Origin of the sequence: Collinsella aerofaciens (assembly GCF_018785265.1) — a bacterium.
GTDB lineage: Bacteria > Actinomycetota > Coriobacteriia > Coriobacteriales > Coriobacteriaceae > Collinsella > Collinsella aerofaciens_AI.
Window position 1 is genome coordinate 114,407 of record NZ_WQPK01000036.1, and the last position, 47,547, is coordinate 161,953.

Annotated in this window: 38 protein-coding genes; 11 read left to right on the top strand and 27 right to left on the bottom strand. The window is 58.4% G+C overall.

The window, feature by feature from the left end:
* The 3 genes from GPK42_RS06390 to GPK42_RS06400 all read right to left on the bottom strand — a co-directional run.
* On the bottom strand, positions 1–1,280 hold a 1,280-nt coding region (locus GPK42_RS06390), incomplete at its 3' end, for a chloride channel protein (RefSeq protein WP_215694367.1).
* 125 nt (positions 1,281–1,405) lie between these two features.
* The gene (locus GPK42_RS06395; RefSeq protein ID WP_215694300.1) at positions 1,406–1,939 is read right to left on the bottom strand and encodes an LOG family protein; all 534 of its coding nucleotides are present in this window, start codon (positions 1,937–1,939) and stop codon (positions 1,406–1,408) included.
* Between the two features lie 11 nt (positions 1,940–1,950).
* A complete protein-coding gene (locus GPK42_RS06400) occupies positions 1,951–2,376 on the bottom strand; it encodes a potassium channel family protein (protein ID WP_215694302.1) in 426 nt (141 codons plus the stop codon).
* A 236-nt stretch (positions 2,377–2,612) separates the two neighbouring features.
* Between GPK42_RS06400 and GPK42_RS06405 the strand changes: the two genes are divergently transcribed.
* Positions 2,613–5,417: an ATP-binding protein gene (locus tag GPK42_RS06405; protein WP_215694304.1), complete on the top strand. Its 2,805-nt coding sequence runs from the start codon at positions 2,613–2,615 to the stop codon at positions 5,415–5,417.
* Between the two features lie 42 nt (positions 5,418–5,459).
* Complete coding sequence (locus GPK42_RS06410) at positions 5,460–5,939, top strand: pyridoxamine 5'-phosphate oxidase family protein (RefSeq protein ID WP_215694306.1); 480 nt, start codon at positions 5,460–5,462, stop codon at positions 5,937–5,939.
* Positions 5,940–6,008: 69 nt separating this feature from the next.
* Here GPK42_RS06410 and GPK42_RS06415 read toward each other — a convergent pair whose 3' ends face one another.
* From GPK42_RS06415 to GPK42_RS06430, 4 genes are all read right to left on the bottom strand, one after another.
* Positions 6,009–8,201: a hybrid sensor histidine kinase/response regulator gene (locus GPK42_RS06415; protein WP_215694308.1), complete on the bottom strand. Its 2,193-nt coding sequence runs from the start codon at positions 8,199–8,201 to the stop codon at positions 6,009–6,011.
* Entirely contained in the window at positions 8,198–9,067 is an 870-nt protein-coding gene (locus tag GPK42_RS06420) for a substrate-binding periplasmic protein (protein ID WP_215694310.1), read from the bottom strand. Before GPK42_RS06420 ends, GPK42_RS06415 begins: the two co-directional genes overlap by 4 nt.
* 144 nt (positions 9,068–9,211) lie before the next feature.
* Complete coding sequence (locus GPK42_RS06425; RefSeq protein ID WP_215694312.1) at positions 9,212–10,426, bottom strand: MalY/PatB family protein; 1,215 nt, start codon at positions 10,424–10,426, stop codon at positions 9,212–9,214.
* Between the two features lie 112 nt (positions 10,427–10,538).
* Positions 10,539–11,276 (bottom strand): tRNA (N6-threonylcarbamoyladenosine(37)-N6)-methyltransferase TrmO, encoded by a 738-nt coding sequence (locus GPK42_RS06430; RefSeq protein WP_229028242.1) that lies wholly within the window; start codon positions 11,274–11,276, stop codon positions 10,539–10,541.
* Between the two features lie 141 nt (positions 11,277–11,417).
* Here GPK42_RS06430 and GPK42_RS06435 point away from each other — a divergent pair, with 141 nt between their 5' ends.
* Both GPK42_RS06435 and GPK42_RS06440 read left to right on the top strand, forming a co-directional pair.
* Positions 11,418–12,245 (top strand): TipAS antibiotic-recognition domain-containing protein, encoded by an 828-nt coding sequence (locus GPK42_RS06435; protein WP_195363812.1) that lies wholly within the window; start codon positions 11,418–11,420, stop codon positions 12,243–12,245.
* A gap of 51 nt (positions 12,246–12,296) precedes the next feature.
* Positions 12,297–12,542 (top strand): glutaredoxin family protein, encoded by a 246-nt coding sequence (locus GPK42_RS06440; RefSeq protein WP_215694314.1) that lies wholly within the window; start codon positions 12,297–12,299, stop codon positions 12,540–12,542.
* Between the two features lie 65 nt (positions 12,543–12,607).
* Here GPK42_RS06440 and GPK42_RS06445 read toward each other — a convergent pair whose 3' ends face one another.
* From GPK42_RS06445 to GPK42_RS10245, 9 genes are all read right to left on the bottom strand, one after another.
* Positions 12,608–13,561 carry a tRNA dihydrouridine synthase gene (locus tag GPK42_RS06445; RefSeq protein WP_215694316.1) on the bottom strand — a complete coding sequence of 318 codons (954 nt, stop codon included), beginning with the start codon at positions 13,559–13,561 and terminating at the stop codon, positions 12,608–12,610.
* A gap of 375 nt (positions 13,562–13,936) precedes the next feature.
* Entirely contained in the window at positions 13,937–14,092 is a 156-nt protein-coding gene (locus tag GPK42_RS06450) for a hypothetical protein (protein ID WP_117746131.1), read from the bottom strand.
* 30 nt (positions 14,093–14,122) lie between these two features.
* The gene (mgtA, locus tag GPK42_RS06455; protein ID WP_195503701.1) at positions 14,123–16,882 is read right to left on the bottom strand and encodes a magnesium-translocating P-type ATPase; all 2,760 of its coding nucleotides are present in this window, start codon (positions 16,880–16,882) and stop codon (positions 14,123–14,125) included.
* Positions 16,883–17,157: 275 nt separating this feature from the next.
* Positions 17,158–17,640, bottom strand: a complete 483-nt coding sequence (locus tag GPK42_RS06460; protein ID WP_117746130.1) for a winged helix-turn-helix domain-containing protein — start codon at positions 17,638–17,640, stop codon at positions 17,158–17,160.
* Positions 17,641–17,649: 9 nt separating this feature from the next.
* A complete protein-coding gene (locus GPK42_RS06465) occupies positions 17,650–20,094 on the bottom strand; it encodes an HAD-IC family P-type ATPase (RefSeq protein ID WP_215694318.1) in 2,445 nt (814 codons plus the stop codon).
* 118 nt (positions 20,095–20,212) lie between these two features.
* Positions 20,213–23,467 (bottom strand): ABC transporter ATP-binding protein/permease, encoded by a 3,255-nt coding sequence (locus GPK42_RS06470; RefSeq protein WP_215694320.1) that lies wholly within the window; start codon positions 23,465–23,467, stop codon positions 20,213–20,215.
* 253 nt (positions 23,468–23,720) lie between these two features.
* Positions 23,721–24,692, bottom strand: a complete 972-nt coding sequence (locus tag GPK42_RS06475) for a TlpA family protein disulfide reductase (protein WP_252200154.1) — start codon at positions 24,690–24,692, stop codon at positions 23,721–23,723.
* A gap of 29 nt (positions 24,693–24,721) precedes the next feature.
* Positions 24,722–25,624, bottom strand: coding sequence for a 4Fe-4S binding protein (locus GPK42_RS06480; protein ID WP_252200156.1), 903 nt, complete (start codon positions 25,622–25,624; stop codon positions 24,722–24,724).
* Entirely contained in the window at positions 25,617–25,706 is a 90-nt protein-coding gene (locus tag GPK42_RS10245) for a CD1871A family CXXC motif-containing protein (protein ID WP_022094046.1), read from the bottom strand. The genes GPK42_RS06480 and GPK42_RS10245 overlap by 8 nt, the downstream gene beginning before the upstream one ends.
* Positions 25,707–25,835: 129 nt before the next feature.
* Here GPK42_RS10245 and GPK42_RS06485 point away from each other — a divergent pair, with 129 nt between their 5' ends.
* Positions 25,836–26,528 carry a response regulator transcription factor gene (locus tag GPK42_RS06485; protein ID WP_215694324.1) on the top strand — a complete coding sequence of 231 codons (693 nt, stop codon included), beginning with the start codon at positions 25,836–25,838 and terminating at the stop codon, positions 26,526–26,528.
* Positions 26,525–27,676: a HAMP domain-containing sensor histidine kinase gene (locus GPK42_RS06490; RefSeq protein ID WP_215694326.1), complete on the top strand. Its 1,152-nt coding sequence runs from the start codon at positions 26,525–26,527 to the stop codon at positions 27,674–27,676. Before GPK42_RS06485 ends, GPK42_RS06490 begins: the two co-directional genes overlap by 4 nt.
* Positions 27,677–27,844: 168 nt before the next feature.
* Here the strand turns inward: GPK42_RS06490 and GPK42_RS06495 are convergent, their stop codons facing one another.
* Positions 27,845–28,609 carry a trypsin-like peptidase domain-containing protein gene (locus GPK42_RS06495; RefSeq protein WP_215694328.1) on the bottom strand — a complete coding sequence of 255 codons (765 nt, stop codon included), beginning with the start codon at positions 28,607–28,609 and terminating at the stop codon, positions 27,845–27,847.
* Entirely contained in the window at positions 28,599–29,141 is a 543-nt protein-coding gene (locus GPK42_RS06500) for a hypothetical protein (protein ID WP_215694330.1), read from the bottom strand. The genes GPK42_RS06495 and GPK42_RS06500 overlap by 11 nt, the downstream gene beginning before the upstream one ends.
* 375 nt (positions 29,142–29,516) lie before the next feature.
* On the opposite strand from GPK42_RS06500, the gene GPK42_RS06505 reads away from it, so the two are divergent.
* Entirely contained in the window at positions 29,517–29,648 is a 132-nt protein-coding gene (locus GPK42_RS06505) for a leucine zipper domain-containing protein (protein ID WP_215694332.1), read from the top strand.
* 156 nt (positions 29,649–29,804) lie between these two features.
* On the opposite strand, the gene GPK42_RS06510 is transcribed toward GPK42_RS06505, so the two are convergent.
* The 3 genes from GPK42_RS06510 to GPK42_RS06520 are packed head-to-tail and all read right to left on the bottom strand — an operon-like array spanning position 29,805 to position 31,032.
* The gene (locus tag GPK42_RS06510; RefSeq protein WP_215694371.1) at positions 29,805–30,086 is read right to left on the bottom strand and encodes a hypothetical protein; all 282 of its coding nucleotides are present in this window, start codon (positions 30,084–30,086) and stop codon (positions 29,805–29,807) included.
* Between the two features lie 15 nt (positions 30,087–30,101).
* Positions 30,102–30,725: a DUF1700 domain-containing protein gene (locus GPK42_RS06515; RefSeq protein WP_215694334.1), complete on the bottom strand. Its 624-nt coding sequence runs from the start codon at positions 30,723–30,725 to the stop codon at positions 30,102–30,104.
* Positions 30,712–31,032, bottom strand: coding sequence for a PadR family transcriptional regulator (locus GPK42_RS06520; RefSeq protein ID WP_215694336.1), 321 nt, complete (start codon positions 31,030–31,032; stop codon positions 30,712–30,714). The genes GPK42_RS06515 and GPK42_RS06520 overlap by 14 nt, the downstream gene beginning before the upstream one ends.
* 655 nt (positions 31,033–31,687) lie before the next feature.
* Here GPK42_RS06520 and GPK42_RS06525 point away from each other — a divergent pair.
* The gene (locus GPK42_RS06525; RefSeq protein WP_215694338.1) at positions 31,688–32,692 is read left to right on the top strand and encodes a helix-turn-helix domain-containing protein; all 1,005 of its coding nucleotides are present in this window, start codon (positions 31,688–31,690) and stop codon (positions 32,690–32,692) included.
* A 157-nt stretch (positions 32,693–32,849) separates the two neighbouring features.
* Complete coding sequence (locus GPK42_RS06530) at positions 32,850–37,217, top strand: hypothetical protein (protein ID WP_215694340.1); 4,368 nt, start codon at positions 32,850–32,852, stop codon at positions 37,215–37,217.
* Positions 37,218–37,306: 89 nt separating this feature from the next.
* Here GPK42_RS06530 and GPK42_RS06535 read toward each other — a convergent pair whose 3' ends face one another.
* From GPK42_RS06535 to GPK42_RS06550, 4 genes are all read right to left on the bottom strand, one after another.
* Entirely contained in the window at positions 37,307–37,891 is a 585-nt protein-coding gene (locus GPK42_RS06535; protein ID WP_215694342.1) for a hypothetical protein, read from the bottom strand.
* Positions 37,892–37,900: 9 nt separating this feature from the next.
* Positions 37,901–38,131: a helix-turn-helix transcriptional regulator gene (locus GPK42_RS06540; protein WP_215694344.1), complete on the bottom strand. Its 231-nt coding sequence runs from the start codon at positions 38,129–38,131 to the stop codon at positions 37,901–37,903.
* Between the two features lie 238 nt (positions 38,132–38,369).
* Positions 38,370–39,398: a hypothetical protein gene (locus GPK42_RS06545; protein WP_215694346.1), complete on the bottom strand. Its 1,029-nt coding sequence runs from the start codon at positions 39,396–39,398 to the stop codon at positions 38,370–38,372.
* Between the two features lie 414 nt (positions 39,399–39,812).
* Entirely contained in the window at positions 39,813–41,021 is a 1,209-nt protein-coding gene (locus GPK42_RS06550) for an ATP-binding protein (protein WP_215694348.1), read from the bottom strand.
* Positions 41,022–41,273: 252 nt separating this feature from the next.
* Between GPK42_RS06550 and GPK42_RS06555 the strand changes: the two genes are divergently transcribed.
* Positions 41,274–43,271: a DNA gyrase/topoisomerase IV subunit B gene (locus tag GPK42_RS06555; protein ID WP_215694350.1), complete on the top strand. Its 1,998-nt coding sequence runs from the start codon at positions 41,274–41,276 to the stop codon at positions 43,269–43,271.
* 45 nt (positions 43,272–43,316) lie between these two features.
* Positions 43,317–45,557 carry a DNA gyrase subunit A gene (locus tag GPK42_RS06560; RefSeq protein ID WP_215694352.1) on the top strand — a complete coding sequence of 747 codons (2,241 nt, stop codon included), beginning with the start codon at positions 43,317–43,319 and terminating at the stop codon, positions 45,555–45,557.
* A gap of 797 nt (positions 45,558–46,354) precedes the next feature.
* Here GPK42_RS06560 and GPK42_RS06565 read toward each other — a convergent pair.
* Both GPK42_RS06565 and GPK42_RS06570 read right to left on the bottom strand, forming a co-directional pair.
* Entirely contained in the window at positions 46,355–46,885 is a 531-nt protein-coding gene (locus GPK42_RS06565; protein ID WP_215694354.1) for a flavodoxin family protein, read from the bottom strand.
* A 98-nt stretch (positions 46,886–46,983) separates the two neighbouring features.
* Positions 46,984–47,307 (bottom strand): winged helix-turn-helix transcriptional regulator, encoded by a 324-nt coding sequence (locus GPK42_RS06570; RefSeq protein WP_252200169.1) that lies wholly within the window; start codon positions 47,305–47,307, stop codon positions 46,984–46,986.
* Between the last annotated feature and the right edge of the window lie 240 nt (positions 47,308–47,547).

The following is a 47,547-nucleotide window of genomic DNA, read 5'->3' on the forward strand; positions in this document are numbered from 1 at the left end:
GGAATGCCGGCGGCGATAACGGCGGCGATGATCATGCAGACGATACCCTTGAGTGGGAAGCACATGAGCAGCAGGCCCACGACCATGACCGGCTGACGCATGACCGCACCCATCGTCGATGCCGTGCAGACGGCGACGCAAAAGACCGGATCGGCGCCGGTGAGGATGGCCAGTCCGTAGCCCAGGCTTACGCCCGAGAAGATAACCGGGAAGAAGTGACCGCCGCGCCAACCAAGGTTGATGAGGGCGGGGGTCAGCATGGCCTTGACCAGACCGGTCGCGATAAGCACGCCGGCGGGAATGGTCAAGTAGGTTTCCATGAGCACGTCGGCCTGGGTCTCGCCGGCAAACATGGTGTAGGGCAGGACCGTGCCGCAGATGGCGAGCGCCAGACCGGCTAGCATGGCCTTGACGACAGGACGCTCCCCTATTGCATGGGCAAGCGCTTCGCTCGCGTGCTCGGAGACAAAGTACAGCCAGCCGCAAGCGGTGCCAACCAACGCCAGCGGAATGAGCCAGGTAAGTTCCAGGTTGCCCACCTCGGCGGACTCGAACCTGGGCATGCCCATGCCGCCGCCCATGAGCTGGCCGAGCAGCAGATAGGTGCCCAGGCCGCCGGCAATCGCAATGCCGTAGACCACCGTCTTTTGCGCCTTGGGCAGCTTGATGGTGATCTCGCCGGACGTGGACTCATCGTCGGCGTCTTCGCCCTGGCCGTCGGCGCTACCGGCAAGCGGCGCCACAAAGCCAAACACGGGCGCGGTAAAGAGCGCCGTCAGGGCAGCCTGGGTGCCTAGCAGTGTAAGCTCCCTAAACTCGGCGCCAAAGCGACGCATGCGGTCGCCGACCCAGCTGCACAGACCAGCGATAACGCCGGTCAGGCCGGCCTCCGGTCCAATGCTTCCGCCAAACAGCAGCGGCAGCAATGCCGCGAGCGAAAGCTTGCCCAGGTTGTCGTACGGGTAGCGCCCGTCTTGCTTAACCTTAGCCATCACCTGGTTGAGGTCATCGGTCTTGGTGCCTGTCATCTTTTCGTACAGACCGATTAACAGGCCGCCCAGCAGGCAGACAAAAAACGGGTACGGCAAAAAGCCAAACGGGCCGCTGGCAAGCTCGGGCGAAGAGACGCCCAGCGCGTGCGGAATCTCGGTCCATAGATAGTCGATACCGTGCTCCATCGCAAAGAAGAACAGCCAGACCGCGGCACCTGCAAACGCACCGGTCACGGAAACGCTACCTAAAAACAGCGCGCGGTTTGTGGGTTTGGCAAGGTTATCCATCGGGTCCTCCCGCGGTCAAAGTCGACATAGATGCGTTTTATTGTAGAGCGAGCGTTGCCCGGACGAGCCAACCATCTGCGCCGCAAACGGCACCATTGGGAGTCGTAGTGGGGCAGGCTCAAGACTTATCTGTTGATAATCGAGGCAATCTCGCGCAAATCGTCGGCAAAGTAGATGCCGTGCTGGCGCTGCGGGCTCGATAAGCCCTTATCGATCATGTGCCCGAGTAGCGCCTTGAGGTCGTTGTAGTAACCGCCCAGGTTATACAGGATGCACGGAGCACTCAGGTGCCCCAACGACACCGCGGACATCACCTCGGCAATCTCCTCGAGCGTGCCCGTCCCACCGGGAAAGGCAATGAATGCATCGCCGAGCTCGATCATCTTGGCCTTGCGCTCGGCCATGTCGCTCGTCACGATAAGATCGTCGATACCGTCGTGTTGAAACTCGGCCTCGATAAAAAAGCTCGGCTCCACACCCGTCACGTGTCCGCCTGCCTCGAGCACGCTATCGGCGAGCGCGCCCATCAGTCCCGACTTGGACCCGCCGTATACCAGCGCGTGGCCGTTGGCGCCAATCCAGTCGCCCAGCTCCTGCACTGCGGGCAGAAACGCCGGGTCGTTGCCGACGTTCGCGCCCAGGTATACCGTGATATTCATTTAGCCCCCCTCTAGCGCTGGCGTCGGCGATATTCGCGCACGCGGCGTGACAGATCGGCGAGTTCACCGCGATCGAGATCTTCCAAATGTTCAAGATCGTCCATAAAGCGCGCCATGGTGTCCTTTTGACGCATCTTGATAAGCGTATTGCAGTAGTTCACCGCCACGCCCGTGAGCATGGCGATGTAGAAGATGCTGATGACGCTCAGAATGACGGTAATAGCGCGGGCAACCGGTGTCTCGGCCGGAATGTCGCCAAAGCCGATGGTCGAGACCGTCTCAAAGCTAAACCAGAGACCATCGCCAAACGTGAGGGTCGTAGGCTCGGACAGCCAGACGGCCGTCGAGCACAGCAGATAGAAAATAAGAAACAGGCCCGTGATGCGTGCAAAGCCAGCCTGTCGCAGCACATCGGCAAGCGTCCTGAGCTTTTTCATCGCGACCCCTTCCACGGACAACCAATCACATTCGCTCGGTATTGTCCCACGCCTCCCCCGCAAACGAAACTAGTCATTGGGGACGCTCTTAAATAACTAGTCAAACAAGAACGTCCCCAATGACTAGTCGTTAAGTCCCCAACTGCCGGGCGGGACCGTTTAGCGGTGCAGCTGCCGACTGGGCAGGCTGAGCTGGTATCCTTATGCGGTAATGTCTCGATTCGTTAGGATTGCATGTGAGAGCTGCCGCTGTCCTTCGTTCAGTTATATATCGCACCCTGGCCGTCGCGCTTGCCGCGCTTGCCGTACTGAGCACCATCATGCCCGCCCCCGCCTTTGCCGCCGACTCCGATCAGTCAGTCAAGACGGTCCGCGTTGGTTGGCTCGTCAACAACGAGGGCTTCCAGGACGGCACCCCCGGCGAGCGTCTCTCGGGATGGGGTTACGAGTACCTCCAGACCCTGTCGTACTACACGCCCGGCTGGCGGTACGAATACGTCTCCGGCACCTTCACCGAGCTTATGGACATGCTCGAGGCAGGTGAGATCGACCTCATGCCCAACATCTCCTACTCCGAGAAACGCGCCCAAAAGCTGCTCTTTTCCTCGAACCCTGAGGGCACCGAGCGCTACTACATCTACGCCAAGCCCGATCGCGACGATCTGGCCAAGGGTGACCCCCAAGCGCTCCAAGGCCTCACCATCGGCTACAACCCCGACGTTATGCAAACCTTCGTTGGCCAGCAGTGGCTCACCAACGAAGGAATCACCTGCACATACAGGGAGTATGACGGAGGCTCCGTTCTCTTTGGCGCGCTCACAAACGGCGAGGTCGACGCCATCATCATGAACGACACGCTCTCGTCGCCCGATGCGTCACCCATGTTCTACGTTGGTTCGAGCGACTACTACCTTGCCGTCCCCAAAAGCCGCCCCGACCTAAGGGACGACATCAATGCCGCCATGTCGGCAATCGCCCGCGTCAACCCACGCTATATCGACGAAGTCAAATCTAACTACTCGGCCCAAAACAGCGGTTCATCATCGCTCAACGGCCCCGAACGTTCCTGGCTCGAAGCAAATGACAACACCATCACGCTCGGCTACATTACGGGCAAACTCCCCTACTGCAACGAAGACGAAGACGGCAAAATGGAAGGTTCGCTCGCATCGCTTGCGACGACGTTGCACGATAAATTTGGCATTACGGTCAAAACCGTCGCCTTTGATAACTACAAGATGATGTCAAAGGCCCTGTCAAAGGGAAGCATCGACGTTGCGCTGCCGGTATACCGAGATTACTGGGTTGCCGAGCAATCAGGCGTTGTGCAGTCGGCATCGTTGGGGACCGTGTCCCTCACCGCCATCCACACCGGCAGCGACCTGAACAAAGACCTTCAGAACATCGCCTGTACCAAATCATCGTTTGTCAACAAAAATGCACTTGAAAGCCTGTTTCCCACAGCGACCGTGACCGAATACCAATCCGACGATGAAGCGTTCGACGCCCTCAGGAAGGGAACGGCGCACTGCATCGTCGCTCCCAGCTCACGCATAAAAACCATCGGCGACCGTTATGATCTCGAAGGTTACGAGACGGCCGAGCTCCCTGACACCTGTGACCTCGCGTGCTGGATTTCGCGCGGCAAGCCCGAACTGCTGGGAATCATTAACAAGGGCATCATCAATGCCGGAGAATCGCTCTCCGCAAGTAATTACTCCTCCACGTCGTACACGGCCCAGGAATCCAACACGCTTCAATTCCTTTATCGCAACCGTGCCGCCGTTGCAGCTGCCCTCATCGGTATGTTGTCGGTCGGTATCGTCCTGCTCATCTGGGCGCTCGTGCGCGCTCGAACCGAGCGCAAAAAAGCCGACGCTGCCAACGCCGCTAAGACGGCATTCCTCACGCGCATGAGCCACGACATCCGAACGCCGCTCAACGGTATCCTGGGCCTTATCGAGATCGAGGAATTGAAGGAAGGCGATATCCAGGTCGCCCGCGAGAGCCGTGCCAAGGCGCGCGTTGCCGCCAATCACCTGCTCTCGCTGATCAACGACATCCTCGAGATGGGCAAAATCGAAGACCGCAAGCTAACACTGGAGCATGCGCCTTTTAACCTCAAAGAGCTCTGTGACGATACACTGGTGCTGTGCAAGCTCCGCGCGTCCAGTAACGCCATCACAATGCAGGACAATAGTCTGCCGTACGCCACGGGGCCATACATGATCGGCAGTCCCACCCATATCCGACAGATCATGATCAACCTGTTAGACAACAGCATTAAGTACAACAAGCACGGCGGCTCCGTCACCTTTAGCTCAAATACCAAGCCACTCGATAACGGGCGCGCGCTCTTTTGCTTTAGCGTTTCGGATACCGGCATTGGTATGACTCCCAAGTTTTTAAAGCATATCTATGAGCCGTTTGCCCAAGAAGGTGACGATGCGCGCAGCAAGTTCCAAGGAACCGGCATGGGCATGCCAATCGTCAAGTCGCTTATTGAACTGATGGGCGGCACCATCGAAGTCACCAGTGAGCTCCATGTGGGCACCTCGTTCTACGTGGAGATTCCGCTCGATATCGACGAGAATCCCCAGGCGCGGGCGAATACGGTTGAGAGTGCGCCCGACTGCTCGCTCGCCGACATGAACGTGCTGCTCGTCGAAGACAACGAATTGAATGCCGAGATTGCCCAGGCGCTGCTAGAATCCGAGGGCATCGTGGTCACCCGCGCCGCCAACGGCAACGAAGTCGTCGATCTGTACCTGTCGCATCCCGCCGGCAGCTTCGATGCCATTTTGATGGACATCATGATGCCGGACATGGACGGCTACGAGGCAACCCGCGTGATTCGTCTGAGCGAGAAGGTCGATGCAGCCGATATCCCCATCATCGCGCTCACCGCCAACGCCTTTGCCGAAGACGCCAAGGCGGCACACGACGCCGGCATGAACGCCCATCTGTCCAAACCGCTCGACTTTAACAAGCTCAAAAACATACTCGCCCGCATCAAGAAAAACGGATCCGTTTCGCTATAGTTTGTGCTCAACTACCACGCACGACCAGAAAGGAAGCCAACGATGTTTAGGCCCTTACGTCGAAAGAAACGCGCCATCACCGACGAGGAAGCGCGCGAGCTGCTCGCTACCTGCAAGCGCGGCGTCTTTGCCGTCAACGGCGACGATGGCTACCCGTACGCCATTCCCGTCAACTACTTCTTTGACACCGAGCACGACAAGATTTATTTCCATGGCGCCAAGGCCGGCCACAAGGTCGATTCACTCAAGCGCGATGACAAGGTCTGCTTTACCGTTTACGGCAACGAGTGGTACAAGGACGGTGACTGGGCTCCCTACGTTATGAGTACCGTGGTTTTTGGCCGCTGTCGCCTGGCGAATGACACCCCCGCGTTTATCGAGGACAAAGTCCGCCAGCTCGCCCTTAAGTACTACCCTTCTGCCGAAGAAGTCGAAGAGGAAATCGCCAAGGACATCAAGGGCGTCCAGCTCTACGAGATTTCGATTGAGCATCTCTGCGGCAAGCAGATTCAGGAAAAGTAAGCCCCTCAGCAGGCCTCATCAATAACAATATGGCCTGGTTCCAACCCACCTTGGAACCAGGCCATATGCTTATAGAGCGTCGGCGGCTATGTGCGCAAGCGCCTCAATGAGCTCCTGCGAGCTCACGGGTTTACTCAGGTGCGCGTTCATGCCCGCCTCACGCGAAAGCCTGCGGTCGTCGGCAAAGGCGTTGGCGCTCACGGCGATAATCGGCGTGGTCGCGGCATCCTCGCGATCGAGTGCTCGAATCTGACGTGTGGCCTCAAGGCCATCGATGCCCGGCATCATGATGTCCATCAACACCACGTCGTACTCGTGCGGTGCGCTCGCGGCAAACGCCTCGACGGCAGACTCGCCATCCTTAGCATGCGTCACGACGGCACCGGCACGGCTGAGCGTAAACTGCGCGATCTCGGCATTCAGATCGTTATCCTCTACGAGCAAAACGCGCAAGCCCTGGAGCGCATCGCCATCGCCCGCCTCCACGCGCACTGCCTGAGGAATCTCGGAGCGGTCGCACTTCTCGAACGGCAGGCGGATGGTAAACGTCGTCCCCTGCCCCAAGACGCTCGTAAAGCTCATGGTTCCACCCATAAGCTCAACCAACTGTTTTGCGATAGGCGCGCCCAGTCCAGTTCCCGACGAAGCGCCTTCCACCTGCTGTTCCTCGCGGCAAAACGGCTCGTAGAGGCGCTGTTGGAACTCCTCGCTCATGCCAATACCGTTGTCGGCGATCGTGTATTCATAGACGGGGACGCCATCCGCTGGCTCCACCTCGCGGCACACCAGGCGGACATAGCCGCCCTGGCGGTTGTACTTGACGGCATTGCCGGCAATATTGAGCAACAAACGCTTGAGGTGCGTCACGCTCACCCGCGCATAGGGATGATTAAGCGTCTGCTGGTCGGAGATAATTGTCACCAGACGCTCCTCGGCCTGGCGCTCCAGAATATCGCGCACTTCACAGTTGAGGGCCACCAAATTTATGGGCACGAGGTTCAGGTCGACCTGCCCGCTCTCCAGGCGACTCATATCGAGCGCCTCGTTGGCAAGGTCGAGCAGCAGTCCCGATGCCGTCCAGATTTTTGAGCGGCACTCAGCCTGCTTTTGCAGATCGTCCGCATTGGCATCGCCAACCTCGACCATGCCGCGAATGCCGTTGATGGGCGTGCGCAGATCGTGGCTCATGCGACGCAGAAACTCCGTCTTTGCCGAGTTGGCAGACGAGGCCTCACGCGCCGCCTTTGCCAGCTTGTCGCCATAGTCGCGCTCCTGCTGCAGCAAGTCCGTCAAACGTCGACGATCAGCGCGGCGACGCACCGTCACAACAACGGCTATAACACCGCTGTAGAGCACCAGCACGCCGGCAGCAACAGCCGCGACGACCTCAAAGTAGCGCTGCGCCGAGGCATAGGTGTACACATAGAATTTGTGCGCTTTTCCAAATGTGCCCAAATACCACTCGCCGTCGGCGTTAACCAATCTGACCTTACCAGCCAGGCATCGATCCTTAATACCGTCGACAATGAAGGCATCCGTCACAGGCAGATCGAACACGCCCAATACGGTGGGTTCAACGGCATTGGTCGCAACGACCTTGCCGTCGCTTTCGATCACGATATTGCCGCTATCGATGGTTTCATAGCCATCAAGCAAGCTCTGCAGTTTGAGTGTATTGCTTACAACCGCCTTCGCGCTCTGATGCCTTACCGCGATAACGATGCCCTCGCCATCCTGCCGAGTCACGCAGCCAATGTCTGCGACCGAATCATCCGCAAGCGTGATGCGGGCGGTATAGGACTTAAGCGGATGAGTTGCCACCTCAAGCACGGGTGATTCTTTGAGATACGTAGCGAGCGACCCGTAGTCCACATCGCCCGTCGAGGACTCGGACACCAAATTGCCCGATGCGTCCGTCACGATCAGCGCGCTCACGTTGAACTGATCGGCATATTGCTCCAGCATGGCGTTATCCACCGAACCGTCGCGCTCCATATCGCGAGCCGCCTCTCCGGCAATCTCCATAACGCGAATCAGGTTTTTGGTCGTATAGGCGCTGTTAAATGCATCGTAGGAAAGGCTCTGCGTCGCCACGTAATCGACAACGTCGGCAAAGCGCTGCTCGGCTTGGGCCGTCGTGTAACCGTAGCTCATCATGCCGGCAACAACCGAGAGCGCTATCCCCAGCAGAGCGACAAGGAGCCATGCCCCTGCCGAACGATTGCCCCGCTCCTGAGCAGCGTGGTCGGGCGCATCGATCATGACAGGCCCTCCATATTCAAAAATGGCGAAGGATCATCGAAGTACTTTGACACCAGGCGTTCCATGGTGCCATCGGCAAGCATTTCTTGGTAGGCATGAGTGAGCTTGACGTCGATGCCACGCGTATCGTTGATATCGAAAGCGGTGCCCAAACCGACCTCTAGCAGCGGCTCATCCAAAATGCGATATGTCACACCATAGTCTTTTTCGTAGGTGAGGAACGAGGACTCATGCGCGGCGATAGCGTCGACCAGGCCCTCGACGAGCGCCGGGTTCAGGTATGAACCGTCCGAAAAGCTGTAGAGTTCCTTGATCTGCGGAACGTTTTCATTTGTGCGATTGAGCAAAATGTCCTCGGGCTTGGTGGTGGACTGAACCGCCACGATCTTATCCTCAAGATCGGCAAGCGTGTAGATATCGCTCTGGAGATCGACCGCGACCATCTGGCGGCTCGCAAGGTACGGGCCGGCCCAACGATACTCGTTTTCGCGACCCGTCATGCTAAAGCTGCCCATGACGCAATCGAGCTCGCCGCTCGCCAGCAGCTCTTTCTTCTTTTCCCAATCGATCAGCTGGTACTTTGGCTTGTAACCAATGCGGGCCAAAGCCTCGGTTAGCATCTCGACATCCAGGCCAACGATATCGCCGTACTCATCGGTATACACAAACGGTGGATAGAGGTCGCTGCCAACGTTGAGCGTCTTAAGATTGTCGTCCTGGACCTGCGAGGCCTCCAGGCCTTTTGATGCAGACGTCGATGCCTCGTCATTCGACCCGGAGCAGCCAGCTATCGCTACGACAAAAGCGCTCGCCACTGCAAGCGCAACAAACAACGAAATGGCAACCGAGCGACGGGATCTTTTCATCGAGCTCCATACGATCCTGTTTACAGACTGAAATGGATAAAGATAATAGCAAACAAAACCACACGAGCACCCAATTGTTACAGACGCTTTACCGTGTGGGGCCTTCCAGCCGACTTGGCAGAAGACCCCGCATGCAGTGCTCACTTACCGTGCATTAAAAACGTAGCGGTCCAGGCGGTCGCACGCTTCCTTTACGCGCGAAAGCGGCAGCGCCAGATTCACGCGAATGTGGCAGGGCCCGTGGAACGGACGACCGTCCTGATACCCCACGCCCACGCGCGCCCCCTCGTCGAGCAGCCACTGAATATCGCGGCCATGTTCGCGGCACCACTCGGTGCAGTCCAGAAACACCATGTACGTGCCCTGCGGACGCGAATAAGACACGCCCTCAAAATGCTCGTCCACGTAATCGCAGAAGTACTCGATATTGCCGGCAAGCACCTGGTTGAGTTCGTCCACCCACTCGTAGCCTTGCGGCTGGTAGGCACCGATAAGCGCATGCATGGAGAGGACATTCATCTCGTTGTAGTGGGTCTTGTTGGACACGGCGCAGATGCGGTCACGCAGCGTCTCGTTGTAGACAATGTGGTAGCTGCCGACAAGGCCCGCCAGGTTAAACGTCTTGCTCGGCGCATAGAGGGCAACCGTGCGCATGCGGGCATCCTCGCTCACCGACTGCGTCGGGATGTGCTTGTGCCCCGGCAGGATGATATCGGACCAAATCTCGTCCGAAATCACCACGCAATCGTGCTGGCGATAGATGTCCATGGCGCGCTCGATTTCGTCGCGCTCCCATACGCGGCCGCAGGGATTGTGCGGCGAGCAGAACACCGCGGCATGGATGTGGTTTTGGGCGAGTTTGCACTCCATGTCCTCAAAGTCCATGCGCCACACGCCCTGATCGTCGAGCTTAAGCGGGCTATGGACAATACGATAGCCCGCGGCCTCAATGGACTTGGTAAAGCCGATGTAGGTGGGGCTGTGGACCAGCACCGCATCGCCCGGCTGGACATACGCGCGCAGCGTCGACACGACACCGCCCAGCACGCCGTTTTCGTAACCGATATGTTCAGGGCGCAGGCCCTCGACGCCATTGCGGCGGCTCTGCCATTCGATGATGCGGTCGAAATACTCGGAGCGCGGATTGAAATAGCCAAACATGGGGTGCTGGGCGCGCTGAATGATGTGTTCCTGGACCGTGGGCACCGTGGCAAAGTTCATGTCGGCCACCCACATGGGAATGCGGTCGAAGCCCTCGTCGGGTGCGTTCGGGGCCATACCGGGGATCTCACCCCAAGAGTCAACGGCGATGGCGTCCATGCCGTGGCGGTCGATGATTGAAGTGAAGTCGTATTTCATGCTGGACTCCCGTGCAAAGTTGATTGTTTTGGTAGGCGTTATTGTCCACCAGCGTGGGCGGTTTTGGCGCGGGGTTTGGCGCTTAATTTGACGGGTGCGGACGAATGGCTGGTTAGTCTTGCGCGTCGTTGACGGCAACTACGGTTAGCTGGGTTTCATCGACCGTAAACGATATGTCGAGCCCGGCGTAAGCCAGATGATAGACGCGGTGTGGCTCGTGCTTGCTGCCCGCGCGGCGCGGGTCTTGGCGAAGGACCTCGACCAAGCCGAGGAGCTTTGCGGGCGGGACCATATCCTGCAGTGCTTGCGGAAACTCAACATCGAGCTCTTGCCACGGAGCATCCTCGATCCAGCCTCCGGTCGCATCCGGGTGGCAGTCCGCAAACGGAATGTAGGGCTTGATGTCGTAGATGGGCGTACCGTCGCGCAGGTCGGCCCCCAACACATGGATGATGGGGCCATCGTCGGTGAGCTCGACACGATCAAGCTTGACGCAGGTGAGCCCGATGGGATTAGGGCGAAACGGACTGCGCGTGGCAAACACTCCCACACGTTCGGCTCCGCCCAGACGCGGCGGGCGCACGGTTTTCGACCATTTTGCGTTGGTGCCGGACCTGTCCTGCGTTTTAGCGTCGACGGCAATATCCTTAGCCGTGCCGCCGGGCGTTCCGTTTTCGAAGCGCCACAGCAGCCACAGGTGAGAGAAGGAGTCCAGGCCCTCAACCGCTGCATTGGAGGCAAATTCCGGCTCAAAAAAGATTCGTCCCTGCAGATGGGGCGCCAAAAAGCTGTTGCGCGGAATGCCGAACTTCTGCGGCAGGTCGGTATGTATGCGTGCGATAGGTTCCATGCCGGTCATTGTACGGCATGGAGGCGTGGGGCGTTGCGCGCAATTCTTCGCCGCGGTCCCCCGTCGTGCAACCAACGGTTGCTTGGAAGGGCGCCTGCCGCCGCGTATGCTTAAGCCATCAACCAGCAGAAAGGAGCCGCTATGGCCTTTGCAGAAAAGCTCATTGCTGTCCGTCGCGCCCATCACCTTACCCAAGAGCAGCTTGCCGCTAAGCTCTTCGTCACACGCCAGGCCATCAGCCGGTGGGAGCGCGGCGAGGTCACACCGGGCATCGACATGATGAAGCTCATCGCCGCCGTAACCGGAGAACCGCTGTCCCACCTGCTCGAAATGCCTGAGCACTATTGCCAGAGCTGCGGCATGATACTCACGCCCGACGACTGCGGCACCGATGCCACGGGCACCGCGACCGATCATTACTGCAAGTGGTGCTACGACCACGGCAAGTACACCTATGACACCACCATGGAGGCAATGATTGAGGATTGTGCCCCGCGCCTGGCACAAAACACCGGCATGTCGCTCGACGAAGCCGTCTCGCTCATGGGCGCCGTCCTGCCGCAACTGGAGCGCTGGCGCACCGTGCAGGAAAACGAGGCGCGCTACGGTGCCGAGGCGCGGGCGCGCTACGGCGATGAGGCTATCGATGCAGCAAACGAAGCGTTGCTGGACATGGACCCCGAGACATGGAACGACATGAAGGAACTTGAACGCGCTATTCTGGGCCAGCTCTCAATTGCCATGGGCATTGGCGACCCAGAGAGCAACGAGGCTCGTAAGCTTGTCGCGATGCATCGTCGCTGGATTGCTCTCAACTGGGGATGCGAGCCCCAAGACGAGGCGTACCTGGGCCTCGCCCACGGTTATCTTGCCGACCAGCGCTTTGTTGACTACTACGACAAGCCCTGCGCCACCGGAGCCACGGCGTTTCTGGTCCAGGCCATCGAGTCTTCGTTGACGCGCGCATAGACCGCGGCGGCTTTGGGTATTTCAATCAAAACCTCAACCGATTGGAGACCTATGGCTACTAATCACGAGCTCGCGCTGTACGTTATGACCGGCTGCCCGTATTGCATGAAGGTCAAGCGATTCCTGGCCGATAACGGTGTGACCATCCCCGAGCGCAATATCTCGACCGATACCGAAGCCGAGCAGACACTCATCGCCGTCGGCGGAAAGCGCCAGGTTCCCTGCTTGTTCATCGACGGCAAGCCGCTCTACGAGTCGAGCGACATCATCGCATGGGTACAGAAGAACCTGCTCTAGCGTGAGAGTACTCATCGGGGACGTTCTTAAATGACTAGTCGTTAAAAAACGTCCCCAACGACTAACTAGCCGTGGAAGCGGGCTATGGGTGCAAGTGGCTGCTCGCGAAAGACGCGCTCGACGGCGGCTCGGTATTCGTCGACCTTTTTGGTCTTACGCACGAGTTTGTGAACGGTAGTGGGGTCGGCGAAGGCGCATTTGACGTAGAACCACCACTCCTTCATGCGAAAGACCGCGTTACCGCCAATCTCTTCTGCATATGCCGCAAACAGCGTGTCGTGGAAGCGCTGCAGCTCAGCAGCCGTTGCAGCAGGGCCGCCCTTGACCATGCGAGCCAGAGCGGGGTTCGCGAGCAGGCCACGCCCCAACATCACATGGCGCGTGCCGGGATAGGCCTCCACCAGCGCGTCCATATCCTCAAGATCAAAAATGTCACCGTTATAGGCCACGGGGAACGGCGCACGCTCCAGCGTCTCGCCATAAAACTCTTTGCGCGGCAAGCCCGTATAGCGGTCCTTCTGTACGCGCGGATGCACGATCAGCTCTGCCAACGGCATGCGGCAATACAGATCGAGCACGCGCTCGTATTCGTCGTCATTCTCCAGCCCCAGCCTGGTCTTTACCGACACCGGCAACGGCGACCGCTCGCACACATCGCTTAAGAACGCCTCGAGCTCGTCGAGATTGCGCAAGAAACCCGAGCCCTTGCCCTTGGCGACAACCGTTCCCGAAGGGCAACCCAGGTTGAGATTGACCTCGCGGTAGCCCATGTCGGCGAGCACCTGTGCCGCCCACACAAACTCGTCTGCGTTCTTGGACATCAGCTGAGGCACCACGTTGAGCCCCTGGTTATTGGCAGGATCGATCTCCTTAAACGCCTTGCCGCCAAAGCGGTTTCCCACCCGCGGCGGCGGCAAAAACGGCGTGTAATAGCAATCGAGCGCACCGAAGCACTCCGCATGCACGCGACGGAACACATGCCCGGTAATCCCCTCCATAGGGGCCAGCGATAGAATCATCAACATCTACTCTCAGATCAATGCGGCAAAGGGACTGCCCCTTTGTCACATGCATTATGCCTTGTGCTTCAGATGATTCACAAGGCAGAGGTAGCTGCTTGACGATAATCACCCTTCCATCCGTCGCCTTACGCAACGAAGGTGAATGCTTTTCCGCGAAGTGAACGGGTGAAATCGGACCCTCGATGCATCGACACTTTGGGAAGGCCAATTCCTGCGGTTTTATCACTCAAATCCTGCGGTTTTAGCGTCGAAAAACGTGGGTGCTTCAGGGGTCCAAATTAGGTCGTTCACTTCTCGGGAAACCATTCACCTTCGATTTACTGGTGCTTATAAACAGCGAGGGGGTCGCCCGGCAGGCGGCCCCCTCGCTTGTTATTCATCCCTCGGCAGCGGTTTCATGCTCCAAAAGACAACGTTCATAATCACGACAACCACCAACACCACGCCGTTGGCCACCCAAAAGCCCATGTTAAGGCCGAGCCACTCCGTGGTGCCAAACAAGTCCATCCAAATCTGCGTCCAGTTCATGCAAACGCTCCTTTCTGCATCAATCCCCCACTACAGCAGCTCGCCGTAGCGCTTGACGTAGGCCTTCTTAAGGCTTGTCGCCAGCGCCATGTACAGCAAGATGCACGGAATCAGGAACAAGAAGTACTCGACAGGCAGGGCGCCCAGACCCAGCGTGGGGCCAAGCGGGCTAAACGGGATCAGCGTGAGCAGCGCGATGCCCGTCATCGTGAGCAGCATCACCGGAGCCGAGGCACGGCTCTGGATAAACGGCAACTTAGGCGTACGGATCATGTGGATGACCAGCGTCTGGCTCCACATAGACTCGACGAACCATCCAGCCTGGAACAGCGCGATGTAGGCCAGCTGCATCTGCTCCAGCGCGGCGCCCGAGTAGACGCTCGCCAGGTCGTTGAACAGCACGCCATGGCTCACGAACAGGGGGCAGAAAACGAAGTACATAAAGATATAGGTCATAAAGTCGAAGATGGAGCTGGTGGGCCCGATCCAGATCATGAACCTGCCAACACTCGAAGCGTCCCAGGTACGCGGCACGCGCAGGAACTCCTCGTCCACGTTGTCCCAGGGAATCGCCAGGCAGCTGCAGTCATAGATCAGGTTGAGCAGGATCAGCTGGATGCTCATCATCGGCAAAAACGGCAGCAGGGCGGATGCGGCAAGCACGCTGAACATATTGCCGAAGTTGGAGCTTGCGGTCATCTTGATGTACTTGATCATGTTGGCGTAGGTCTTGCGCCCCTCGATGATGCCCTCCTCGAGCACCATCAAATCCTTCTCGAGCAAGATGATATCGGCCGACTCCTTGGCCACGTCGACCGCAGTATCGACCGAGATGCCGATGTCGGACGACTTCATGGCCGAGGCGTCGTTGATGCCGTCGCCCATGTAGCCCACCACATGACCGTTTGCACGCAGCACGGACACGACGCGCGCTTTTTGATCGGGCGTAAGCTTGGCAAAGACCTGCACGTCCTCGGCGCGACGAGCGAGCTCGGCGTCGTCCATTGCGGCGATATCGCTGCCGAGCAGCATGTTGTTGACCTCGAGTCCCACCTGCTTGCAGATGGTGCGCGTGACCTTCTCATTGTCGCCGGTCAAGATCTTGGTGGCTACACCGTGGTTGCGCAGCGCCTCGATAGCATCGGCCGTGGACTCTTTGGGCGGATCCAAAAACGCCAGGTAGCCGATCAGCACCATGTCGCGCTCATCATCGGCGCTAAAGGCACCGACAGGCGACGGGTTGGACTTTTGAGCGATTGCCAACACGCGGAAGCCGTCGTCGTTAAGGTCGGCGACCGTTGCCAAAATGCGCTCGCGCACCTCGTCGTCCAGCACGTGAACGCCGCCGTCAATCTCGGCATGCGAGCACACCGACAGCATCTCCTCGACTGCACCCTTGGTGACCATCTGGGTTTTGCCGCTTCGATCGCGCACCACGGTGGTAAGGCGACGGCGCGTAAAGTCAAACGGCACCTCGTCGACCTTCACATAGGCCTCGGAAAGGTCGGTGAGACTCGGGTCGTTTTGCTCCTCTTCCTCGGTGCATTTGATGATCGCCAGATCCATCAGATTCTTGTAGCCCGTCTGGAAATAGCTGTTGAGGTAGGCATGGCGCAGAACGCGCGAATCCTCCTGGCCATCGATGTTCCAGTGATACTCCAGCACCACCTGGTCCTGCGTCAGCGTGCCAGTCTTGTCCGTGCACAGCACGTCCATCGCGCCAAAGTTTTGAATCGAGTTGAGGTTCTTAACGATGGTCTGCTTTTTGCTCATAGCCACGGCGCCCTTGGCAAGGCACGTGGTAACGATCATGGGCAGCATCTCGGGTGTCAGGCCCACGGCGATGCTGATGGCAAACAGGCCAGCATTAAGCCAATCGCCCTTGGTGACGCCGTTAATCATAAAGACAAACGGAACCATCACCATCATAAAGCGGATGAGCACCCACGAGACGCTATTGACGCCTTTGGAAAAGCTCGTCTCTACGGCATCCTCGGACAGGCTCGATGCCATAGAGCCAAACAAGGTCTGCTCGCCCACGCTAAAGGCGAGCGCCGTCGCGCTGCCCGAGATCACACTGCTGCCCATGAGGGCGATGTTCTCGAACGACGTTGCCGAATCGGACTCGGTGCACGTCGCGGGAACCTTCTCGACCGGCTCGCTCTCGCCCGTCAGGCTTGCCTGGCTCACAAAGAGGTCCTTAGCCTCAATGATTCTCACATCGGCGGGAATCATGTCACCGGCGGACAGGTGCACGATGTCACCAACCACCACGTCGTCGATGGGAATCTCGGTCCTAGGGGCATCCTCGCGGGTGACTGTCACGGTGGTCGTAATCATATCGAGCAGCTTTTCGGCCGCGTTGCCGCTGCGCGCTTCCTGGATATAGCGCAGCGTGCCCGAGAGCACGACCATCGTGGTGATGATGATCACCGTCAGCGGGTCAAAGTCTTCGGGCGTGCTGCCCATCATCGACAACGCTGGAAACACCATGTCGGTCGCTGCCGAAATGATGGCCAGGAAAAACAGAATCGCCGTGAAGGGATTGACGAACGCGTCCGCAAGCTTGCGGGCAATCGACTTCTTCTTGCCACGCGTGACCACGTTACGCCCGTTGTCGGCTTCGCTGTGCGCGACCTCGTCGCGATTAAGGCCGCCGAGATTCGAGCCGACCCAGGATAGGGCCTCCGTCAGCGGAATGGTCGCCGCATACTGGATGCGACCCTCCGCGCGATGCCTCATCAGTTCGTTTTGCGCCTGAACCGCAGACGGCGTATGGCGCATAGTCATCTTCTTCAATTGCCTCGCTCCGTTCTATCGATCGGACGCAGGGCGAATCAGCCGCGCGCCCCCATCAAAGTGGACCCGCGCCGGCAACTTCGTCCTGCGTTACTGGTACTGTCACTGCCGCTCACGGTCCTCACCTCTCTTTCGCGTCCGCGACTGTCTACAGAATAGAAAAGCCGCAAGACCGAGCACATGGCTGGTTTCTTGCGGCTTTCTTGCGATTTGGCAAGGATTGTCAAAGTGATTATTTGGATCGATGGGAGCGAATACCCGAAGCGTTACTCGGCCATTTTGTAGCCCACGCCCCATACAGTCAGCAGGTAGTGGGGGTTGTCTGGTTCGGGCTCAATCTTCTTTCGAATTTTGCGGACGAAGGCCATGATGTTGCTGTCATCGAGCAGATACTCGTTTTGCCACACCGCCCGGTAGATTTCCTCTTTGCTAAAGACCGTACCCCGGTTGCTCGCCAAAAAGGCAAGGATGTCGAACTCCTTGGGCGTGAGCGAGACCGGCGCGTCCGACACCTTGACGGTGCGCGAGGCCAGGTCGATCGAAAGCTCGCCGATAACGATGGGTCCAGTGGCGGCACTTGCCTGCGAGCCGGCAACCGCCAGCTCGATAGCAGTCAGCTTGCCCGATGCGATATCGGCAAACACGGGCGCGAGCTCCAGGGCGGCAGCGCTGCCAGACGAGAACAGCGCGCTGCTGAGCTCGGCGGCCTCGGCCGGCGTAATCGCGATGTTGGTTCTGTTGGTACGCATAGAACCGCCCTAGAACAAGCTGCTCGAGCGGGCCAGATAGACCCGCTTGATCGTCGAAGCAACAACAAGATACAACACGCTCAGCAGCGCAACGATGCCCAGATACCATACAGGCAGCGTGGCGAGCCCAAACAGCTGCGCCACCGGACTGAGCGCAAGGAGCGCCGTGACAACGAGCATGACGGCAACCATCACCACGAGCGGTGTGCAAGGACGATCCCCGTCGCGGACACTGCGCGTTCGCAACACCAGGAGCACGAGCGATTCGGTCCATGCGCATTCCAGCAGCCAGCCGGCTTGGAAGGTCGCGATAAAGGCCGCTCGACCCGCCGCGTCGAGCGCGGCAAAGGGCGCGCCGCAGACGGCGGGGCATACGCCCAAGAACAGAATGGCAAACGTAATGATGTCGAAGGCCGAGCTCGCAAAGCCAAAATGAAGCATAAAGCTGCCGAGCCCCTTACCCGACCAGGCCCTGGGGCGGGCAATCTCTGCATCGTCAACGTTATCCCACGAAAGCGCCAGGCAGGTGGCGTCGTAGCACAGATTGAGCAAGAGCAGCTGGGTAGCGGTTGCCGGCACAAAGGGCAGGAAAATGCTCGAGGCGGCAACCGAACAGATATTGCCAAAGTTGGAGCTCGATGCGATACGGATGTACTTGGAGGCATTGGCGAACGAAGTCCTGCCCTCGCTGACGCCCTCGGCGACAACACCCAAGTCGCGCTCGAGCAGCACCAGGTCGGCCACCTTTTTGGATTCGGCCGCAGCCGAGTCCACGACAATGCCGACGTCTGCCGATGTGAGCGCCGGCACGTCGTTCACGCCGTCTCCGATATAGCCGACGATGTGGCCGGAGAGGCGAATCAGGCTAACGATCTGCGCCTTCTGTGCGGGCGTAAGCTCGGCAAACACGCGAGCCTTCCCCACCCGGATCAGCGCTTCGGATTCCTCCATGGCCTGAAGCATGCTGCCGGTGATAACGCTATCGGCGGGAATGCCCAGGCGCGAGCATGTTGAGCGAGCGACCGAAGCCGAATCACCCGTGAGCACGCGCACCTCGACGGAAAGGTTAGACAGCGCCTGCACGGCGGCACGAGCGCTCGCCTTGGGCCGATCGAAAAAGCCCAAAAAGCCGCACAGCACCAGGTCATCCCAGTCCGCCGACGTCGTGCTATAGGCGACGGCGAGCACTTTGATGCCATCGGCGCGCATGTCCTCGGCAACCTCGTAGGCGCTCTGACGGCCATCGGCATCCATGGGCACCAGCTCGCCCTTAAAGTTTGCCCAGGCGCAGCGTGTGCACACGCTTTCAACCTCGCCCTTTACGATGGTCAGATGATTGCCGGGGCGAACCTGTAGCCCCAAACAACCAAGCGCCCCGGGCGTGGCGTCGAGCTTGACACCCGAAGCCTTGGTGACGTGGTCGAAGGGGTCAGAGGCATGCAGTGCAAAGGCGTGGCCAAGGTCTTTCGCGGCAAGGTGCAGCTCGGGTGCCGCGCACGCATCGGCAATGGCCCGATTGAGCTGATTGGCAGCGGCCCCCTGGCTCGTGCTCTCCAGATACGCCAGGTTGAGCGTCTGCTCGCTTTCGTTGCCCAGGATATCGGTGTAGTACTCGAGCGCCGCGGCATCTTCGGTGAGCGTGCCTGTCTTGTCAACGCACACCACGTCCATGGAGCCCAGTGACTCCATGGCGTCAACGTTCTTAACGATGACCTGCTTGTTTTTTAGTCGATGGGCACTGCCCGAAAGGCAAACGCTCGTGACAACCGGCAGCATTTCGGGAACCAGGCCCACGGCCGTGCCCAGGGCAAACAGCAGTGCCTGCGCCCAGTCGCCCAGCACAAAGCCTCGAATCATAATGACAAACGGCAGTACGATGAGCATGCATCTTACCAGGGCGGCGCAGATGCTCTTGGCGCCGGCACCAAACTGTGTGCCCATTCGAGCGCGACGGCGCAAAACGGGCTGCTCATCGGCAATGCGGGCGAGGACGGTTGCCGACGCCTTGCCGTCGACAATGGTCGTTCCCGCGCGAACGGTCTCCCCTTCCCGCTTGGCGGTCTGACCGCTCTCGCCTGTAAGCGACGATTCCGAGACAAGGACCTGGTCGCCCTTGGCAAGGGTCACGTCGACCGGGCAGAGCATGCCGGCATATAGGCGGACGACGTCGCCGGGCACAAGCCGGTCGGCATCAACTTGAATCCAACACGCATCGACGCGTTTCCAAACGGCCGCGTGGTTCGCTTTAAACATATGGCGATCAAAGCTGCGCTTGGCCTCATTTTCGTAAAACAGGCGCACCAGGCCGCCCACCAGCCACATCAAAAAGAGCACAGCTGGCGCGAACACGCCCGTCTGGCCTTCCACCTGCGGCAGGACATCGACCAAAAAAGCCAGCCCGGCAAGCGCAAGCAGCAGCGACGAGAACGGATTAAAGAACGATTTTCTAATCATCGAAGCCTCTTTCTAGCACGGCTTCGATTGTATCCGAGGGCACTCGCCGACAACCCCGCCCCAACCCTTGCGACTTCCTTGCTTTTAGCCGTGACAAAAGGGTTGTCCCTTTGTCACATTATTCGGAACGAAGGGCCTCCACGGGGTCCTTTTTGGATGCGCTACGGGCCGGCAGCAGACCGGCAACGACCGTCAGCAACACCGAAATTGCAATGAGCACCAGCGCATCCTGCACGGGCAGGCTCATCAGATTGGGTACCTGTTTGGCAGTAAGCGCCCAGGCATTAACCGGAAAGCTCACGGCCACCACGACGACAATGGCAAAGACGCCGGCAATGAGGCCCTCGATAAAGGTCTCGGCGTTAAACACGTTGGCCACGTTGCGCTTTGACGCGCCGATCGCACGTAGGATGCCGATCTCCTTCTTGCGCTCCAGTACGCTGATGTAGGTGATGATGCCGATCATGATGGAGCTCACCACCAGGCTGATGCTCACAAATGCGATGAGCACCAAGCTGATGGTGTTCACAATATCGGTCACCGAGCCCATGATGATGCCCATGTAGTCGGTGTACGAGATGGCTTGTTCGTCGTGGCCGGCGGCTTTGACCTGCTTGTTGTACGCATCGATATGATCAAGCACGCGCTCCTTGGCCTCAAAGTCGCGCGGGAAAATCTTGACCGAGATGGGGTCTGCCTCGTCCGCATAGCCCAACGTGGTCAGATTGTTGTCGTAGGTGAGCTTCGACGCCTTGGCGTAACTCATCATGAGCGAACTCAGATCCTCGGCGTCCATGTTGAAGTGAATGGCATTGGCAAAGGCGCTCGCATCCATGTGCATGGCGCTCGCCAGGTTGGCAAAACCCGAAGACATCTGCGTCGCCATCTGTCCCATGAGCCCTGCCGCGCCCGCCTTGAGCTGGGACGATACCGTCGTCGCAATCTGATCGCTGATTGTCTTCATCACCTGATCCATAGCCTGCTGCAGATACGGAGCCAGCTGCTTTTGCACATAGTCGGTCATCGCCTGCTGGAGACGCTCTGCCAGGGCATCGCCGCTGAGCGCCCTGAGCTGGGCCAGGATTTGCTGGGCTGCCGTATCACTCTCAAGATACGTCGAGAATGCGGCAGCGAGCTTTGACGCGTCCTTAAGATCATCGGGTGTCAGCGCCTTAAACTGATCAGACTGCAAAAAGCCCTCAAACAATTGGTTGGCAAGCGTTCCCACCTGCTGCATTTGCTCGGGCGTAAGTTCCAGGCCGTCAAAGATGCCCGAGAAATCTGGGGTTGGCGCTTTGGCCATGATGTCGCCAAAGTCGATGTCCTTCCCAACACCCGAAAGGTCAATGTCCAGCCCGGACAAGTCAAGACCCGACAGGTCCATACCGCCGGCCGCACCCGAAAGCGCAGACGCATCAAACGAGAACGCGCTCTTAAGTGCCGCCTCGTCCACACTGAACATGCTGCCCAGATCCACGCCTTGCTTGGCCTCGCCTTGCAGCTCATCGAAAGACTTGCCCGTAAAGACATCCGTCTCGGGGTGGGCGAGTTGATCCTGCACAATCTGCGAATCGGCGGCACGCTCCATAAGCTGGCGAGTCAGCGCATGCGTATAGGCAATGCCCGGAGACAACGCGCTCGCATTGGCTGTCTCGTTAGGTCGCACCACGCCAACGATGCGTACGTCGATGCCATCGGCAACCTTGGCGGCCATAAAGTCGGTGTCGCCAGACATATCGGTCCACATGCCGGTCTCTTCGTTTTTGCGATACGCATCGGCCGGCGACAGCACCTTAAACGTCGTGGACAGCGCATCGTCGTAGGTAAAGTCGGTGCCGGTCTCGGGCGTTTCGACCCCACCGTCAGCCGTCATAGCGCTGTTTACCAGATCGTTGAGCTCATCGATATCCAGCGCGCCGATGCTGTAGAGCGTATAGTCGCCCACCGTGCCGCGGCTCGAAAGCACCATTACGGCTTCGTTAGCAGACGTGGGCCAATGACCGGCGACGACATCGTACTGGCTGTCGAGCAGGCTCTGGTCGTCGATCATCTCGTTAAAGACCGAGGTTCCCATGGATTCCATGCTCACCGTTGCCGCCGAGCTCGCGCCTCCGCTCATGACCTCGGTCATGGCGTTGGGCACCAGCCGGACAGGCTTCTCATCGCCCTTACCGGCACGATAGACAACCGGCGATACACCGTAGCCGTACTGAATGGCGTTGACCTCTTTATCGATGCCGTCGCCACCGGCATCGAGCCATGCCTTAAAGCTCGTCATGTCGTTGGACTTAACGCTCGCAAACATATCCTTTACGGCCGTGACCACGGGAATCTTATCGGTTCCCTGGGCCTTGCCGCCGGCACTGTCGTCGGACGAATCCGCGTTTTCAGGCGAGTCATCATCCGTGGCCCCCTGCCCGCCCATCATGGACGACAGATCGTAGTCCTGCTTGGAAATGGTGAGCGGGTAGCTCGAGAGCGTATCCTCCTCGACCTTTTTGATGTAGCCGTTTACACCGTTGGACAGCGCCAGAATCGCCGCGATACCGATAATGCCAATCGAGCCCGCAAAGGCAGTCATGGCCGTGCGGCCCTTCTTGGTCATGAGATTTCGGGCAGAAAGCCCCAGCGCCGTCACAAAGCTCATCGAGGTTTTGCGCGTAGGCTTGGCCTCGCGGCGCGTGGCGTCAGCGACATCGAAAGGATCGGAATCGTCGGTGATCTTGCCGTCCGCCAGGTTGACGATGCGCGTGGCGTATTGGTACGCCAGCTCGGGATTGTGCGTGACCATAATAACCAGACGGTCGCGCGCCACGTCCTTGAGCAAGTCCATGACCTGCACGGACGTTGTAGAATCCAAGGCGCCGGTCGGCTCGTCTGCCAGCACAATCTCGGGATCATTAATCAGGGCGCGGGCGATGGCCACGCGCTGCATCTGCCCACCCGAAAGCTGGCTCGGGCGCTTGTTCACGTGCTCGCCCAGACCAACTTTCTCCAACGCCTCGCGCGCACGCTGGCGGCGCTCGGCATGCCCCACACCCGTGAGCGTGAGCGCCAGCTCCACGTTTTCCAAAATGGTCTGATGCGGAATGAGGTTATAGCTTTGGAACACAAAGCCGATGCGGTTGTTGCGGTAGGCATCCCAATCGCGATCGTGAAAGTCCTTGGTCGAGATGCCGTCGATCAGCAGGTCGCCGGAATCAAAGTGATCGAGTCCGCCAATAACGTTGAGCATCGTAGTTTTACCCGAACCCGAGGGACCCAGAATGGCCACGAACTCGTTATCGCGAAAAGACAGGCTCACGCTGTCGAGCGCCACCTGCGTAAACAACTGCGTGACGTACCTTTTGCAAATTCCTTTGAGCTCCAGCATGGACGGCAACCTCTCCTGCGCAGGCACCCTGCCCGCTCTCCCCCGCCGTTCGTATTCGACGCGTTTGTCCTACTCTATCCCCATTTTTTGCCGGAACCAGTGAGGAATGTAACGAACCGCGCCAAAAAACGAACGGGACGGCACCCAAAAGAAGAGGCCCCAAGTGGGGCCTCTATATGGTGGAGCTTATCTTGAAAAGCAGCGGACTACTTCGCACAGCGGCGCACGATCCTCGCTACGCTTTACGCGTTTTTTACTGCTCGCTATTCGCAATCGCCTGGTCAATAAGCTTGTCGAGTGCTGCGCGCTGCTCAGCGGAGCTGATGGCTCCCACGATTGGATCCCCTACGATGTTGCCATTCTGATCGATGACATACGTTGTCGGGAACGAGAACAAATTTGACGTAAACTTACCGGCCTCGCTGTCCGACTTGAACCAGACGTTCTTATATGTCACGCCCTTCTTGCTCAGCACGTCCTTGGCATCTGCAATCTCGCCCTTGTTGCCATCGAGCGTAAAGGAATTGACGCCCACGACCTGGCCGCCCTTCTCGGCAAGCTCCTGATTCAGCTTCTCAAGATCGCCCACCTCGCCCACGCACGGCTTGCAAGTAGTGAACCAGAAGTTCATGACGGTGACCTTGTTCTTAGAGAACAGCTCGTCGCTGTTCACGTCGTTGCCATCCAGGTCCTTGCCCGTAAAGCTGGGGAACTTCGTCGTCTCGCTCGAAGCATTGGCACCGGCCGTCATGCCAGCGGTCGAAGCGTCGACGCTCTCGCCTGCGCTCGGCGTGCTTCCACAGCCGGGGAACTCCTTCTCCAAGCTCTCGAGCTTGTCCTCGATCTCCTTGATCTGCTGTGCACCGGTCTTGAGCGTCTTAAGCTCATCCGCCGTGAACTCATCCTTGGCGCCGTCGATGGTCTTGAGCAGAAAATCGCCGTAATTGCTGCCGTCCTCAATCATTGCCGAGTCTTTATTTGCCGCATTGAATACCTTTTCCCACAGCGCGTTATCACTCGAAAAAATCTCGTTCTCCTTCTGCATGAGCTTCGCATACAGCTCGGCGGCCTCGTCGGCATTGGCCGGCTTCTGCGCAGTGAGTTCTGCGATCTTAGGATCGGAGCTCGCAGATTCGCTCGCATTGCCGCCGGGCGCCGAACATGCCACAAGGCACAAGGCCAGCACCGGCACCATAAACAGGGCCGCAATCTTAGAAAGCTTCATAGTCATTCCTCCGTTTTGTCGAAGCTTGTTTACTTTTTATCGGCAGTCAAGGGAAGCTTTTCCGCCGACACATCCAGGCCATAGCGATAGCTGATGGCATCGACGGGGCAGGCCCCGATGCACTTTCCGCACCGGATACATTCGGCATGATTGGGCGCGCGGACCACATCAACGTCCATCTGACAAACCCTTGAACACTTGCCGCACGAGACGCATTTGCACGCGTCGACCTGAATCCCCAACAAGGACACCTTATTCATGAGCGCATAGAATGCGCCGAGCGGGCAAATCCATTTGCAGAAGGGGCGATAGAACAAAACGCTCAGCACTACCACGGCAATGAGAACGACAAGTTTCCAAGTAAAGAGCTGCCCCAGCGCAGATCGAATGCCGGCGTTGGCGATGGCCAGCGGAATGGCACCCTCGAGCACGCCCTGGGGACAGATGTATTTGCAAAAGAACGGATCTCCCATCCCCAGATCGTTGACCACCAGCACAGGCAGCGCTACCACAGCAAACAGCAGCACGACGTACTTGATGTACGTGAGCGGCTTGAGCTTTTTCGTGGAGAACTTTTTGCCGGGAATCTTGTGAAGCAGCTCCTGCAGCCAGCCAAACGGGCACAGAAAGCCGCATACAAAGCGTCCCAGCAGCACGCCGAGCAAAATGAGCGTACCGGTGACGTAGTAAGAAAAGTTGAACTTGGATGAACCTACCACCGACTGGAACGACCCGATGGGACACGCACCCGATGCCGCGGGGCACGAATAGCAATTAAGTCCAGGTACGCAGACTGTTTTTCCCGCGCCCTGATAGATACCGCCTTTGGCAAAGTTCGGCAGGTGAATGTTGGTGACGAGCGTCGCCGCCGCCTGAATGAATCCGCGAAATCGAGCCAAAACATGCGACGCAGTGTTTTCTCTTTTATCCAATTCCGATACACTCCAAGCACAGCCTAATCGCTTTGGCCAGCACGGCATCCGCCTCGCCACGCATAACGCCAAAGCACACCATGGCAATTCCGACGATCAACAAAGCGACCTGTACCACGGGTTTTACCGCTTTGAACAACCTGACCACTCCTTTCGTTACGCGACCATTGGACCATATCGGCTATAAAATCCGTGTTAAGCGCGATTTGAAATGTGCAAGGAGACTGTTATGCGTATTTTGATCGTCGAGGATGAGCGGGCGCTGTGTGACGCAATCGCGCGCAGCTTGCGAAACTTGGCGTACAGCGTCGACTGCTGTCACGACGGACAGGAGGCGCTCGACCTACTGAATGTTGAGGCCTTCGACCTCGTGGTACTCGACCTCAACCTTCCCCGCATCGACGGCATGACCGTACTCAGGGAACTTAGGAAAACTGACTGCGAGACTAAGGTACTGATTCTGTCCGCACGTGGCGAAGTATCCGACAAAGTCGCCGGACTCGATGCCGGCGCCAACGATTACCTCACCAAGCCGTTTCATCTGGACGAGCTTGCGGCAAGGATTCGCAGCCTTACCCTCAGACGCTTTACACAAAGCGACATAGTCTTAACCTGCGGAAAGCTCCGCTTTGACACCAAGGCGCGCATCGCTTCCGTGGACAGCGAGGCTTTATCTCTTACGCGCAAGGAAACGGGAATCTTGGAATACCTGATGCTTAATCAGGGGCGTCCGGTAAGTCAAGAGGAGCTTATCGAGCACGTTTGGGATAGCACCGTGAACTGTTTTAGCAACGCAGCCCGCGTTCACATGTCGTCGCTCCGAAAAAAGTTGCGCAGCGCTTTGGGATACGACCCGATTCGCAATCGGATTGGAGAGGGCTACGTTATGGAGGATAGCGAATGAAAAGGCTTTCGCTGCAATGGCGCATAACGATTATGACGGCACTGCTCACGTGTGCGGCGTGCGTGCTAACAAACTGCCTGGTCGGCTATACGGGCATGCGCTACATGGATGCCATCGGCAGTAACATCTCGGCCTTTAACGCTGCCGGCGCGGATTCGCCCCGGGTGTTCGACCCAACGAAAACGACCCCCGATGACAAGGTCATGATCGTCGTAAACGACGCACAAGAGTCTTTTGGCACGACAACCTGGTGCATCACGGCCGGAGTCACACTCCTTGGCGGCGTGCTGGCATACTTTGTGAGCGGCCACGCGCTCAAGCCGCTACGGGATTTTGCCGCCCAGGTGGAGCGCGTGCAGCCTGACAACCTAAGCGAAATCAGACTCAGTGAAGATGTGCCCACCGAGCTACAACGATGCAGCGCCTCTTTCAACGACATGATCGCCCGTCTTGGCGAAGGGTTCTCTGCACAGCGTCAGTTTACCGGCAACGCCGCACACGAGCTGCGCACCCCGCTCGCCCTTATGCAAGCACAGATTGAACTATTCATCTCCGAGCACCCCGGTTTGCAACCCGAAACGGCCGAGCTGCTCGGCCTGCTACAAGAACAAACCGAGCGCATGTCTCGAATGGCCAAGGTATTGCTCGAGATGAGTGAGCTCCGCAGCGTTCCTTGCGAGGACGATGTTGAACTTGGTCCCTTGTCCGAAGAGGTCCTCACCGACCTTGCGCCACTTGCCGAAAATAAGGGCATAGCCCTCAATTGTGCTGGAGACGCTTTAGTAATCGGGAGCGACACGCTCCTCTATCGGCTGGTGTTTAACCTGGTCGAAAATGCCATCCGTTACAGCCGCCCCGGCTCGAATGTCAACGTCTCCATCTGCGACAACGACAGCCACGTGTTCCTGCGAGTCGAGGACCAGGGCCCGGGAATACCCAAGCAGTACCGTGAGAGCATCTTCCAACCGTTCTTTCGCCTGGATAAATCCCGCAGCAGGGCATACGGCGGCGCAGGACTCGGACTAGCGCTCGTTTGGGAGATTGCAGCGCTTCACGGTGGCGCTGTAGAGGTCGAAACAAGTTCCGAGAACGGGGCCACCATGCTCGTAAGCCTTCCAAAACGATCCGAAGCGTTAACCGAACAGTAAAACTAGAGCGAGGCCCAGTGGGTCCCGCCCTTACAAAACCCGAAGGCTTTCCATGTGTCTGTACTATGAGCCGTTGGGGAACCAGATGTCAACCAGCATGCCGAGCTCAGTCACCTCATCCTAGGGAAAGGAGCAAAGGGGCGTCACTGCTTTTGACGGTGCTCTTAGCTACAGTAGACCTTCCACGAAAGGTTTGAGCTTGTCGAGCATCGCGTCGCTTCTGATGACTGTACCTAAATCGAGGTGCTCACTCTTCTCCTTCGTAATCGTCTGAGTGATTACGCCCATGAACAGCAGCCTGGAGCCGATGGCAATTCCGTCGGTCGTGGGATAGCTGCCCTGGTTGAGGATGAAGGCGGGACTGCCGCTGGAGCCCTCGAATACAGATGCGTCAACGAGGAACTCGCGCTTACCCTTGTAGTCGTTCCAAGCGGGCGTGGAAGTCCAGCCTTGCCTGATGAGGGGGGTCTTGTTGTAGTCGTCATAGAGCCCGCTGGGGTATCCGATAAAGGTGATTTGCTCGAGCGCCGCCAAATTGTCCAGCACACTCTTCTTCGGGATGAGTCCAGAGTCGATGGATCGGTAGAAGGGCCTCTTCCCGTTTTCTTCAAGCATGCTGAGAACAGGGGCCACCGGCATCGCAACCAAGTCGAGCTCTCCGAGCTTCTTCCCCTCGATGAATGACTTGTCGAAGTTCACGCTGATGGTCTCGCGTGACGGGGCGTCACCTTCGGCTAGATTGATGACGAAGCGACCCTGAATCACATCCTTGAGGACATGGTGATTGGTAATGAGCAGGGGCACGTTTCGCCCGTCTTCAAGGTCATAGGAAAAGAAGAATCCTGTACCCGAGACGCCCGTGCCTTCGGTAGTAATGCCCACGATGGGGACCGTGGTAAAGAGCAGCTGTGTGCTCGTATCATTAATGTTCATCGGTCTTGGTCTCCTTGTCATCGGGATCCGCCAGGTGTTCTAGGACGCGCTCGGCCAGATCAGATTTGCCCTGCTTCTCTTCTTTTCGGATAAAGATAAAAGCGACAAAGAGTCCTACTGCGCCACACGGTGCTACGCAGAGCATCAAGATACCGGGCAAAGATGCGAGAGTGACAGATGACGACAAACCCCCGAGAAACCAGCCCAGGAACGTTGTCGCAAGACCTAAAAGGATGTCAGGTTTGTAGGAAGGGCGCTCCTGCTTGGCCTGAAGAAGCATCTCCCTTGCTTTTCTCAGGTCGCTGTCGCGCTGTCCGACGTATGATTCCTGCAGGTATTCATTGGGAATGCGAACCTCGTGGTCCTGGCGCACGGCGACGTGCTCCCGGTCATTTATGAGGTGGATGCCGTTACTTGCCTCTCCAACGCTAGTATTGTCGCCCATGTGCTCGAATACGCTGTCGAGGTCAGCCCACCTGACTCTATGGGCAAGCGCCTGGTCTTGTGGTGGGTTCTCTTGACCTTTCTCCACCAGATCTCCTTAGAACAAGGTCCTAGCGTCTTGCGGAGGTTTATGGTCACAGCAAAGACACCATGGTTCAACCAATATATCGATGGATAGATTATACCGTGCGGCTGATATGGCGGCCAAGGGATGCTGCCGGCACGGCTGTGGGGTGCTAGTGACTTGCAGATTGCTGGTGACAGGCTACTACTAGCGGCGTGGCTTTGCTGTTGGCTCACTCCGCCGCCCGCCTCACGGCGCCGGGGTTTCTCGGCGCAGTGAGGCGGCATCGGTTGTTCTAGCTGTTCTGTGCCAATAGGTTGTTTACACCCGGGTAGTGACAAATAGGGAGGGCTCCCACATGCTGTGAGTTGTCTAGACGAACAGCAGAGGAGTCCTCCCATGGAGCAACATCCTAACGCAAGGCTCACCCCGAGAGGGCGCGAGACGCTCGTCTCGCGCATAGAGTCCGGCCTCGGCGTCGCCGAGGCCGCGCGTCAGATGGGCGTCAGCCGCCAGACGGCGAGCAAGTGACTGCGCCGCAGCAGGTCCGGAAAGCCCATGTCCGACCGCAGTAGCCGCCCGCGCAGGCTCGCGAGGTCCACGCCACGCGAGATCGAGGACCGGGTCCGCGAGGCGCGCTCGTCACTGCCGCTCGCCCCGCCCGGGCTGGCGCCGGGCGCGCTATGCTTAGGGAGCGGTGGGCGCCTCCGGGGCAGCAGGGGACTCGGACGCGGTGATGCCGGAGGTGTCGACCTCGCCGATTCCGGCGAGCAGCTCGATGAGGGGGAGGCCCGTCGGGTCGTCCACCTCGACGCCGCCGAGCACGATGGTGCTGTCGCGCGTGTCGATTTGGGTTGTGAACACGGCCGGGTCGAAACCCGAAGCGATAAAGCCAATGCCCGCGAGGACAACGCCCGCGGCAACGAGCCCGCCCGCCACGGCGAGGTAGATCTTCTTCGCGCTGGTCATGGTACTCACTCCTTTCTACGCCGCAAGATGCGCGGCAGCGCCGCCCTTCTCGCCCTTACCCTTCCAGAAGGGCGAGGCGGCCTTCCTCGCCCAGAGCGCCGAGAGGCGCGCAATTTGTTTTGAGGCGGCCCAAGCGCCAGCACCAACGAAGAGCGCCACGCCGACGAGGCCGAGCCCCACGCCCGCCGAGGCGAGGGCGTACGGGAAGTGGCCGATGGTGACGCCGCTTACGGCAAGCAGGAGCCCAACTACGCCCACGCCCCCGAGTGCCGCCGCGACGATCCACACGCAGAGCGCCAGCACCCAGATGCAGATATAGACCGTGACGGCCACGGCGGCGAAGGCGGCGAGCAGCGGCACCCACACCGGGGAGCCCACGATTGTCAGCACCCACAGCAGCGCGGTGCTGCGCCGGCGCGTCCTCGCGATCGCGCGCGGCACGGCGGGCAGGTCGTCGAGCGTGGCCTCCGCCACCTCGCCGGGCGTGCCCATGGCGGCCACGGCCTCCTCCTCGCTCATACCGTCCTCCATGCGGTCGGCGATGGCCTCCGCATAGAACGCCTTGGTCTCCTCCACCTGCTCGGCCGGCAGGCAGGCGAGCAGCTCGCCCAACCGGCCCAGAAACTCATCGCGCGTCATGGTGCGCCCCCTCAACGTATGCGTAAATCTCCCGTACGGACGGCCACTCGGCCAGGAACTCCTCGATGCGCGCTCGCCCGTTGTCCGTGATGCGGTAGTACCGGCGCAGCCGCCCGTTGTGCTCGGCGGAGCGCGCCGTGATGCACCCGGCCTTCTCCAGGCGCTTGAGCAGCGGGTAGAGCGTCGACTCCGTGAGCCCCATGCTCGCCGGTACGTCCTTCACGATCTGGTAGCCGTAGGACTCCTCGCCGGAGACGGCCGCGAGCACGCAGGCCTCCAGGAAGCCGCGCTTCATCTGTGCCTCCATCCGCACACCTCCTCTCGTCATATACTATGCTATACAAACTATACGATGCAAGGTATTAGACGTCAACTCTCATCGCGAAGATTCTCCGGCCCCTGCGCGCTGCGAACGTGATGTCGCGGGGCGGTTGGCATTATGCATGAAACGTCAAGTAACGCTCTTTTGATCCACTTCCACTCGGCCCCATATGCCTTGTACAACACCCCCTTCGACCTCGGGTTCAAGAGAGCCGCTAGGCTGGGCGCGCCGGACGGTAAGGTCCTGGACGCCATGGTGGACTTCTCCGATGCCATAGAGGTCATGGGTCTACACCGATGGAGGCCCACGCACGCGGCAGGGCTCGCACGTCACCGCTGGTCGCCGGACGGTCCCCACGCCTCGCTCGCCAACGCGCAGGCGACAGCAGCAGTCCAGCGCTGGCTGGAGACGCCGGAATGCCCAGAAGATGCGTTCCCATCGCTGCGACAGAGCTTTTTGCAGGGGTGGCAATTTTTCCAAATATCGAGGTCAGCTAGGCTTCGGTAGCCACCTTGGAAGCATCGCCAATAGACTCTTCCTCTATACGTTCGGCATAATCGTAAGCGATACCCACAAATTCCAGTACCGAGCAACAGGGGTACAATTGCTGCGATTGTTGCCAGCTGTTGGGAGATGGAAGATGGACTGCGATGGCTACCCATGCGTTCCCATGCCGTTGATGTGCACTGCCTTTGTGCCGGGGCAGATTGACGCTGCGGTTGCAGGCATTTCCGACCCCGATTCGCGCACCATCGCCACGGCAGAAGCGCTGTACTTTCGCGGGCAGGCCACGCTCGCCGCCGAGACAGCACGCCCCTATCTTGACGCCACCGACCCCGCGCTGCGCTATTCCGCATGCCTTATCTGCGGATACGCCAGTCTGTCACTCAACCGTATCGCCGATGCCCGCCGTTGCCTTGCGGGCATCCTCGATACGCCAACTGACGAGGAATCGCCCGCCGTCCACGCCACGCATATCCTATTCGCCTCCGCTGCGAGCGTCCTGCTGCACTTGCCTTCCCCGCATTCCGCCGAAGAGTTTTATCCGCTTGCGGCGCATCTGCCCGAAGGCCTGCGCCTGTTCGCCAGCTACGTGATGGCGCATGCCCTGTACCTGCGCGGCGAATATGGCCGCAGTCTGGGCATGGCGGAAAACGCCCTGATCATGAAACAGGGGAGTTATCCCATCTCGGAGCTGTTCCTGCACTTGTCGGCTTCCATGGCCTGCATGAGCCTCAAGGACATCGACACCGCAAAGGCACACTTCGGAGCCGCTTGGGACGTTGCGCGTCCCGACGGCCTTATCGAACTCATTGGCGAGCACCACGGCCTTTTGCAGGGGCTTATCGAGGCGTGTCTAAAAACGCAATACCCTGACGACTTCGCACGCATCATCGAGATTACGTATCGATTCAGCTACGGCTGGCGGCGCATCCACAACCCCGATTCGGGCGAGGACGTGGCCGACGATCTAACGACCACGGAATTCACCATGGCCATGCTCGCCTGTCGCGGGTGGACCAACGCCGAAATCGCACGCCATATGGGAGTATCGCCGGGTACCGTCAAAAACCGCCTATCCGGCGTATACGCAAAGCTTGGTATCGGAACTCGCGCCGAGCTGGTCGCGCATATGTTGCGTTAGCGGCCAGACTACCTGGCATATCGAAAGCGTCCCGGGGGCCCGACGCTTTCGCACGCTCAAATTGGACATTTTGGCCATCGAACGGCACTACCGCCACGTGGCGCCTTCTCGCAAAATTGGATTATTTCCACCGATACCTGCGGGATGGGAGCCAAAGATGCTTGATCGCCGTTCGTTACTTGTTGCCGGAGCGTCCTCGCTGGCGAGCATTATGTTGCCGCGCGTGCCGGGAAGCGCAAACGCCTTCATATTGCCGTTCGCGCCCACCGAAGCCTATGCCGACGAAAAAGACCCCTTCAGGGTGCTCGTTCTCTCGCGCACCATGTTCGGCGTGGTCGTGGTCGACGTCGCCAACAAGAATACGCCCATCGCGGGTGCCCAGGTCACGCTCACATCGCGCTATGCCGCAGGCAAGCAGCTCACCGCCACGACCGATGACGAAGGCACGGCCATCTTTGAGGTCGCGCCGCTTTCGGAAGGCTACGTGGACGAGGCAACGCTTCTCGACGCGTACGACTTTAACGGCGGCATCTCCATTAGCATGGCAGGCTACCGCGATGTCGAGATTCCCCTCGCGCGTATCCAGGGCGGTACTGCCATTACCGCTCCCACGCGTCCACTCTCCGATGGCCAGCCGTACTTTCGCCAGCTCACGTTCGACGAATGGGACATCCAGTACGCCGACGCTACGTTCATGGCATTGCCGAAGGACGACGCCGGAAACGACCAACCCGACACGCACGCCTTTACCGTGCAGGCACATCTGCCACAGGGTGGACAGGCAACGCTGCACATCAACAAGGTAATGCCCGCCACGGGCAGCTCGCCCGAAACCGTCACGCAGATTGGCCAAGTCAAGGCCAGCGCATCGGGCACGAATAATCTGGCGACGTTCACGCTCGAAGACAAGTTCCTCGATGCAGCGTCAAACCTTCTGGAGGAAGGATGCAAGCTGCGCTTTGTCCTCGACTACCAGGGCAAAACCTACACGCTCTCATCCCCTATGGCCGTTGTTACCGCGCCGGCGGCAAAGGCGGAATCCGGATCGACCACTATCGTCCCCACTACCATGGACCAAGAGATCACTCCGTTTGATTTCCCGGCGGCGTTTCCCGGCATCGGCGGCAATAAGTTCACCTGTTGGATGCCCTCGTTCCCCATTTTGTTCGATTTCTCGTTTGCCGGGTACGTGCTGTTTGGCGGAGGATACAAACCGGTCGGCTACATGAACGATTCGGGCAATCCGGATCCGGAATACTGGAAGAAATCGCCGCGTGAGTCGGGCGCCAAGCAGGCAAACCGCTACCTCGACGAAATGGAGGGGAAGTGGAATCAGTACAAGAGTATGAGTGCCGGTTCGGGCACCGATCCAAGAAACACCAAGCTGCTTCGTCACCACTGCACGCTGCTGTTTACGATGGACATCGCCACACAGCTGTACGGCTCGCTCGCCTACGATTGGGTGGGCAAAACCTGGGGTAACAACAACGACCCCGCATACGGCAATATTAAGGCCCTCTTCCAGGTAAGAACCGACCTCAATTGGACCGAGCAGTTTACCCTAGGACCGGTGCCGTTTTTCCTAAACGTCAACCCCTGGGTGCTGGCGAAGCTGGCGCTCGCCGTGGGTGCCCACACGCGCGGCAGCGGCGCGGCGTTTTTTAAAAACATTTCGCTCGACTATTCCAACACGTCGGGCTCATTCACCATCCAGATCGGGCTTGCCGTCACCTTTGGCGCCGGCGTTGCAGGCGTCGCTTCGTCTGCCGTGCGCGGCGCCGCATCCCTCACGCTGTTCATTGGGTATGAGAAGGCAGATGGACACCAGCTTCCGCGGCTGCGCGTAGGTGCAGACGTCGATGTCGATGTGATACTCCAGTTTGTAATGTTCAAGTGGACCACCAAGGCTTGGTCGGGGTCGTGGCCCACACTCCTCGATTCGTGGAATATGTCGGTGAACAATGGCAACCAGTATGTGCTCCAGCGCTCTGAGCTCGCATTGGGTGGAGATACGCCTTACACGCTGGATGCCCGCTTCGGCACGCCCGGCAACATCGAGGCGGGCAGCGTGCCGCAATTTATCGCATCGGCCACCATTGTCACCAATTCCGAGCTGCTCGCACGCGCCGAGGTTGCAGCCACCGCGATAAACGTCGCGCCTGTCGTGCGCGATTGGGATCAAGCGGTCACGCGCATTGAGCTCGAGGCGGACGCGGAGAGCGACGACACGGGACAGATTGAGCATTTCGTCCATGCGTTGATAGAGAACGACGAAAACGCCGCGCCGATGTATGAGTACACCTATATCGGTCAGGCAACAAACGCCGTTGCGGACCCGAACGCCAATTCTGCCGGCGTGTCGGAGGACGAGCGTGGCGGCATCAAGCCCTCGAGCGACAACGTGCTGTTTGCTGGCGTGCTCAGCGAAGCCCACATGAAGCTGGCAATGATTGCCGGCGTAGAATGCCTGTTCCGTATCGCCTCGGTGCGCTACGGCGACAATGGCCGCTCGCGCCTGGTGGTACACACAAAGGCAAACGGAACGTGGTCCGCTCCCACGCCTGTGGACTTTCCCCTTGGGTTTGGCGAGGGCGACGTGGAGCGCGACGGCATATACGATTACGACTTCGACGTGGTGGAATATACGGACGGAAGAGGAAACCAGGACGCCTACGTGCTGCTGGTCTCGGGCGAGCGCCCCGCCGGCGACAACACCCTTTTCGATGCGGCGAGCACATCCGGCATACTGTCCGTTGTGCGCCTACGCATAAGCAACGACGGAGTTCGCGTGATATCGCACACGTCGTGGCGCAGCATCTCGCGCGGCCGCCTGCAAGAGGATGGCTACCATTGCCTGCAGTGCCCACGCATTACGGTGGGCAAGACGCTAGTCGACGGGCGCCTGTCGGGTGCCTACCTCCACCGCCGCGGAACCACCGCAGAAAAGGCGCTCGGCAGCGAGGCAGAGGTCGCGCTCGAGTGCTTTACCCTGTGGTCAGATGATTTGGGCGACAGCCTGACGTTCCGCCAAGTTCTCCGCTTTCCGCAAGCGCCGTCGAGTATCGAGCTAGGCGAGCCCGAGAATTTCAACAGCAAAATGGTGGTGCCCGTTGCATACGAGACCGCAGGCGGTTGTGGCTGTGCATCGTACGCCGTGATCGGCCAGTCCATTGCGGGCTGGGGCGTTATGTCACCAGACGCCACGGTACCCCACGCGGTGCCGTGGCCGCAGCACACGGGCTTTTTGGCTACCGTCAACGAGCAACTGCAGCATATTACTTGGACGCGAGGCGCATCGGCATTTGCAACGCAGCCCGTGGGTGCCGCAGGCTGTGGCCCGGCATCGTTTAGCGTAAGCAACAACGGCAGGTGCGTGCTCTATGTAGAGAACACCGATGGCAAGGTGGGGCAGACCTACGACGAAGAAGGCAACCCAGTAGCAATGATGGGCAAGCACTTCCGCATCTTCGCCAGCACCTTGGCAGGCGATCTGTTCACGGAGCCGTTCGTGATGTGCGAGCTGGACCATCCCGTCGATCAGATAACGACATTTTTGACGTCGGGAGGCATGCTCTCCGCACTCGCCACGCACATTGTGAGCGCGGAGAAGAGCGAGGCAGAGCTGCACGGCATCGAAGTGCCCTTGGTGGCGTGTGCCACTCCGACGGGCGCGGTCGCCACCTCGGGCGCGGTGGTGCCCGGAGCAGCAGGCGAATCCTTCATGGTCACGGTGCGAAACGACGGCAACACCTTGCTGACCGCCGGCACGATCGATCTGTACCGAGAGGGCTCCAGCCAGCCGTTCTCCAGCGCTTCCATCGGATTCGGAGCGAACACACGCATGGCATCGATCTACGATCCAGAGCTTGCCGAGGACGCTTCGGCCAACGACATGACACACGTGAAGTACGCGCTCGAGACGCTGGGCGCACGTTTTGCAACGCACCCACTGGTAGCCGACAGTGGCAACGCCGTGCTGGCACCAGGTTGCACGGCACAGTTCCGCATGAGCTCCGCCATCCCCGAGAGTTGGAGCGACGAAGTGGGCAAACGCGTAACGCTGTATGCGAAGGCGCGTAATCTGGTGGCGCTCGATCCCGTAACGCTCGAGGAAATTCGACCGGGCGCAAACTCGGCGCTGGGTGCCGTACTGCACGAGCTTCATGTGCCCGACGCGGCATGCGAACGCTCAGAAGTTCAGGTCGGCGTATGCGACAGCGCGGATACGACAGGGCTTCACGACGCCCCGATGACAGCGGATGGCGATGGCGGCTCGAGTGGCGGCGGTTCCGGCACGGGAGGCAGCTCCGGCGGAAGCAGCTCCGGCAGTGGCAAGGACCACGGCAATAACAAGCGCTCCGGAAAAGCGGGCGCGCTTGCGGGCACGGGCGATGTCAACGTCCCCCTGACGGCAGCCGCAGCAGCACTCGCCGCAGCCGGCGCCGGCCTCGTCGCCTACAGCGCCCGCCGCACGGCGCTCGAAAACGACACCGCCGATGAGGTCAATTCGGATACGCCTCACTAGCTCCCAGTTACCTTTGCGAGAGACGCCGACTCGGCTCATCGAACACCAAAAGGGCTGGTTCTGGATACCCAGAGCCAGCCCATTGCGCATTAGATATCGTCAGTGGAGTCGAGTTCTGCCTCGAGCTTGGCACGGCGTCTTTTCGCCGTGAAAAACGTTGCGCACAGGCCAGCAAACGTGGCCGCGAAAATCGTCGCACCGCAGAACACGCCCGTGGCCAGATTCGCCAACCAAAAGACGCTTTCGAGCGGTACGATCTGCGCCTCAGCGATACAACGCATTGCGGCAATAACAAGCGCGAACGCGGCGCCGCTAAGACCGCTGAGAAGCAGAAAATATCCAACAGGAAGATGCTCGGTTTGCCCAAAACGATTGGTGTCGACATAGCCCTTCCGCGTTTGCAGTCCTGCGCAAATCAACATCACGAGAACGAGCCACAAATACATGGCTACCTCGAACGGCGTTGCAAAGCCATGCGGCATTTCACTGGCGTCGCTGTGAACCCACGCGACCTGTCGAGCTATAAACTGGTAGAAAAAGATCATCAACATGCCAAACGAAAGCAGCACGAAACCAATCTTGTAGATCTTCGCGCTCTCAGCCTCCAGGCGCTCATCCTTTGGGCCGGCATATTCACGCCACTTTTGCACGAGTTTTAAATCTTCAAATTTCATAGCGAACTCCTAAAGAGCGTCAGGGTCGACGTCGTTTTCGTCTTCCCAAAACAAGTCGTTCAACGTAACGCGTAGCGCTTTACAGATTGCCACGCACAAATTGAGCGTGGGGTTGTAGCCGCCCGCCTCGATCAGGCCGATGGTCTGGCGCGTAACGCCCACGGCCTCGGCCAGGTCAGCTTGCGAAAGGCCAACCGCCGCGCGCGCCGCCTTCATGCGTAGGTTCCTTTTGCCCGGCATGGAGTTCCTTTCGTAGTAATGGACAGATATCCGTTGCAACATGACAGAAATATATTGCATCCATCAGAAGATGTCAACTATATCTGTCATTATGGAAACCATGTTCGTCATTGCGCGCACGGTACCCCGCTGTACCCGAAACCGCGCGAGGCACTGGCCCTGCTCATCGAGCACCAAAAAGGGCTGGCCCCGATAACTCGGAGCCAGCCCTGAGTCGCCTGACATGGGAATCACAGCGCTACTTGAGCTTTAGCGCCTCCATCATGGGCACGGCGGCGTCCCAATCGATCTTCCAGCCAATCGACACGCGGACGGTTTCACCCGTTGCGGGAGCCGTCGCAAACAGCGTATGGCCGTTGTCGGGACCGGTAAAGCGCAGCCACGTTATGCCGTTGTACTCGACCTGGTCGGTTGTTGTCTCTTTGTCTTCGTAGACCTGCTCTAGGCTTGCAACCTCTTCCTCCGGCGAACGCGGGAAGATACTGATGTGCAGGCGTCCTCCAGTCTCGTCGTGGAAGAAGTCTGCCTTTTCGCGCTCTTCGTTGGACGAATCCAGCGTGTACCCATCGGCGGCCTCGATGCTGTACGATGCGCAATCGATGCCGGTCATATTGGCCGCGTCACCAGAATCGGCCACACCGCCGGCAGCCTTGAACTCCTTGGTCTCGCGCCCCGTGGTGTCAAAGTGCATGGCCTCATGATTCTTGGCGGGGGCGTAAGCGTCTACGAACTCGACAGTGATGGACCCGTAGTACGCCGTCTTGGGCGCCCAGAAATACACGTACTCAACGGTCTCGCCCGGACCGATATCTGGCCTCTCGGAAAGGTCAATTCCCTTGTGCAGATCATCGGGAGCTTCGCTTGCGACGTAGTCGAGCACAGCCGCCTTGCCGGAAGTGAACAACGGGTCACCCGCCTCAAGATCGCCCTGAGCAGCATGCACGTTAAAGGAACTGAACGCCCTGTTCTTTGTGTTGTTGTTGGTAATCTTGATGTGCAGATAAAAGCCGTCCTGCTTCTTGGCATCACCGCGATAGAACGTACCGTGAGCCACCGACTCATAGGTTATGCCAGCCACCTCGACCGTCTGCGACTCATAGGCCTTGGACTTCTTGGACTTCTCCTGCACAGGCGCGCTCCCGCCCGAGCTACCAGCCGAGCCGCTCGGAGCACTACCGCCACAGCCGGCTACCGTACACACCAGCACGGCCGAAAGCGTCACGGTGGGAATTCCTAACAGCAGCTTCTTCGTCATGGGCTTCATCATCCTCACCGCTCCCTTCGCTTGCAGCTCATCCGTTGCCCAAGGCATTCGTTGTCCCCGTGGCATCGGCTTCCACTATGAGCGTATGGCAAGAAGCAGCGCCGGCGAAGTGACCCGTGGCCCAACTAGCAACCGCCCAGCATCCCCTATGGACCAAAAAGACTTGTATACGCACGCCCTCGGCCCATAAAATGAGACGCCTGTCCCAATGTTCGATTTGAGCCATCCACGCGGCACTTTTCGACAAACGTATCCAGCCGCAAACAAAATGAAGCGGGCTCATCCGTCTTCAAACTTACTCGGGCAGAAACGAGTAAGTGGAATTCATCGGTAAGGAGCGTGGGCTCACCCGCGTTATTAAGAAGACCCTCGAGGCGCCCGAGCAGCGCAATGATTTAGATAGGCGTCCACCGCCCGCTATTCGACATCCGACCCCTCCCCCATCAGCCATCGGGCGAGGTCGACCACCTTAATCCCCTCATAATCAACAGCCTCGTGCTTTGTTCGCGCAATGACCATCTTGGGATACGCATCACGTATCGCAAGCAGAGGTGCCACTTCGCGCTCAAAGGTTTCCTGACGCGAAATGTCATCGCTAACTTGGATATACACTCGCTCATCGCGACGAATTGCCACGAAGTCGATTTCCTTCTTATAAAGCACCCCGATATAGATTTCCCAACCGCGTCTTAGGAGCTCTAAAGCGACCATATTTTCATATACATGCCCGAAGTCGAGTTTTTTAGTTCCAAGTTTTGCGTATCTGATTGCATGATCCGATAAATAGTATTTATCACCCGAAGCGAGGTACTTTTTACCGCCTATGTCATAGCGGCGCACTCGATAGAACGCAAAGGCCTGGCATAAAAATCCGAGGTACTGGGCGAGCGTTGCCACGGAAACGCGCGTTCCGGCAGCATCCAGCGCAGCCGCAATCCCACTAACAGAAGATATGTTACCAATATTGTCCATTAGGAAATCGCATGCACGTTCTAGTTGCACCTTGTTACGAACCCCATGCTTTTCTTCCACATCACGCAAAACCAAGACATCTAGCACGTTCGCAATATATCGATAGCGAGCTCGCTCGCTAGGATACAAATAAGAGCCAGGCATTCCGCCCTCTCTTAAATAGCGGTCAAGCGCTTCGTCTGGGTTATGAATTTCGTGATACGTCGAAAACTCAAGCAAGGAAAACGGAAATACTTCGACCTCATATGTCCGCCCGCGAAAAAGCGTCGCCAAGTCACTCGAAAGCAAGAAAGCATTGGAGCCAGTAACGTAGATATCGTATTTACCCGATGCATGGAGGCTATTGACCGCTTTTTCGAACCCAACGCAAGTTTGTACCTCATCGATCATCACGATGTTATCGAGGCCCTCGCAATAGCTTTCCTCAACGTAGCGATGCAATGCTCGAAAATCCGTTAGTTCCTCGAATTCGAGGAGATTGAAATTGATACGGATAATATTGGCATCGGGGTCGGCCTCACGAATGCGATCGGCAAGAGCTTCCAGTAGAACAGATTTGCCGCACCTACGAATGCCGGTAATAACCTTGATGTCCGGCGTTCCCTTAGCGCCAAGAAGCGCTTCCATATATTGAGGACGTTCGATAATCTTCATATCTTCACCGCTCTATTAAATAAAAGCTCTCCTGATTCGTTTTCATTTAGTATATATCTGATTCTACTAAAAGAAATCAAATATCTATTGATTTGATTCAGCTATTTCTCCCAATAGCTTAACATCAGTCGATATATCACGAACGATTGTTCGATGGATTTCGTGTTGGTTGGAATCGCCTGTGGGCTGGGCTATGCTACCTTGACTATCTATATGACTTAAACGCAGCAAGGGAGCACCGAGAGAGCGAGTATGGCAAAAAACACCGCAAATTATGGTAACGACAGTATCCGCCAGCTCAAGGACGAGGAGCGCGTACGCCTGCGCCCCGCCGTCATCTTTGGCTCGGACGGACTCGATGGCTGTGCACACGCTGCCTTCGAGATCCTGTCCAACGCCGTTGACGAGGCGCGCCAGGGCTACGGCAAGCTCATCACCCTTACCGCCTTTCGCGATGGCTCCATTCAGGTAGAGGACAACGGCCGTGGCTGCCCGCTCGACTGGAACCCCTCCGAGAAGCGCTTTAACTGGGAACTCGTCTTTTGCGAGCTCTACGCCGGTGGCAAATACAATAACAACCAGGGCGGCGACTACGACTTCTCGCTCGGTACCAACGGCCTGGGCTCGTGCGCGACCCAGTACGCATCCGAGTACATGGACGTCACGGTTTGGCGCGACGGCAACAAGTACTCCCTGCACTTTAAGAAGGGCAAGGTCGTCGGTGCCAAAAAGAAGGCACTCGAGATTGAGCCCAGCAATGAGGACCGTACCGGCACCACCATCAAGTGGCGCCCCGATCTTGAGGTCTTTACCTCCATCAGTATCCCCCACGATTGGTATCGCGAGACCATGCGCCGCCAGGCCGTGGTCAACGCCAACGTGACCTTCCGCCTGCGCATCGAGGGCGACGACGGCGAGTTTACCGAAGAGGATTTTTGCTATCCCAAGGGCATCGAGGACTATGTGCTCGAGAAGGTCGGTACCGACTACCTCACCGAGCCCTTCTTTATCGAGGCCGACCGCCGTGGTCGCGATCGTGAGGACCTGCCCGATTACAACGTAAAAATCACCGCATGCATGTGCTTCTCGCGCACCTTCATGATGCAGGAGTACTACCACAACTCGTCATGGCTCGAGAACGGCGGCTCGCCCGAAAAGGCCGCCCGCAGCGCTCTGACCAGTGCCATCGATGCCTACATTAAGCAACAGGGCAAATACAACAAAAACGAGAGCGGCATTAAGTGGCAGGACGTCCAGGACTGCCTGGTGCTGGTGACCAACTGCTTCTCCACCCAGACGTCCTACGAGAACCAGACCAAGAAGGCTATCAATAACCGCTTTATCCAGCAGGCCATGACGGCCTTCTTTAAGGAGCGCCTCTCGACCTACCTGATCGAGAACAAAGACGCCGCCAACAAGATTATGGAGCAGGTGCTCATCAACAAGCGTTCGCGCGAGAACGCCGAGAAAACGCGCCAGAGCATCAAGACCAACCTGCAGCAGAAGACCGACATGGCCAATCGTGTGCAGAAATTCATCGACTGCCGCTCCAAGGACAAGGGCCGCCGCGAGATCTACATCGTAGAGGGCGACTCGGCAGCAGGCGCCATTCGCACCTCGCGCGATGCCGAGTTCCAGGGCGTTATGCCCGTCCGCGGTAAGATCCTCAACTGCCAGAAGGAGGACTATCCACGCATCTTTAAGTCCGACATCATCATGGACCTCATGCGCGTGCTGGGCTGTGGCGTGGAGATCAAAGACAAGCGCATCAAGAACCTTGGCGCCTTCGACCTGGACAACCTCAACTGGAACAAGGTCATCATCTGTACGGACGCCGATGTCGACGGTTATCACATCCGCACGCTCGTGCTCACCATGCTCTACCGCCTGGTGCCCACACTTATCGACGAGGGCTACGTGTATATCGCCGAGTCGCCGCTCTACGAGATCAACTGCAAAGAGAAGACCTACTTTGCCTACACCGAGCTCGAGAAGAACGGCATCCTCAAGGAGATCGGCGACCAGAAGTGCTCCATCAACCGCTCCAAGGGTCTTGGTGAGAACGACCCAGACATGATGTGGCTCACCACTATGAACCCCGAGACGCGTCGTCTGATCAAGGTGGAGCCCGAGGACGTCGCCAAGATGGAAACTATGTTCAACCTTTTGCTGGGCAACGACGAGGCAGGCCGCAAGCGCCATATCTCCGAGCACGGCAAGGAATACCTGGACCAGCTGGACCTGCAGTAGCAGTAAATCGATAACGACGGCCCATTAGAAGTTCAAGAGGATATCGTGGCAAAGAAGAAGACGAAGAACCAGCCAAAGAAAAAGCAGGTTAACGCCGAGAACGTCATCGGCCTGCACTCCGAGGTCACCGACCAGCCGATCACGCAGACGCTCGAGGTCAATTACATGCCCTACGCCATGAGCGTCAACGTCTCGCGTGCGTTCCCCGAGATCGACGGTTTTAAGCCCTCGCACCGCAAGCTGCTCTACACCATGTACAAGATGGGCCTGCTCAAGGGCGAGCGCCAGAAGAGCGCCAACATCGTGGGCCAGACCATGAAGCTCAACCCGCACGGCGACGCCGCGATCTACGAGACGATGGTGCGCCTGGCCACCGGTAACGAGGCGCTGCTCGCGCCGTTCGTTGAGTCGAAGGGCAACTTTGGCAAGTATTATTCGGGCGACCTGAGCTACGCCGCCTCGCGTTATACCGAGGCCAAGCTCTCCCCCATCAGCGCCGAGATCTTCAAGGACATCGACAAGGACCCGGTCGACTTCGTTGACAGCTACGACGGCGCCATGAAGGAGCCGCGCCTGCTGCCCACCACGTTCCCCAATATTCTGGTTTCGGCCAACAAAGGCATCGGCGTCGCCATGGCATCCGATATCTGCGGCTTCAACCTCAACGAGGTCTGTACTGCCACGATGCATTACCTCAAGGATCCCGACTGCGACCTGCTCGAGTATATGCCCATGCCCGACTTCTCGACCGGCGGCGAGATTATCTACCGCCGCGAGGAGATGGAGAAGATCATCGAGACCGGCCTTGGTAGTTTCCAGATTCGCTCCCGCTGGCGTTGGATCCCCGAAGAGCGCATCATCGAGGTCTACGAGATTCCCTACACCACCAAGACCGATGTCATCATCGAGCGCATCGTCAAGCTCTCCAAGGAAGGCAAGGTCAAGGAGATCGCCGATATCCGCGACGAGACCGACCTTTCGGGCCTGCGCATCGCCATCGACCTTAAGCGCGGTGTCGACCCCGACAAGCTCATGGCCAAGCTCTATCGCTCGACCACGCTGCAGGATTCGTTCTCGTGCAACTTCAACGTGTTGGTCGATGGTTACCCTCGCGTTATGGGCGTGCGTCAGATCCTGCACGAGTGGGTCAAGTGGCGTATTGAGTCCACGCGTCGCCGCATTAACTTTGACCTGGGAAAAAAGTCCGAGCGCCTGCACCTGCTGCACGGCCTCGAGGCGATCTTGCTCGACATCGACAAGGCCATCGCCATCATCCGCGGCACCAAGCTCGAGGCTGAGGTCGTGCCCAACCTTATGAAGGGTTTCGACATCGATGAGACCCAGGCCGAGTTTGTTGCCGAGCTCAAGCTCCGCAACATCAACGAGGAGTACATCCTCAACCGCACCAAGGACATCGCCAAGCTTGAGGGCGAGATTGCCGAGCTTGAGGAGATCCTCTCCAGCGAGGAGAACATCAAGAAGGTCATCAGCGACGAGCTGGCCGCGGTCAACAAGAAGTACGTGATGCCGCGCCGTACGGGCAGAATCGAGCCCCATGAGGTTATCGAGGTAAGCTTGGAGCCCGAGGTCGAGGAGTACCCGGTGACCATCATGCTCTCGCGCGATGGCTACCTTAAGAAGATGACGGACCGCGTGCTCAAGAAGGCGACCACGCTCAAGTACAAGGACGGTGACAAACCCTTTATCGAATTCCCGTCCTCCAACACCCACGAACTGCTGGTCTTTACCAACAAGAGTCAGGTGTACAAGTGCAAGGTTGCGGCGTTTGAGGACACCAAGTCGGCCCAGCTGGGCTCGTACCTGCCCACCGACCTCGAGATGGAACCCGACGAGAGTGTCATCTGGGTCATCGACCCCGAGGACTACAAGGCCGACGTGCTGTTTGTCTTTGAGAACGGCCGCGTGGTGCGCGTCGCGCTTTCTGGATACGTCACCAAAACCAACCGCAAGCGCCTCAAGAACGCCATCTACAGTGGCAGCAAGCTGCTGTATGCCCAGGTGCTCAAGGAAGATCGCGACATCGCGCTGGTCTCGAGCGACTACCGCCTGATGAACTTCAACACGTCGCTGCTCAAGACCAAGACGACCACCAACACGCAGGGCGTCCAGGCCTTTACGGCCAAGAAGGGCCGCTCGGTCACCACCGTCGGCACAACCGAAGAGATTCTTGGCGCCGGCGTCTCTGCCGAGAAGTTCACCGCGCAGAGTCTCCCCTCCGCCGGTGCCCTTATGAAAGAAAACGACATGCCGAGCTTGTTTGACTAAAACAACGGCAGCCAAACCGTCATGGTTTTACAATGCAGCGGGGCCCGGAGCGCAGCAACATCGCGCTCCGGGCCCCGCTCGTTGCAACGTAGTCGGAATAATAGGAATCCCCGTTTTTCACTCCTGCAATCCCGCGGCACAAGACATGTTAAACCGTTAGCAAAACTTGCAAAAATTAGCAAAAGTTGCAAAAACTAGCAAAACCTGCAAAGGGGCCACCATGGATCGCAGCAAATGTCTCCGCCATGCCAGGCATGCTCGAAGATATTATCGAGCGAACCAAAGAAGCGGCAGATAGCCGCCTCTCATAGTCCCGCGCGTGCATAAGCGGCGTTCAGATTGGGCCAGTCGGCATCGATTGGACATATGCTCAGGAGACTCAGGGTAACTGGCGCACGGGCATGAATGGCGTCTTCAGGCAACTCGAGAAGCATGACGTCGGGCTTCTCTCGAAACGACCTATCGGGAGCTTTCCGATAAAGACATTGAGTTTTTGCTCGCGATGCTGCCCGATTCTGGCCCCAGCAGGGTCTCGGAGATAGCCAAACGCATGGGCGTCGCCAGCAACTACGCAAGCCAATACAAACGCCGCCTCCTGGAGGACGGCGTCATTGGAGAGCGCGGGCGTGGTCTCGTTGGCTTTGACATTCCCGCGTTCAGGGAATTCTTGAACGAGAAGGCGTTTTAGCACGCCGGAATTGTCCGCGGAAGCATCAACGCATGGCAATCAGCATTCCTCTTGGTAAGGATAGCAAGCATTTTCCACCAACACCGATTGCCATGCGTTCTTCTTGCCCTTAGGCGAGCTTGCGAGCGAGCTCTCGCACCTCTTCCAACTTGGGCGACGATGCCATGCCATCGCGCTCGGTCATACCGCTGATGGTGATAATGCCTTGGTCCTCCCACTTGCAGTACGCGCAGGTTGACTTGTACATAGCGATCGCCGCATCATAGACGCCCTCGCTGTGGCTATCGAGCAAAAGGGCCGTCTTGGTGAACGGGAATCCCGTGGCACCGAAAGCGTACAGGCGGTCGATGGCGGCCTTCTCCTGCGCAGTGATATCAAACCAGTAGATAGGCGAAGCGAAGACAACCATGTCGGCGCCTTTCAGCGACTCGATCACCTTGGCCATGTCGTCCCTCTGCACGCAAGTGCCCTCGTGGGCGAAGCAATACTGACATCCCAGGCAACCAGCAATCTTCTTGCTGGCAACGCGAACGACCTCGACCGTATTGCCTCCCTCGCGCGCGGCCTCGGAAAACGCCTCGACCATGGTGTCGGTATTGGCGCCCTTGCGCGGGCTACCACTCAATACAACGATATTCATAGGATTCCCCTCTTTCATGCCGCAGGCGCACGTTGATTCGGGACAGGTCTTCGTTAGCACCCTCGTAGCGGTTTTCCGCCCCCTAAGCAGAGCGTCCGCTACGAAACGACCGTCTTGTAATAAGCGCCGAAGTCTGCGAGCGAGTCCATGATGGGCATCATCTGGCGGCCGAGCTCGGTAAGGCCATACTCAACGCGGGGAGGATTCTCGCCATAGTCATGGCGAAAGACCAGCCCATCATCCTCCATCTGCCGCAGGCTGTCGGTAAGCACCTTCTGAGAGATCCCCTCAAGGCTGCGGCGCAACTCGTTGAAACGCCAAGGGCGTACGCGCAAGTTACGGATAATGAGCAGCTTCCACTTGCCGCCAATGAGCGTTACCGCCGTTGCGACCGGACACTCCGGAAGCTCCTCTTTCGCCATCACGGGAGACCCAACCTCCTTGACCATACCGGTTTCACAAAAAAGTACGCAGTTACAAATATGTGCGTACTCGTATTTGCATTCGCCTTCGCGTTGAATATAACTCACGCAGGAGATGCCTGCAAGGTACATCAACCCCAAGAGAGGAACCATTATGGCTCCTTGATTATCGACTTTATCCGAACACCTCCCACATTCATCCGCACATGTGCGGATGAATGTGGGAACCCGATACCCTGA

Excerpts from the sequence above, each read along its gene's own strand:
- GPK42_RS06395 (WP_215694300.1), bottom strand. The coding sequence starts at position 1,939 with ATGAATATCACGGTATACCTGGGCGCGAACGTCGGCAACGACCCGGCG.
- GPK42_RS06400 (WP_215694302.1), bottom strand. The coding sequence starts at position 2,376 with ATGAAAAAGCTCAGGACGCTTGCCGATGTGCTGCGACAGGCTGGCTTT.
- GPK42_RS06410 (WP_215694306.1), top strand. The coding sequence starts at position 5,460 with ATGTTTAGGCCCTTACGTCGAAAGAAACGCGCCATCACCGACGAGGAA.
- GPK42_RS06415 (WP_215694308.1), bottom strand. The coding sequence starts at position 8,201 with ATGATCGATGCGCCCGACCACGCTGCTCAGGAGCGGGGCAATCGTTCG.
- GPK42_RS06420 (WP_215694310.1), bottom strand. The coding sequence starts at position 9,067 with ATGAAAAGATCCCGTCGCTCGGTTGCCATTTCGTTGTTTGTTGCGCTT.
- GPK42_RS06425 (WP_215694312.1), bottom strand. The coding sequence starts at position 10,426 with ATGAAATACGACTTCACTTCAATCATCGACCGCCACGGCATGGACGCC.
- GPK42_RS06430 (WP_229028242.1), bottom strand. The coding sequence starts at position 11,276 with ATGGAACCTATCGCACGCATACATACCGACCTGCCGCAGAAGTTCGGC.
- GPK42_RS06435 (WP_195363812.1), top strand. The coding sequence starts at position 11,418 with ATGGCCTTTGCAGAAAAGCTCATTGCTGTCCGTCGCGCCCATCACCTT.
- GPK42_RS06440 (WP_215694314.1), top strand. The coding sequence starts at position 12,297 with ATGGCTACTAATCACGAGCTCGCGCTGTACGTTATGACCGGCTGCCCG.
- GPK42_RS06445 (WP_215694316.1), bottom strand. The coding sequence starts at position 13,561 with ATGATTCTATCGCTGGCCCCTATGGAGGGGATTACCGGGCATGTGTTC.
- GPK42_RS06450 (WP_117746131.1), bottom strand. The coding sequence starts at position 14,092 with ATGAACTGGACGCAGATTTGGATGGACTTGTTTGGCACCACGGAGTGG.
- mgtA (WP_195503701.1), bottom strand. The coding sequence starts at position 16,882 with ATGACTATGCGCCATACGCCGTCTGCGGTTCAGGCGCAAAACGAACTG.
- GPK42_RS06460 (WP_117746130.1), bottom strand. The coding sequence starts at position 17,640 with ATGCGTACCAACAGAACCAACATCGCGATTACGCCGGCCGAGGCCGCC.
- GPK42_RS06465 (WP_215694318.1), bottom strand. The coding sequence starts at position 20,094 with ATGATTAGAAAATCGTTCTTTAATCCGTTCTCGTCGCTGCTGCTTGCG.
- GPK42_RS06470 (WP_215694320.1), bottom strand. The coding sequence starts at position 23,467 with ATGCTGGAGCTCAAAGGAATTTGCAAAAGGTACGTCACGCAGTTGTTT.
- GPK42_RS06475 (WP_252200154.1), bottom strand. The coding sequence starts at position 24,692 with ATGAAGCTTTCTAAGATTGCGGCCCTGTTTATGGTGCCGGTGCTGGCC.
- GPK42_RS10245 (WP_022094046.1), bottom strand. The coding sequence starts at position 25,706 with ATGGTGTGCTTTGGCGTTATGCGTGGCGAGGCGGATGCCGTGCTGGCC.
- GPK42_RS06485 (WP_215694324.1), top strand. The coding sequence starts at position 25,836 with ATGTGCAAGGAGACTGTTATGCGTATTTTGATCGTCGAGGATGAGCGG.
- GPK42_RS06490 (WP_215694326.1), top strand. The coding sequence starts at position 26,525 with ATGAAAAGGCTTTCGCTGCAATGGCGCATAACGATTATGACGGCACTG.
- GPK42_RS06495 (WP_215694328.1), bottom strand. The coding sequence starts at position 28,609 with ATGAACATTAATGATACGAGCACACAGCTGCTCTTTACCACGGTCCCC.
- GPK42_RS06505 (WP_215694332.1), top strand. The coding sequence starts at position 29,517 with ATGGAGCAACATCCTAACGCAAGGCTCACCCCGAGAGGGCGCGAGACG.
- GPK42_RS06510 (WP_215694371.1), bottom strand. The coding sequence starts at position 30,086 with ATGACCAGCGCGAAGAAGATCTACCTCGCCGTGGCGGGCGGGCTCGTT.
- GPK42_RS06515 (WP_215694334.1), bottom strand. The coding sequence starts at position 30,725 with ATGACGCGCGATGAGTTTCTGGGCCGGTTGGGCGAGCTGCTCGCCTGC.
- GPK42_RS06520 (WP_215694336.1), bottom strand. The coding sequence starts at position 31,032 with ATGGAGGCACAGATGAAGCGCGGCTTCCTGGAGGCCTGCGTGCTCGCG.
- GPK42_RS06525 (WP_215694338.1), top strand. The coding sequence starts at position 31,688 with ATGGACTGCGATGGCTACCCATGCGTTCCCATGCCGTTGATGTGCACT.
- GPK42_RS06530 (WP_215694340.1), top strand. The coding sequence starts at position 32,850 with ATGCTTGATCGCCGTTCGTTACTTGTTGCCGGAGCGTCCTCGCTGGCG.
- GPK42_RS06535 (WP_215694342.1), bottom strand. The coding sequence starts at position 37,891 with ATGAAATTTGAAGATTTAAAACTCGTGCAAAAGTGGCGTGAATATGCC.
- GPK42_RS06540 (WP_215694344.1), bottom strand. The coding sequence starts at position 38,131 with ATGCCGGGCAAAAGGAACCTACGCATGAAGGCGGCGCGCGCGGCGGTT.
- GPK42_RS06545 (WP_215694346.1), bottom strand. The coding sequence starts at position 39,398 with ATGATGAAGCCCATGACGAAGAAGCTGCTGTTAGGAATTCCCACCGTG.
- GPK42_RS06550 (WP_215694348.1), bottom strand. The coding sequence starts at position 41,021 with ATGAAGATTATCGAACGTCCTCAATATATGGAAGCGCTTCTTGGCGCT.
- GPK42_RS06555 (WP_215694350.1), top strand. The coding sequence starts at position 41,274 with ATGGCAAAAAACACCGCAAATTATGGTAACGACAGTATCCGCCAGCTC.
- GPK42_RS06565 (WP_215694354.1), bottom strand. The coding sequence starts at position 46,885 with ATGAATATCGTTGTATTGAGTGGTAGCCCGCGCAAGGGCGCCAATACC.
- GPK42_RS06570 (WP_252200169.1), bottom strand. The coding sequence starts at position 47,307 with ATGGCGAAAGAGGAGCTTCCGGAGTGTCCGGTCGCAACGGCGGTAACG.